At 37.0% G+C, this 57,671-nt stretch carries 56 protein-coding genes, 3 pseudogenes and 1 riboswitch (2 of these 60 only partly in view); of the genes and pseudogenes, 7 read left to right on the plus strand and 52 right to left on the minus strand.

Annotated features, from left to right (window positions below):
- Nucleotides 1-68: 68 nt before the first annotated feature.
- The 5 genes from J7E63_RS13325 to J7E63_RS13345 all read right to left on the minus strand — a co-directional run bounded on the left by J7E63_RS13325 (nucleotide 69) and on the right by J7E63_RS13345 (nucleotide 5,569).
- Nucleotides 69-752 (minus strand): response regulator, encoded by a 684-nt coding sequence (locus J7E63_RS13325; protein WP_215012965.1) that lies wholly within the window; start codon nucleotides 750-752, stop codon nucleotides 69-71.
- Nucleotides 745-2,352, minus strand: a complete 1,608-nt coding sequence (locus J7E63_RS13330) for an ATP-binding protein (RefSeq protein ID WP_215013084.1) — start codon at nucleotides 2,350-2,352, stop codon at nucleotides 745-747. The genes J7E63_RS13325 and J7E63_RS13330 overlap by 8 nt, the downstream gene beginning before the upstream one ends.
- 143 nt (nucleotides 2,353-2,495) lie before the next feature.
- Nucleotides 2,496-3,233 carry a rhamnogalacturonan acetylesterase gene (locus tag J7E63_RS13335; RefSeq protein WP_215013086.1) on the minus strand — a complete coding sequence of 246 codons (738 nt, stop codon included), beginning with the start codon at nucleotides 3,231-3,233 and terminating at the stop codon, nucleotides 2,496-2,498.
- Nucleotides 3,234-3,529: 296 nt separating this feature from the next.
- Entirely contained in the window at nucleotides 3,530-4,327 is a 798-nt protein-coding gene (locus J7E63_RS13340) for a hypothetical protein (RefSeq protein WP_215012967.1), read from the minus strand.
- Between the two features lie 246 nt (nucleotides 4,328-4,573).
- Nucleotides 4,574-5,569, minus strand: a complete 996-nt coding sequence (locus tag J7E63_RS13345; protein ID WP_215012969.1) for an asparaginase — start codon at nucleotides 5,567-5,569, stop codon at nucleotides 4,574-4,576.
- Nucleotides 5,570-5,749: 180 nt separating this feature from the next.
- Here J7E63_RS13345 and J7E63_RS13350 point away from each other — a divergent pair, with 180 nt between their 5' ends.
- Nucleotides 5,750-6,091 carry a helix-turn-helix domain-containing protein gene (locus tag J7E63_RS13350; protein WP_215012971.1) on the plus strand — a complete coding sequence of 114 codons (342 nt, stop codon included), beginning with the start codon at nucleotides 5,750-5,752 and terminating at the stop codon, nucleotides 6,089-6,091.
- Nucleotides 6,092-6,123: 32 nt separating this feature from the next.
- Here J7E63_RS13350 and J7E63_RS13355 read toward each other — a convergent pair whose 3' ends face one another.
- The 24 genes and pseudogenes from J7E63_RS13355 to J7E63_RS13470 all read right to left on the minus strand — a co-directional run bounded on the left by J7E63_RS13355 (nucleotide 6,124) and on the right by J7E63_RS13470 (nucleotide 34,143).
- Complete coding sequence (locus tag J7E63_RS13355) at nucleotides 6,124-8,505, minus strand: polyprenyl synthetase family protein (RefSeq protein ID WP_215012973.1); 2,382 nt, start codon at nucleotides 8,503-8,505, stop codon at nucleotides 6,124-6,126.
- A 203-nt stretch (nucleotides 8,506-8,708) separates the two neighbouring features.
- The gene (locus tag J7E63_RS13360) at nucleotides 8,709-9,347 is read right to left on the minus strand and encodes a class D sortase (protein WP_215012975.1); all 639 of its coding nucleotides are present in this window, start codon (nucleotides 9,345-9,347) and stop codon (nucleotides 8,709-8,711) included.
- Nucleotides 9,348-10,535, minus strand: coding sequence for a processed acidic surface protein (locus J7E63_RS13365; RefSeq protein WP_251033525.1), 1,188 nt, complete (start codon nucleotides 10,533-10,535; stop codon nucleotides 9,348-9,350).
- Nucleotides 10,536-10,776: 241 nt separating this feature from the next.
- A complete protein-coding gene (locus J7E63_RS13370; RefSeq protein WP_215012979.1) occupies nucleotides 10,777-11,736 on the minus strand; it encodes an aldolase catalytic domain-containing protein in 960 nt (319 codons plus the stop codon).
- 291 nt (nucleotides 11,737-12,027) lie between these two features.
- The gene (locus J7E63_RS13375; protein WP_168243107.1) at nucleotides 12,028-12,399 is read right to left on the minus strand and encodes a hypothetical protein; all 372 of its coding nucleotides are present in this window, start codon (nucleotides 12,397-12,399) and stop codon (nucleotides 12,028-12,030) included.
- A 193-nt stretch (nucleotides 12,400-12,592) separates the two neighbouring features.
- Nucleotides 12,593-13,810, minus strand: coding sequence for an MFS transporter (locus J7E63_RS13380; protein WP_215012981.1), 1,218 nt, complete (start codon nucleotides 13,808-13,810; stop codon nucleotides 12,593-12,595).
- Between the two features lie 233 nt (nucleotides 13,811-14,043).
- On the minus strand, nucleotides 14,044-15,408 hold the full coding sequence (locus tag J7E63_RS13385) for an amino acid permease (protein ID WP_215012983.1): 1,365 nt from the start codon (nucleotides 15,406-15,408) through the stop codon (nucleotides 14,044-14,046).
- Between the two features lie 164 nt (nucleotides 15,409-15,572).
- Nucleotides 15,573-15,653, minus strand: a riboswitch (glycine riboswitch).
- A 542-nt stretch (nucleotides 15,654-16,195) separates the two neighbouring features.
- Complete coding sequence (locus tag J7E63_RS13390) at nucleotides 16,196-16,993, minus strand: DUF2935 domain-containing protein (RefSeq protein ID WP_215012985.1); 798 nt, start codon at nucleotides 16,991-16,993, stop codon at nucleotides 16,196-16,198.
- 373 nt (nucleotides 16,994-17,366) lie between these two features.
- Nucleotides 17,367-18,905, minus strand: coding sequence for a response regulator (locus J7E63_RS13395; protein WP_215012992.1), 1,539 nt, complete (start codon nucleotides 18,903-18,905; stop codon nucleotides 17,367-17,369).
- Between the two features lie 13 nt (nucleotides 18,906-18,918).
- Nucleotides 18,919-20,670 carry a sensor histidine kinase gene (locus J7E63_RS13400; protein WP_215012994.1) on the minus strand — a complete coding sequence of 584 codons (1,752 nt, stop codon included), beginning with the start codon at nucleotides 20,668-20,670 and terminating at the stop codon, nucleotides 18,919-18,921.
- Nucleotides 20,671-20,818: 148 nt separating this feature from the next.
- A pseudogene (locus tag J7E63_RS30500) lies at nucleotides 20,819-20,989 on the minus strand (carbohydrate kinase); the annotation flags it as partial.
- Between the two features lie 64 nt (nucleotides 20,990-21,053).
- Entirely contained in the window at nucleotides 21,054-21,941 is an 888-nt protein-coding gene (locus J7E63_RS13410; protein ID WP_251026658.1) for a carbohydrate ABC transporter permease, read from the minus strand.
- Between the two features lie 23 nt (nucleotides 21,942-21,964).
- Nucleotides 21,965-22,855, minus strand: coding sequence for a carbohydrate ABC transporter permease (locus J7E63_RS13415; RefSeq protein WP_251033520.1), 891 nt, complete (start codon nucleotides 22,853-22,855; stop codon nucleotides 21,965-21,967).
- Nucleotides 22,856-22,960: 105 nt separating this feature from the next.
- Nucleotides 22,961-24,295: an ABC transporter substrate-binding protein gene (locus tag J7E63_RS13420; protein WP_215012996.1), complete on the minus strand. Its 1,335-nt coding sequence runs from the start codon at nucleotides 24,293-24,295 to the stop codon at nucleotides 22,961-22,963.
- Between the two features lie 31 nt (nucleotides 24,296-24,326).
- Nucleotides 24,327-25,454, minus strand: a complete 1,128-nt coding sequence (locus tag J7E63_RS13425; protein WP_215012998.1) for a glycoside hydrolase family 172 protein — start codon at nucleotides 25,452-25,454, stop codon at nucleotides 24,327-24,329.
- A 675-nt stretch (nucleotides 25,455-26,129) separates the two neighbouring features.
- Nucleotides 26,130-27,050 (minus strand): patatin-like phospholipase family protein, encoded by a 921-nt coding sequence (locus J7E63_RS13430; protein WP_215013000.1) that lies wholly within the window; start codon nucleotides 27,048-27,050, stop codon nucleotides 26,130-26,132.
- 101 nt (nucleotides 27,051-27,151) lie between these two features.
- Nucleotides 27,152-27,313 carry a hypothetical protein gene (locus tag J7E63_RS30335; protein ID WP_308161953.1) on the minus strand — a complete coding sequence of 54 codons (162 nt, stop codon included), beginning with the start codon at nucleotides 27,311-27,313 and terminating at the stop codon, nucleotides 27,152-27,154.
- Between the two features lie 784 nt (nucleotides 27,314-28,097).
- A complete protein-coding gene (locus J7E63_RS13440; RefSeq protein WP_308161954.1) occupies nucleotides 28,098-29,318 on the minus strand; it encodes a glycosyl hydrolase family 18 protein in 1,221 nt (406 codons plus the stop codon).
- A 615-nt stretch (nucleotides 29,319-29,933) separates the two neighbouring features.
- The gene (locus tag J7E63_RS13445; protein ID WP_215013002.1) at nucleotides 29,934-30,116 is read right to left on the minus strand and encodes a hypothetical protein; all 183 of its coding nucleotides are present in this window, start codon (nucleotides 30,114-30,116) and stop codon (nucleotides 29,934-29,936) included.
- Between the two features lie 196 nt (nucleotides 30,117-30,312).
- Nucleotides 30,313-30,486: a sporulation histidine kinase inhibitor Sda gene (sda, locus tag J7E63_RS30145; RefSeq protein ID WP_215013003.1), complete on the minus strand. Its 174-nt coding sequence runs from the start codon at nucleotides 30,484-30,486 to the stop codon at nucleotides 30,313-30,315.
- Nucleotides 30,487-30,695: 209 nt separating this feature from the next.
- The gene (locus J7E63_RS13455) at nucleotides 30,696-31,298 is read right to left on the minus strand and encodes a hypothetical protein (RefSeq protein WP_215013005.1); all 603 of its coding nucleotides are present in this window, start codon (nucleotides 31,296-31,298) and stop codon (nucleotides 30,696-30,698) included.
- A 28-nt stretch (nucleotides 31,299-31,326) separates the two neighbouring features.
- Nucleotides 31,327-31,731 (minus strand): helix-turn-helix transcriptional regulator, encoded by a 405-nt coding sequence (locus J7E63_RS13460; protein ID WP_215013007.1) that lies wholly within the window; start codon nucleotides 31,729-31,731, stop codon nucleotides 31,327-31,329.
- A gap of 417 nt (nucleotides 31,732-32,148) precedes the next feature.
- Nucleotides 32,149-33,552: a threonine synthase gene (gene thrC / locus J7E63_RS13465; RefSeq protein WP_215013009.1), complete on the minus strand. Its 1,404-nt coding sequence runs from the start codon at nucleotides 33,550-33,552 to the stop codon at nucleotides 32,149-32,151.
- Nucleotides 33,553-33,855: 303 nt separating this feature from the next.
- Entirely contained in the window at nucleotides 33,856-34,143 is a 288-nt protein-coding gene (locus J7E63_RS13470; protein ID WP_088086698.1) for a putative quinol monooxygenase, read from the minus strand.
- Between the two features lie 284 nt (nucleotides 34,144-34,427).
- Between J7E63_RS13470 and J7E63_RS13475 the strand changes: the two genes are divergently transcribed.
- On the plus strand, nucleotides 34,428-35,534 hold the full coding sequence (locus J7E63_RS13475) for a GntR family transcriptional regulator (protein ID WP_285289935.1): 1,107 nt from the start codon (nucleotides 34,428-34,430) through the stop codon (nucleotides 35,532-35,534).
- Nucleotides 35,535-35,656: 122 nt separating this feature from the next.
- Here the strand turns inward: J7E63_RS13475 and J7E63_RS30505 are convergent, their stop codons facing one another.
- The 4 genes from J7E63_RS30505 to J7E63_RS13490 form a co-directional block, all read right to left on the minus strand.
- Nucleotides 35,657-35,803: a hypothetical protein gene (locus J7E63_RS30505; RefSeq protein WP_374193729.1), complete on the minus strand. Its 147-nt coding sequence runs from the start codon at nucleotides 35,801-35,803 to the stop codon at nucleotides 35,657-35,659.
- Nucleotides 35,752-35,904, minus strand: a complete 153-nt coding sequence (locus tag J7E63_RS29595; RefSeq protein ID WP_251033521.1) for a hypothetical protein — start codon at nucleotides 35,902-35,904, stop codon at nucleotides 35,752-35,754. The genes J7E63_RS30505 and J7E63_RS29595 overlap by 52 nt, the downstream gene beginning before the upstream one ends.
- Before the next feature lie 550 nt (nucleotides 35,905-36,454).
- Nucleotides 36,455-37,606, minus strand: a complete 1,152-nt coding sequence (gene ftsZ, locus J7E63_RS13485) for a cell division protein FtsZ (protein ID WP_215013011.1) — start codon at nucleotides 37,604-37,606, stop codon at nucleotides 36,455-36,457.
- Between the two features lie 321 nt (nucleotides 37,607-37,927).
- On the minus strand, nucleotides 37,928-38,086 hold the full coding sequence (locus J7E63_RS13490) for a YuzK family famiily protein (RefSeq protein ID WP_215013109.1): 159 nt from the start codon (nucleotides 38,084-38,086) through the stop codon (nucleotides 37,928-37,930).
- Between the two features lie 505 nt (nucleotides 38,087-38,591).
- On the opposite strand from J7E63_RS13490, the gene J7E63_RS13495 reads away from it, so the two are divergent.
- Nucleotides 38,592-39,290 carry a hypothetical protein gene (locus J7E63_RS13495; RefSeq protein ID WP_215013013.1) on the plus strand — a complete coding sequence of 233 codons (699 nt, stop codon included), beginning with the start codon at nucleotides 38,592-38,594 and terminating at the stop codon, nucleotides 39,288-39,290.
- 192 nt (nucleotides 39,291-39,482) lie between these two features.
- On the opposite strand, the gene J7E63_RS13500 is transcribed toward J7E63_RS13495, so the two are convergent.
- The 10 genes from J7E63_RS13500 to J7E63_RS13545 all read right to left on the minus strand — a co-directional run bounded on the left by J7E63_RS13500 (nucleotide 39,483) and on the right by J7E63_RS13545 (nucleotide 50,054).
- Entirely contained in the window at nucleotides 39,483-40,109 is a 627-nt protein-coding gene (locus tag J7E63_RS13500; protein ID WP_308161955.1) for a DNA-3-methyladenine glycosylase, read from the minus strand.
- Nucleotides 40,110-40,350: 241 nt separating this feature from the next.
- Nucleotides 40,351-41,001 (minus strand): 3-oxoacid CoA-transferase subunit B, encoded by a 651-nt coding sequence (locus tag J7E63_RS13505; protein WP_215013015.1) that lies wholly within the window; start codon nucleotides 40,999-41,001, stop codon nucleotides 40,351-40,353.
- Nucleotides 41,002-41,030: 29 nt separating this feature from the next.
- The gene (locus J7E63_RS13510; RefSeq protein ID WP_374193730.1) at nucleotides 41,031-41,717 is read right to left on the minus strand and encodes a CoA transferase subunit A; all 687 of its coding nucleotides are present in this window, start codon (nucleotides 41,715-41,717) and stop codon (nucleotides 41,031-41,033) included.
- Between the two features lie 73 nt (nucleotides 41,718-41,790).
- Complete coding sequence (locus J7E63_RS13515) at nucleotides 41,791-43,323, minus strand: acyl-CoA carboxylase subunit beta (RefSeq protein ID WP_215013099.1); 1,533 nt, start codon at nucleotides 43,321-43,323, stop codon at nucleotides 41,791-41,793.
- A gap of 40 nt (nucleotides 43,324-43,363) precedes the next feature.
- Nucleotides 43,364-44,146, minus strand: a complete 783-nt coding sequence (locus J7E63_RS13520) for an enoyl-CoA hydratase (protein ID WP_215013018.1) — start codon at nucleotides 44,144-44,146, stop codon at nucleotides 43,364-43,366.
- Nucleotides 44,147-44,159: 13 nt separating this feature from the next.
- Nucleotides 44,160-45,086: a hydroxymethylglutaryl-CoA lyase gene (locus tag J7E63_RS13525; protein ID WP_215013020.1), complete on the minus strand. Its 927-nt coding sequence runs from the start codon at nucleotides 45,084-45,086 to the stop codon at nucleotides 44,160-44,162.
- A 32-nt stretch (nucleotides 45,087-45,118) separates the two neighbouring features.
- Entirely contained in the window at nucleotides 45,119-45,331 is a 213-nt protein-coding gene (locus J7E63_RS13530; protein ID WP_215013023.1) for an acetyl-CoA carboxylase biotin carboxyl carrier protein subunit, read from the minus strand.
- A gap of 11 nt (nucleotides 45,332-45,342) precedes the next feature.
- Complete coding sequence (locus J7E63_RS13535; protein ID WP_215013025.1) at nucleotides 45,343-46,704, minus strand: acetyl-CoA carboxylase biotin carboxylase subunit; 1,362 nt, start codon at nucleotides 46,702-46,704, stop codon at nucleotides 45,343-45,345.
- A gap of 196 nt (nucleotides 46,705-46,900) precedes the next feature.
- On the minus strand, nucleotides 46,901-48,868 hold the full coding sequence (locus J7E63_RS13540; protein WP_215013033.1) for an acetate--CoA ligase: 1,968 nt from the start codon (nucleotides 48,866-48,868) through the stop codon (nucleotides 46,901-46,903).
- A 46-nt stretch (nucleotides 48,869-48,914) separates the two neighbouring features.
- A complete protein-coding gene (locus J7E63_RS13545; protein WP_215013035.1) occupies nucleotides 48,915-50,054 on the minus strand; it encodes an acyl-CoA dehydrogenase in 1,140 nt (379 codons plus the stop codon).
- Nucleotides 50,055-50,298: 244 nt separating this feature from the next.
- On the opposite strand from J7E63_RS13545, the gene J7E63_RS13550 reads away from it, so the two are divergent.
- A complete protein-coding gene (locus J7E63_RS13550) occupies nucleotides 50,299-52,119 on the plus strand; it encodes a helix-turn-helix domain-containing protein (protein ID WP_215013037.1) in 1,821 nt (606 codons plus the stop codon).
- Between the two features lie 182 nt (nucleotides 52,120-52,301).
- On the opposite strand, the gene J7E63_RS13555 is transcribed toward J7E63_RS13550, so the two are convergent.
- The 3 genes and pseudogenes from J7E63_RS13555 to J7E63_RS29600 form a co-directional block, all read right to left on the minus strand.
- Complete coding sequence (locus J7E63_RS13555; RefSeq protein WP_214716441.1) at nucleotides 52,302-52,484, minus strand: 4-oxalocrotonate tautomerase; 183 nt, start codon at nucleotides 52,482-52,484, stop codon at nucleotides 52,302-52,304.
- 24 nt (nucleotides 52,485-52,508) lie between these two features.
- A complete protein-coding gene (locus J7E63_RS13560) occupies nucleotides 52,509-53,291 on the minus strand; it encodes a 2-keto-4-pentenoate hydratase (protein WP_215013043.1) in 783 nt (260 codons plus the stop codon).
- 83 nt (nucleotides 53,292-53,374) lie between these two features.
- Nucleotides 53,375-53,532: pseudogene (locus tag J7E63_RS29600) on the minus strand (aldehyde dehydrogenase family protein); the annotation flags it as partial.
- A 25-nt stretch (nucleotides 53,533-53,557) separates the two neighbouring features.
- Here J7E63_RS29600 and J7E63_RS29605 point away from each other — a divergent pair.
- Nucleotides 53,558-53,668, plus strand: a pseudogene (locus tag J7E63_RS29605) (amidohydrolase family protein); the annotation flags it as partial.
- 134 nt (nucleotides 53,669-53,802) lie between these two features.
- Here J7E63_RS29605 and J7E63_RS30510 read toward each other — a convergent pair.
- The 5 genes from J7E63_RS30510 to pdxR form a co-directional block, all read right to left on the minus strand.
- Nucleotides 53,803-54,060, minus strand: a complete 258-nt coding sequence (locus J7E63_RS30510; protein ID WP_374193731.1) for a uracil-DNA glycosylase family protein — start codon at nucleotides 54,058-54,060, stop codon at nucleotides 53,803-53,805.
- Between the two features lie 50 nt (nucleotides 54,061-54,110).
- Nucleotides 54,111-54,380: a uracil-DNA glycosylase family protein gene (locus J7E63_RS29610; RefSeq protein ID WP_251033522.1), complete on the minus strand. Its 270-nt coding sequence runs from the start codon at nucleotides 54,378-54,380 to the stop codon at nucleotides 54,111-54,113.
- A 95-nt stretch (nucleotides 54,381-54,475) separates the two neighbouring features.
- Nucleotides 54,476-54,622: a hypothetical protein gene (locus J7E63_RS13570; protein WP_215013045.1), complete on the minus strand. Its 147-nt coding sequence runs from the start codon at nucleotides 54,620-54,622 to the stop codon at nucleotides 54,476-54,478.
- 155 nt (nucleotides 54,623-54,777) lie between these two features.
- The gene (locus J7E63_RS13575) at nucleotides 54,778-55,047 is read right to left on the minus strand and encodes a hypothetical protein (protein WP_215013047.1); all 270 of its coding nucleotides are present in this window, start codon (nucleotides 55,045-55,047) and stop codon (nucleotides 54,778-54,780) included.
- Between the two features lie 254 nt (nucleotides 55,048-55,301).
- Nucleotides 55,302-56,732: a MocR-like pyridoxine biosynthesis transcription factor PdxR gene (gene pdxR, locus J7E63_RS13580; RefSeq protein ID WP_215013049.1), complete on the minus strand. Its 1,431-nt coding sequence runs from the start codon at nucleotides 56,730-56,732 to the stop codon at nucleotides 55,302-55,304.
- A gap of 309 nt (nucleotides 56,733-57,041) precedes the next feature.
- Between pdxR and J7E63_RS13585 the strand changes: the two genes are divergently transcribed.
- Together J7E63_RS13585 and J7E63_RS13590 are read left to right on the plus strand one after the other, a co-directional pair.
- On the plus strand, nucleotides 57,042-57,380 hold the full coding sequence (locus J7E63_RS13585; RefSeq protein WP_215013051.1) for a replicative helicase loader/inhibitor: 339 nt from the start codon (nucleotides 57,042-57,044) through the stop codon (nucleotides 57,378-57,380).
- A protein-coding gene (locus tag J7E63_RS13590; RefSeq protein WP_215013053.1) for a DnaB-like helicase N-terminal domain-containing protein crosses the window boundary here: on the plus strand, nucleotides 57,286-57,671 show its 5' portion. The gene runs 4 nt beyond the window's last position; 386 of the gene's 390 nt are visible here — the first part of the coding sequence; the start codon lies at nucleotides 57,286-57,288; its stop codon lies beyond the right edge, outside the window. The genes J7E63_RS13585 and J7E63_RS13590 overlap by 95 nt, the downstream gene beginning before the upstream one ends.
- Nucleotides 57,583-57,671, minus strand: the final stretch of a protein-coding gene (locus J7E63_RS13595) for a coiled-coil domain-containing protein (RefSeq protein ID WP_215013055.1). It continues 4,375 nt past the right edge of the window; only the last 89 of its 4,464 coding nucleotides appear in the window; the start codon falls outside the window, past its right edge — the gene reads right to left on this strand; the stop codon is at nucleotides 57,583-57,585. The two genes, J7E63_RS13590 and J7E63_RS13595, sit on opposite strands and share 93 nt — an antisense overlap.

Below are 57,671 nucleotides of genomic sequence, written 5' to 3' on the forward strand. Positions count from 1 at the left end.
GTTATTGTAGAAAATAAGAGGCTGCCGAAAGTTTCGCGACAGCCTGAGGATGCCTTTAGGCACCCTTATTAAACAGGATAATATTTTCTTTCCGGCCTCCCGACAATACCATAAACCACCTCCGCTTTTGCTTCATTAATGGAGGATAGGTATTCTAAATATCGGCGTGCAGTAATCCGGGATGCTCCAATTTCCTTTCCAACTTCTTCAGCTGAAAGGCCTTGGTTATTAATCTGAAGTGCATTTTTCACCTTTCCAAGTGTGATTTCATCAATTCCTTTAGGTAATCCTGTGCCCCTTCCCACCTTTTCAATCTTTTTATTACCAAACAGGAGGTCAACATAATTCTGGTCTACATCTTGTCTGGAAGTTAGGAGCGAGTGTTTTTTTATATATTCTAAAATGACTTCGTCAAATCTTTCCTTATTTACAGGTTTAATCAAATAATTTTCTACTCCGTAGCTTAATGCTTTTTCTAGGAAAACTTTATCGGTCGCTGCTGTGATCATAATTATACTAACCCTTGGAAAACGCTCCCTGATAATTGGGAGCAGATCGGATCCGAGCATATCAGGCATATACACATCGAGAATCAATAAATCAGGGGTTTTATCCGTTAGAATTTGAAGTGTCTGATCACCATTCAATGATTTACCAACAACATCAATTTCATTAAACTTTGTTAAAAATTTCTCATGGATATCGGCAACTCGAAAATCATCTTCAGCTATAGCTACTTTTATCCTAGTCAAGTGTTTGTCTCCTCTCGTATTCCTTTGGAAGGTAAACTGTAAAGACAGTCCCACTTTCCGGGGTACTTTGCACCTCAATCATCCCATTCATTTCTAACACTGCCTCTTCAGCATTAGATAGGCCAAATCCCCTTGGTTCAGCTCCTTTTTTAGAAGAATATCCCCTGTCAAATAGAAGCGGAATTTCATTATCACTAAATCCCTTCCCATTATCAGCAATCTCAAAAATGATATCGCTGCCTATATCGGTAACGAAAAATTTCACTGTAGGAGAATCTAAACCATAGACAGCTTCAAACGCATTGTCTATTAAATTTCCAAGTATGACTATTAGATTAGATAGCTTAAAATGGGATGGCAATGCCTCTAAATAGCTATCTGATACAACCTCAAACTTTACTTTCTTTTCTGAAGCCTTTCCAAGTTTCCCTAAAAGGATGGCCTGTACTTTCGTATCTTTAATATGGTTAAAAACAATAGAATTCTGAAATTGCAATACCTGTGTTTCCGTTTGAATCATATCGATTGCCTGTTCATATTCTCCTAGCTGAAGAAGACCTAATAACACATATAATTTATTGGAATATTCATGTGTTTGCGCACGCAGATCTTCCGAATATCTATTTACTTCTGATAGGGTGTTTACCATTTGCTCAATTTCTGTTTTATCACGAAACGAAGCAACCACTCCACTTATCCCAGACGCTTCAAAGAGTGGCGTACAGTTGACGATCACTGTTTTATCTTTCCAGACCATTTCTTTATCAACTTGAGGATTTCCCGATTTTAATACCTCATATAAATAGTCTGAAGGAAACAACCCATCTACTTTTAGATGGCGGACAGATCCCTTAATATGTAAAAGTCTCTTGGCGGGTTGATTCATCATCGTTATGTAGCCCTCATTATCTATGGCTAAAATCCCCTCTTTTACTCCATGTAGTACTGCGTTCTTTTCTTTATAAAGTGCGGCAATCTCATAAGGTTCAAGCCCCATTGTATCTTTACGGATATTCCGTCCTAGTAAGATACTACCGATCAGTGAAATCAAAACAGCAAAGAGTGAAACAAGAAGTACCTTGGTGACAGTTTTCAAGATTTGCTGATGGACATCTTCAAGCAAAAATCCAACAGAAACGATTCCAATTACCTCTCCCTTTTTGTTGAAAATAGGAGATTTACCTCTAATTGAAGGTCCAAGTGACCCCTTTGCCTTAGATACATAATATTCCTGATTTTTAATGGCCCTTTCGTTATCTCCGCCTGTCATTTTCTTCCCGATCAAAGATTTTAAAGGGTGCGAATACCTTATTCCATTTTTGTTTCCTATAACAACGAATTCAGCACCAGTTTCAGTGCGAATCTTTTCGGCAATGGGCTGAATTGTTTTCGATGGGTCACTTGTTTGAAAGGCGGTGATAATGGGCGGTATGAATGAAACCGTTCGGGAGATTTCCAGTGCCAGCCTGCCCTTATTTTCCTCTATTTGTTTACTTTCCATATAGCTGAAAAATGTGGTCAGCAGCAGGATCAACAATAATCCTAGTAATAGGACCAGCCCAAATATTTTGGTCTGGAGTGATATTTTTCTTGTTTTCAGGCTGTTTTCCCCTCCTTGTTAAACTGTATGGATTACTACAATGTACATTATATCTTATATTAGAAGATTTCTTTGTGGAAGGCCTCCGATTTGAGAAAAAAAAGAAACTATCACATGATAGTTCCTCACTTAATTTTTCTTCCTTATTTCAAAATGTGATTACAAAGCGGTACTAGCTTTGATTCCTCGATGCCTTCAAGCACAAGACGGGCAGTCTTCTCAGCACCAGCCTCCTGGAAATGAGTGTTATCCTGAACTCCGTCTGGATAGTTAACATTCTCTCCTGCATCAAGCCAAAGGAAAATATTCTTCGTTTCTTCTGGTCCAACCTCCTCGAACAATGCCTTGCTTTTGGCAGTAAGGTCAATGACAGGTACATTTTCTTCCATTCCAAGCTCCTTCATGGCAGCAGGATACTCCCCGTGCGTATCACGCGCTCTTCCTTTTTCAGAAAAACGCCGGCGTTCAACAGGTGTCACTAGAACAGGAATAGCTTGTTTAGCGCGGGCACCGTCAATATATTGTTTTAAATAGCTTTTATAGGTTGAATAGGGCTCCGTATAACGGGTTGGATCCTCTTTTTTTTCATCATTATGACCAAATTGAATAAACAGGTAATCACCCTTCTCAATCTGATCTAAGATTGATTTGAGTCTCCCTTCATCAATAAAACTTTTTGAACTCCTGCCAGATGAGGCCTCATTTTTTACGACAATCTTATTATCGAAAAACCGATTTAAAACCTGTCCCCAGCCTGCCCTGGGTGCTAACGAGCTGGAATAATCAGAAACAGTCGAATCTCCGGCCAGATAAACGGTAATTATGTGTTTGTGGGTGTTTTCGTTATTTGTACATGTAGCAACGTTTTCTCCAAAGATCATGCAGATAACTAATAATAACAAGGATACCCATAGCATTTTTTCCTTAAGCTTTTGCCACATGATGTTCCTCCCATATGCTAATTACTTTAATATTAATAATATTAGTTAGATCATACTTAATGAGCAAAAAGACCTCTTATCATTCTTCCTTCTTTATAAATTTTTTATTTAATTTTTCTTGTTTCTAAAACTTATAGCAAGGACAAAAAAGTCGCCAATAGGGGAATTGGCGACATAAGATATGAAAAAAGATTGGGTTCGGTCGTCAATAGGAGTTATTGACAACCGAACCCAATCTATTTCAATTTGATACTATTTCTAAAATAATCATAATCGGTTTTAATGAAATGAAAGGCTGTGGCATTACCGCCGTGATCTGGGTGAGTTATTTTTAATAATTTTTTATATCTGGTTAAAACTTCTTTATCGCTCGCCATTTTTGAAAGACCTAATTTTTGACGATAATCATTCGTGTTAGGTGAAGAAGGGGGAACGTCATGTGTCTTATCAGTACCTCTTTTGTTTCCTTTAAAAAGTTCTTCTTTTAATTTTAACAATTCATTAGTTAAATCAATATTTTCTTTAAGTAATTTCTTGGTTTCCTTTTGTAATTCACTTTTCTCATTCTTTAGGTTGGCAATTTCTTTATGTAAAATATCTCTTTGCTTAATTAAATTGGTTACGGACGTCTTATGTAGATGTTCAATCCCTTTTATATGTTCATCCTGTGCTTTTATTCTTATTTTCAATTGGTGGACGACCTTTTCTTGATCTGACGAACTAACTATAAATTGCTTTGAATCAATTTCATTTTGCTGGTTATTTATTTTCCGATTTCGAGTCCCCACGGTTTGAATCTTACCTTCATGCAGCAAGCGACGAACAATTTGAAATGCGATGCTATCGGTTACACCTGCATCCTTTAACATGTTAAAAACTTGATCTGAATTATCAATTATGTATCCTGAATCCCGTTGTCCTGTTCCCTCGTAGTTAATCTTTCTTTCACGGAGCCACCGTCTAACCGTTTGAATACTAGTATCTTCTGTGACTCCTGCTTCCATTAACAAATCAAAAGCTTGATCCGTGTTCACGATCTTCCTTCTTTCCTTGCATTTATTATTTATACTATAGGAGTAAATATATAAAGTGAATGGATAAAAAAGACTATAATAGAAGTCCTCTAGAGAATAGAATTTGAGTGAGCAAGGACGCTTTCAGTACCAATTTCCTAGTTGAATTTGGGGATGCTGATTCTACTAAAAGGAAGTAATAGATACATACAAACAGCCATTCATTGCAAGAAGACCGTTCAAATAATTAAACGGTCTTCAATCTATTTATTCGTAATCAGTTGTTAAATCCCACGCAATGGGGGTTTCCATGAGTGTCTTTACCTCTAAACTATCATTTGTTTTTCCAAGCGCCCACATTAGCTTGGAAACAATAGCTTCGGTGTTCATATCACCTGATAGTGTGATATTATATTGTGCTGCCTTTCTTCCAACCTCATAGAGATAAAGGTCTTCCCCTTCCTCTAAGCATTGAGTAGTTATGATAACGGCTATACCAGCCTCAGTTAATTCCTTAATCTTGGGTAATAAGTTCCGTTCCTCAAACGGAAGACCCCCATTGCCAAAACTTTCAATAATGACACCTCGATAGCAAGATTTCACAAAATCAAATACTTCAGGCTTCGTTCCTGGAAACAATTTTAAAACAAATACATCTGGAGAAATACGTGTATCTACACTTAATTCTTGCTGCACCAACTCTGGTTTGAAATAGTAATTAACATCGTTCCCAGTTATATATGCAACATAAGGATGGTTAATACTCTCAAAAGCATCATAACTTTTCGTTCTAATTTTGACTGCACGGGTTCCAATAATAACTCGTCCATCAAAGACAACAAAAACGCCACCAATATCTTCACAAGCAAATCGAATTGAATCCGCAACATTTTTTACGGCATCGGTTCGACTAAAGCTAATTGGAACTTGGGATCCAGTTACAACAACCGGTTTTTGTAACCCTTGCAGCATATAGGATAACGCTGCTGAAGTATAGGCTAGTGTATCAGTACCATGTGTAATGACAAATCCATCATACATAGTGTAATTATCGGCTATTGCATTTGCCATCATAACCCAATGTTCTGGTTGCATATTTGTACTATCTCTATTCATAAGAATTTTGCACGTTACCTCTATTGATTCAGATACATTCAGGCAATATCGGAGTAATTCATCAGGAGACATGCCAGGAACTAGCCCTTCATTGCCCTCCACCGATGCAATTGTTCCCCCTGTTGCAAGTAATAATATTTTTTTCATCCTTATTCCCCGCTTTACTTTTATTTCTTCCCGTACGCGTTTTGCGAATGAATATAACTGATTATAAAGCTATTATGATAATAAAATCAATCATTGTTTTCATTTCGCGTATATATTTCTTTTTAATCGATTTTTTCTATGATATAATCAAGCAAACAAACATGGGGGAAGGGAACGAGAGTGTTAAAACGATTAGTAAACCTTAGAAAACTTAAAAAGTGGTCAATGCAGGAAACAGCCGATCAGCTGGGCATTGCCAAAAGTACCTATGCAGGCTATGAATCAGGGTATAGAGAGCCTTCTTTACATGCTTTATCTCAAATGGCCGAACTATTTGATACAACAGTTGATTTTCTCTTAAATCGGGTCGACGAAGAAAAAATAAAGGTTGAATTAAACTGCTTATTACAGTCGGGTAACAGTTTAATTAATCTCGATGGTACTCCATTAACTGAAGAAGAACTTTGTGATTTTATTGCTTTTACCAGGACAAAACGTCAAGTAAAACAAACAATGGTTTAAACATCTTCTAAATATAACAATATGACAAACGATTAATGATCACGGTTAACTATATAATTTAATAAATGCTTCAGAAAAGTGATATTGCGTGGCATCTCTTGCAACGCTTCCATTGCTAGACAGTATTGTTCCCACATCTCTTTTCTAGCACCATCCTGACCTAGGATTGACACAAAAGTAGAACTGTTGTTTTCAGCATCTTTGCCAATCGGTTTTCCGAGTAAGATCAGATCTCCTTCCACATCAAGCAAGTCATCTTTTATCTGAAACGCAATACCAGCATGTTGGGAGAATTTTTTCAAAGCTTCAATTTCGATTTCATTTGCATGGGCGAGGATTGCAGGCATGATTAGGGAAGCTTCAAATGCTATTCCAGTTTTATAAAAACACATCAAATTCAATTGTTCCAGTGTTAATTGTTTCCCTTTAGAATCCAAATCCATCGCCTGTCCCCTACACATAACCGCTGTCATTTGAGCCGAATATTGGACCAACTTAAGCACAGTCTTCGAATCGAATTGGTCAAGAGAGGCTTGTTCCTCAATGGCCTTTTGGGTAAGAAACAGTCCAGTTAATTCTGCGATGGCAATGTTATAAACCGAGTGTAGCGCTGGACGGCCCCGACGGGTAGAAGAATTATCCTGTGATGGCAAATCATCGAAGATTAAGGATGCGGTATGCATATATTCCAATGATTTCAGAAGTGGCATGATTGCAGACTTATTTAGTCCATATTCGTTAACGCCCATGACCCAGGTCATTATTGGCCTCAATCGCTTCCCGTCACCTTCCAGACTGTAATTGGCAGCATCAATTATTGGCTCAACTTCTTCGATTTTAGGGATTTTTAAGATGTGGTTGATCTCCTTACGAACAGTTTCAACAGTGTCTAAAAACCCTTCCCGCTCTTTCCGTTCATTTTTCAGAGTGGTAATCATATGGTCACGAAGTAGTTTATCAAAGAAATCGACATCATCAGCTTTCCGAACCATATTTTGAATGATGCGATTAAATTTTGAATCTCCAGAAAAAAATAGTTTCATAACTTCGTTGTATTTTTCAGTGCCCATTCGTTCTTTAAATCGCTTAAGGCCGTTAATTGCACGATCGAGAATCACCTCACAGGCCTTGCTATCAGAGTGATATACCTTATGGATCAAATTGGAAATGACCGTCCAGTATAATTCAAAGGGGTTTATAAGATCGATTCGCTTATCATGATATTTCAGATAGTAGGTATAGGGGGTTACCCTGCCCTCCTTCAAGTCTTCATACATATCTGCAAAATCATCCGCAAGCTGGTTGTATATGCCATAAAAGAATGTTCGGGTGTCAAAGCCTTCATCCTCCGGAGCACTAATAACTGAGCGGACAATCAATCGGGAAGAAGAGGATTTTAAAATGACCGGAATGTATAACTCTTCATTTGTGTAATTTGCGTTGGATAGATCCTTTACACGGTCCACTTCCTGTGAATTAAAAAACACATAGGCCTGCTTGAAAAATTTTTTGCTAGTCTCTGGACGCAAATGAGATTTAATATACTCAAAGGCATCGCGGAGTTCTGAATGAATATATCGGATTAGGTTTACGTTTTTCCCAGACCACTCACCCAATTCCGGTACATTTCCTGTGATAAGGGTGGTACGAATCAAATCGGAATATTGTTTTTCTTCATTAGCAGATAAGACTTTGGCATCGAGAAGATCGTCAATAAATGGATAGGTCAAACCATAGCAATAGCCTAGCCTAATAGCATCATCAAGTTTCTGCCTTCTTTCTTCAGGCGATACCTCATCGCCCATCTCTTCCACCTCATGCATAATTACCCCAGCAATAATTTTAATGAGCTTTCGCTGAGCATTCTCAGCATCCATTCCCGTTGGAATATTGGAGGATACAGTCTTTAATTTGTTTAGCAACCAGATCATCGTGGATTCGACGCCTTCTTTCTGGGCGATTCGGTACAACCCGGCCATGCTAAACGTCTCAGAATTGACACTAAGGTTTGTTGCGGTAGACTGAATTAGGTGATTTTTTAAACTGTCAACGACCCGCCTTACCCTATTCTGTGTCTCAGTTGAGTCCAGAGCTTTGCCTAGGTCCCGCATGAAAATATAGGAGATGCTGCGATCCAAGTAATTATCAAGTTTGCCGGTGTAATTGAGCCATCGGATATAATTGTGATATGCTCGATTATCAGGTTTTCCCTTTCGACGTGAAAAAAAGGATAATATCGAAGTGTGATGAATATGGTTGTGTTTCCAAGATTGAATATCTTTCGTTAATGTAGGGACAAAGTTCTTTTGCATAACCTGATCAAAAAGTGATTTAAAATAATGAACAGCCTTCTGCTCAGCTAACTGATAGCTTGCATTTGCATTTTTTATTAACTCCTCATTCATACTGTACATTACCTCTTCTTAAGGTTGTCTTATAAATAATTTGCAATATAATTCAAATTCTTTTTTATTTTTTCAACTATCCAACTATTCCCATTATATTTAAAGTTGTTTGGTTTAACAATGTAATATGTAAATATATTAAAATTTTGGAAGCATAGTAATTTTAACTAAAAAAAGTAAAGCTGTTGCAGGGGGGAGACCCTACACCAGCTTTACTTTTTCTCACTTTTTATTAAACTTCCCACAAGTATATAACGCTGCTGGGCATTTCCGATAAAATTGAACGGATAACATGTTGTCACAGTTAATGTAGCACGTGGTTTAGGAACAATGACGGTTCGATCGACGGCATCGACAATCCGAACCTTCCTGACCTTGTACGTAAATTTGCCAGCTGATGTGGAAACAATTAAAAGATCTCCTTTTCCGACACTGCCAAGTCTGCGAAAGACCGTATCGCGGTGTCCAGATAGCACCGAGTTATCTTTTTCCCCGGGAAGGACACTGCCTGCAAAATGGCCGACCCCTTTTTCTAGTTCATCCTCATCTGTACCGTGATAAATGGGAAGCGTTGCCCCTAATTTCGGAATAAACAGCTCACCGATTAATTCCCCTTTTTTCGGAATTTCGGAATATAGAGAGTCTCCATCATTAAAGGCGCCGGGTTTTTTAGATTCAGTTTTTTTCACTTCAACCTGTTCAGAGTTGGCTTGAGCGGATTTAAATAACAAATACCCTTTTATAAATTTAAAAGCATTTGTTCCACTGAACCATAATCCAAAAATGACAATCCCGATTGATAGGGAAAGATGAACCAGTTGCCTAGTTCTCTCTTTTTTTTCCTTTTTCATTTATTGAATCCCTTTTACTTTCATTCTTCTGAACAGAATTAGGCCAGCAGCTGCGATGGCAAGGCCGCCTAATGCATTGGGCAGATAGTCTGAAGCGGTGTTTGGCAATTTGCCGCCTTTGACTGTCTTTTTTAGTACTTTCTCAGGTAGCTTTGTGGCTACTTTGGAAACCTCTTTTGCGACTTGTTCTGTTTGCTTCAGGTTTTCACCAGTTTCATCCAATAAATCTGAACCGAACATTTCAGCTGTAATCACCATATCAGCAAGAAACTCTCCGTCTTTCGAGAAGATTTTAATCTTTAAATCTGCACCATTTGTAGAATCCATTTTTAAAAGAGATTCCACTGAAAGAGGCGTTGTTTTTCCATCTTTGGTTAAATAAAATTCCGTTTTCAATTCGAAAAGATTAAGCAGATCATTCCAAACATCCAGTATTTCTGCAATTTCATCCGCAGACAGATCATCAGTGCTATCGAATTCACGGAATGCCATTAGACGATTCGCGATATCTTCTAATTTAGTGTAGAAATCCTCCACATCAACATTCGGGTCTTCAAAAATGTTCATGGAGTAATTTGCAAGCTTTTGGGACTCATCAAGCGATAAGCCAAACTTATCGAGAATGTTGATTAATTCGTCTTTTCCTTCCTGAGAGACTAGTAATGCTACTGCAGCTTCAAGCTCTTCAATGTTTTCGTAGTTTTCAATCGAGTCATCGTTTTTATTTAAAAACTTTTCAAGTTCTTCTTTTGATTCAAACTCATAATCATCAAGAAGCTGCTGGAGGTTTTCATCTGTAATCGGGGTTAATTCCTCCTGGTATTGTAATTCATAAACGTCAAAGTAAAGGTCGTCGTAATAAATGTACTCATCCAAGGAAGTGCCATTTTCAGCAAGCATATCTTCGAGTTCTTGTTTCGATAATTCGAACCTATCGAGCAAATCTTGTAAATTGCTTTCGTCAACAAGAGGTCCCAGATAATCCTTTAATTCTGAGACAGAATCAAAGTCTGCCAGTGTAAAGTCGTGCATATCCTCCAAATATGTTAAAAATTCATCTTCCGACATCCCGATTTCATGTAAAAAGTTTTGAAACTCCTGGTCTTGAGCATCAATCTGTGCAAAAGCAGTGATAGGTATCAACCCAAGAGTAAGAGTTACAGCTAGTAAAACGGACAATAGACGCATCAAAAAATTTTCCCCCAATAATTTTTTATAATTTCTAGAATAGTATAAACGATAACCAAGAAACTGGAAATAGGGTTTTTAATAGGAATTTTGACAATTTGATAGAGGGAATGATAAAAAAAGAGGCGTAGGTTGTATTTTTTAAAAAATCAAATTTTATGTTATGCGGGATTTGCCCTCATATATAAATAGTAAAGATAAAAAAACACCTCAAATATAGAGGTGCTTTAAGCATTTTAACCTATTTTAAAGTTGTCGCCACTGTACTTTCAGGTGATGTTACCTTGTCATAAAAATCTACGAATTGATCACGATCTGCGCTATCACGATATGCCATGGCAACACGTGGATGTTCATTAAGGACACCAGAAATCATATAAGGAATGATATAGCCCCACTCCCACTTTTCACGCATTTCGAGCATGTGCTTCTCAATGACTCCAAGAACTGGCTTAATCTCATAGCTTGATTTTTGGATGTAACTAACAAGAAGTTCTGTGTTACAGTTACCTGCTGCCCGACCCATGCCATATACAGACGAATCGAGATATGTAACCCCATTTCGCATCGCAGTTAATGTATTGGCAAAAGCTAACTGCATATTGTTATGTGTGTGAATTCCAAGCTGTTTGTTAGGGATCAACGCTTTGAACTTTTTCACTTGGTGCTCAATATCTATAGGGTCTAAGCTTCCAAAGGAATCAACGATATAGACCACATCTACAGGGCTTTCCTTCACCAATTCAAAAGCTTTAATCAGCTGTTGTTCAGGAACACTTGATAATGCCATAATGTTTAGCGACGTCTCATATCCCAAATCATGGAACATTTGGACAAGTTCTAATCCTTTATCTACTTCACGGATATAGCACGCTACGCGAATCATATCTAAAACACTTTGTTCACGAGGTAGAATATCATTGGGATCTACACGCCCAATATCGACTAAAGCCGATAGCTTCGTGAACTTTTTGACAGGGATAATTTCTTTCAGGAAGTTATCATCAAGAAACCGCCATGGATTGGGCTCAGTCGCCTTAAGAAGCTTTGGAGAATTTTTATAGCCAATCTCCATGTATTCAACACCCGCTTCACTTAGGCCGTTATACAAGTCTTGAACAAATTCGACACTGAAATCCCAATTGTTAACTAATCCTCCATCACGAATGGTACAGTCTAAAATTTTGCTACGAGTTTCCATGATCGTCATTTCCCCCTGTTTATTCCACTTTTCTCATATTATTTCACACTTTTATGCTTTTAATTACTAAAATTTTCTTATTGTGTTTATATCATGGTTTGTCCGAATGTGTCAACCTATTTCCTGAAAATTCTTATAATCAAATAATAATAGCATAAATACCCTTCACTTTTGTTCCTGTATTTTGTACGGGTATGGTTACATTGTAAGTTCCATATTTAATTCCTATTTGACGAAATGAATAGGCATTGGCTTTATTAATACCAATGCCTTAGTTAAAAAAAGGAGATCTTAGGACCAATGATACAGTTTTCCCTGCCTGCTAAATGATTGACTGAGATCCTTTAATGTGTAAACTCTAGCCGTTAAGAGAAATAAATCATTGTAGTTATTATGGATGTATTCATCAATAATCTCGATTCCTTCTATAAATTGATCAACTAAATAATACGTGTACTTTTCATCCCAAGAAAACTTATTGATTCTTAAAAGTTCATCTGCAAGTATTTGAAACTTAAACTCCTCAATCAGGAGTTTTATTTGAAACAATTTATCCGGATTAAACCGAAAGCTGTTTTTATTCTCATGGCTTTTCTGAACATATTTTATAAAACCCTTGATATTTTCAGCCAACATATTCGCTTTTTGCATCTCGAAGTTCAATTTGTCCTCACCTCAACGTCTAATTTCCAACCCATCTTTAAGAAGAGTGTATGTTTGGGGACGACATAATGACACCGACAATACCATTTATCAGGAAAAATAAGCGAACAATCTCCATAAAAAAGAGGCACAAATCCAATTTGATTTGCAGCCTCAATTTTTATTATTTTATGAAGATGCTATAAGAGTCAATTCACACTACTTTAGATAAAGTAATGTTTTGATCTTGATTATCTTTTCTTTTTTTCAAACTAACCATTGCTATAAAGGAGATACAGTAGAGTACAGCAAGATATCCCATTGCGATCGTCACATTAGCATGCTGCAGGATATATCCTACTAAAATAGGAGATAATCCCCCTAATGCTCTACCGAAGTTAAAGATAGTATTGGTTGCTGTGCTGCGAATTTCTACTGGATAGTAATTGCTTATTAATGCACCGTAACCGGCAAACATTCCATTCGAGAAGAATCCTACGATCGCACCGCCGATTAAAAGACCTGCATTCCCTGACGCATATGAGTATAAAAAGACTGCGACTGCGGAAGCGAATAAGAAGATTCCAAATGAGCGTTTCATACCGAAACGATCCATAAACTGTCCAAAAGTTAACATACCTGCAATCATTCCAGCAGCCGTACTAATCGTCCAAAGAGCCGAGTTTGAAACCGATAATCCCTGGGATTGTTGAAGCATGGATGGCAGCCAAATCATCAAGCCATTATAACCGGCAATTTGAACCGTTGCCATGATAGCTAAGGCAATCGTCGTTACTGAAGTTCTAGGAGTAGCAAACAATTGCTTTAAATTCCTTTGCCTTGGCACAAGTTGTTTTTTCTTTTGTGCTGCCAGCCACACGGGCGATTCGTCTAATTTTTTTCGGACGATAAAGGCGAATATAACAGGAATCAATCCGATGAAAAACAATCCTCTCCATCCCCAAGCAGGCAGGATCATGGCACTAAGAAGAGCAGCCAGAATCACACCGTATTGTGCACCGATGCTAACATAAGAAGAAGCGCGTCCTTGTTTATTCTTTGGCCATGCTTCAGCCACAAGCGCCATACCAATTCCATATTCCCCACCTGCACCTAAGCCGGCAATAAACCTAAAGATGTATACTTGTTCAATATTTACTGCTAAACCAGTTAACGCCGTTCCGATAGCAAATAGTAGAATCGTATAGGTAAATATTTTAACTCTCCCAAATTTATCTGCTAAGATACCGAAAATAACTCCTCCAGCGAGCATACCTAAATTGGTAATTGAAGAAATAAGACCGCCAGCAACCATGTCAATATGAAACTCTGCAATAATCATCGACATCGCAAAGGAGATAAACATGATATCCATGCCCTCTAATGTTAAACCTGCTACTGATGCAACTACTGTTTTTTTACGATATTCCATTTTTGTCGTTCTCCTTTCAAGCCTCACAGGACTTTGATTAAAAGATAATGGGCAAAAATAAAATGCCCTTTCATCCAAAGGACAAAAGGGCATTCATATATAATTAGTATATATGAAGTTTACTTTTGCCTTTTTGGCCTCTCTGAACCAAATTAAAGGAATTTAATTTCATCTAATAGTAACACGATACAAATCATGTGACAATATTTTTATTATATTGCAAGAATTTTACTTTACGCAGATATTCTAATATTTTTTCCCTTTGTCCTTTTAAATGAATACACTATGAATAAAAGAATGAACCATAATGGTGTCATTAATAAAGCGACACGAGTTGATTCTGCAAATAGCATAATAATGAGAATAAATGCAAATAACATGAGAACAAGATAATTAATAAATGGTGTAAGCGGTGCTTTAAAAATCGACTTTTCATGTAAATCTGGGCGTGATTTCTTATATCGCAGATGACAAATTAAGATAATGCTCCAAACCCAAATAAAACAAATCGCACTAATCGTTGTCACGATACCAAAGGCTTGTTCTGGAATCAGCTTACTTAAAAGAGCTCCTGCTGATAGAACAAGTGCAGATATAAATAATGCGTTACTCGGTACATGATTTTTATTTAATTTAGCAAAATTCGCTGGTCCCTGTGAATGATTACTTAAATTAAATAATATGCGGCTCGTTGAAAACAATCCACTGTTACAGGCAGACGCAGCTGATGTTAAGACGACAAAATTAATAATTCCTGCTGCAATCGGAATACCAACTAAACTAAACGTTTTTACAAAAGGACTGTTTGCTGCATTCAGTTGCGTCCATGGATTGATGCATAAAAGGATAATAAGGGCTCCCACATAGAAAAAGAGTATTCTTAAAGGTATTTTATTTATTGCTGATGGAATATTTTTTTGTGGATTGGATGTTTCGGCTGCTGATACACCTACTAATTCAACACCTACAAATGCAAATACAACCATTTGAAAAGAAAGTAAGAAACCAGTTATTCCATTCGGGAAAAGACCACCATGGCTCCATAGATTTTTTACTGTCACCGTTCCTGAATCTGTTTGAAATCCAATAATTAACAAAATGACCCCTATGATGATTAAAGCTAGAATGGTGATCACTTTGATTAAAGCAAACCAAAACTCTAATTCTCCAAATAGCTTTACTGTTAATAAATTTAGTCCCAATAATACAATTAAACAGACTATAGCAGGTACCCATTGTGGGATATCGAACCAATATTGTACATATACACCAACAGCAATAATATCAGCCATTGCTGTCATAATCCAACAAAACCAATACGTCCATCCAGTTACATAACCAGCCCACGGTCCAATATAATCCTCGGCGAAGTCCGTAAATGATTGATAGCCCTTATTTGATAAAAGAAGCTCTCCTAATGCCCTCATAACAAAAAAACATGCGATACCTACGATTAAGTAGGCAAAAATGATAGATGGACCTGCTAACTGAATGGCTTTTCCTGAACCTAGGAATAAACCTGTTCCAATCGTACCTCCAATCGCAATCAGTTGTACGTGCCGATTTTTTAAATCTCGTTTTAATTCTTGTTGTGCCACTTCATTTGCCCCCTCATTAGTAATAATTTCCTTCGTTCACTTTGTGAAGATATGAACAAAGGGTTAAACACCATGAAAAAAGAGATTGGAATTTCTCCAATCTCATCGGTCATAAGAATAACAAATAATATCCATTACTCTTTTGGTAGAATAACAAATAAAACTCGTACTCTTCTGTCCTTTTGCCTGAGATTGTGAACCCTTCGGCGCCGCAGATTTCCTGCGGTCTCTCCAGAAGCTGCTCCTGCTATAGTTTGACCCATAGCAATCATAGCTTGCTTAGTATTTAATTTATGAAGAAGAACAAATGGTTCAAAATCCCCCGCTAAAAAAAGTTATGCATTATTACATCTTATCTCGCAAACTAAATTATTGTTAAATAATTTCTAATTTTAGTAGTATTCAATCACTTTGTCAATAATTAATTTCAGAGAATCTAGATTAATGGAGAAACAAAAAATGAACCCACTGCTAAAGATTGGGTTCATTTTTATCGCATTCGTTGATTCTGCATCTTTAATCTCCTAGTACCAAAAAATATTGAATATGATTTGCTGAGATGGGCGTAATCGCCATAACACGATATCCGATACTCAGTAATTGCGACAAAGTTTCTGCACAATTTTGACGTGGAGGCTCAAACGGAGCATGGAAACTTTTATAAAGATTAATAAATTGATTATTATTTGTACAGTGAAGCAAGATCACATGTCTACCAGTCCATGCTTGACCGATCATTGGTTGTGGTTGTTGGTGTGGTTGTGTTTCCCTTTTATTTCTCATTGAATTATTCCTTAAGTCGAGGTTTAGCAGGATCACAATTGGGTGAGTCAAGATTTGCCGATTCTGCTAATTTCATAAGATAATAACATTCTTCACGATACATATGATCCGCCATTAAGGCGGCAAATGTTCCTAATGCTTGCTTACTTAGTCTAAGTTCTTCAATTTCTTGTAAAAAATTTTGAAATAATTTTATTTCTAACTGGCTGTCTGAATTCATTTTTAACAAAGCAGGGAACGAGGTCAAATTACTTCTTAAATATCCTGCTAGTTCAACTGATTTCAGGTAAAAATCTTCAAAGTTCTTCCTAAATGCATTACTTTTCTCAATGAGTTTCTTTTCAACACTATCTAAATTAGAGGAAATTGCCTCTGAATGACCCGCAGCATCTAATAACCATAAAAGATGATGATGTAGTTCATGGTAAACAGGAGGAGCTTCCCCTGCTTTTAGGTGTATTAAAATTCTTAAGTATTCCTCTAATTCATTGACCATATGATTGATAAAGGTTGGCGAAAGGTGAATTTTTATTTTCCCAATCAGATGTTTTCTTAATAAGTCCAATTTAAATTCCCGTAATCTTATAACCTCTGTTTCAGCTTCGATTGTTAATGTCACTATATCTGAGGAATTTGCACGATCCAGAAGTTTGTCAAATCCTCGTATAAAAGATGATGCCTTTTCAATCTCCTCTTTTTGGACGGGTGCAAGAGCTTCGAAAATAAACCTCGAATGATCACCTAATATTTGGAGCCAAAACCGATGTTCAAATCTTGCTGTTCTCTCAAGGACATCATTCATGTTTATTCCTCCCAGAAAAAAATACCCATACTATTTTGATGTTTATTCTTTTCATTTGTTTCTTATGAACAAAGAAGGAAAATTTAATTAAGTTTGGAGTGAACTGCGTGGTAACCGACGCACCAGTGCCTGGCACACAGGTATCAAACAGTTTTGAAGCTTGTGATTGACGGTTATCTTGAGTTTAGGAAAAAGTTTTGAGTAATAGGTAAGTTAATTACTAAAAAATAAGTCTTGCTGCCATTTTTGTGAAGATGTTTCGTAATCTCTTCTTTCGTCGATTCATTTTCCCTTCGCCTCCGATGGCTTTATTGAATTATTTACAATTACGCACATTCATAGGTGGACTCCACAAATAACACTCCACCAACATTTACTTTAGTATATGTTGTGAACGGTAGAAACCTGGGGTTGTTCCAATATTTTTCTTGAATACTTGATTAAAGTATTTTTGATTTTCGTAGCCTACCTGTTTACAAATTTCTGATACTTTTAAATTTGAGCTTCTTAGTAATTTCTTGGCATTATTCAATCTAACATTTGTAATATATTCAAAGATGGTGTTACCAACTGCTTTAGAAAACAAACTGCACAGGTATGCAGGGTTCTTATGGAACAACTTACCTAAGTCATCTAAAACGATGGGTTCCTTATAATTAGTATTTATGAAACTTTTTAAGTCGATGATTAGTTTTTCATTATAGGACACGTGGTTCTCCTTTAAAAATTCAGTTGATTGATCAATAAATTGTACAAGCCATTCTCTGATTTCTTCCAAAGACTGTAATAGATTTAATTCTTCGTATAATAAATATCTTTCGCCACCACTTTTATTTACTTCATATTCACTTTCGATATATTCCAAAAAATGATTAACTATTTTAAAACATACATATTTTGATTTTTCCGGAGACAGGTTACTCTTTTTACAATCGAGAAAAACTTTGGTCATGAAAAGATTCATTCTGCTAAGAAGATTTGGGTTTTTTTCATTAAAAAATTGATTAATTTCTTCGATAATACTGTTTCCAAATGAATGATTAAAAGTTTCTAATTCTTTATAATATGTTATTAACTGGTTTGAAAAAATTCCATTTTTCAATGCTTCTGTTGCTTCACTGTATGCTTTCTTTATTTCCGAAATATTTTCATATACATTGCTGATTCCAACAATCGGTTTTAATTTGATATCATGCAATGACACAAGATCATGAACCAAGTCATTCCTAATCTCTAAACTAGAATTGGAAAACATGATTACAATTTGACAATCAATCGTATAAATGAAACTCTCAATTCCCCTGTTTTCCAATAGATTTTTCATACAACCTAATGGGACCTGAAGTTTTTCAGTCTCTTTTGAATCATCCCATGTAAACCCTTTCAATCCGATGTTTAAAAAAGAAAAACGATTTAATTTTTGGTCTATTTCAGGGTCAACAAATCTATGTCCTAAGATGTAATCAAGAACACGCTTTTCTTCTAATGCAATTTGATATTCATTAATCCGTTCAGTTGTTTGTTTTTCATTTTTTATTTTTTCAAGTTTTAAAATGGCTTTTTTAATAGAACAAACAATTTCATCCACCTCAATTGGTTTGACCAGATAGTCAATTGCCTCGAGTTGAATGGCCCTTTTGGCGTAATCAAATTTTGAATACCCACTAATAATGATAAAAACAGTTTCTAGATTAAGATTCTTTGTTTCTTTTATTAAATCCAATCCATTCATTTTTGGAATTCTTATATCGGCTAAAACAATGTCAGGCTTTTTGTTAATAATTTCTTTAAAGGCTTCTTCTCCGTCAGAGGCCGATCCTACAATTTCAATGTGATGTTCCTTCCAGTTAGTTGCAGATTTCAAGCCTTCAATTACAATTTTTTCATCATCAACAATTAAAAGTTTATACATAATAGAAAACCCCTTAAAAATTGTCATGGATGATTCCGTCATTATTCAGGCCAATCTTAAGATAAACGGTCGTTCCCTTTCCTATTTCACTCTCGATCTTTAATCCATATTCTTTTCCATAAAAAAGTTTCAATCGTTCATTTATATTTTTCAAAGCATAACCCTTTGTGTTAATATCCACCTCGTTCATGTCAAAACCTTCTCCAGTATCACTAATCTTAAAAACTAAACCGTCATGCTGTTTATAGCCTTCAATCATGATGGTTCCTCTTTCCTGTTGTTCTAAACCATGGTAGACAGAGTTTTCTACAATGGGCTGTAACAGCAATTTAATGATTTTTTCTTCCATGATTTCAGGTTCGATATTAAATGTATAGATGATTTTATGGTCGAAACGAATATTTTGGATATCCAGATAACTTTTAACTTGTTCCATTTCATTTTTAACAAAGGTAATATGATTTCCATCATTTAATGTAAGTTTAAAGATTTTTGACAAATTAATTGCAATTTTTGCAATCTGCTTCGCTTTTAACTTCTCCGCCATCCAAAAAATAGTGTTCAAAGTATTATATAAAAAATGCGGATTAATGTGGCTTTGCAAGGCTAATAGCTCTGCTTCTTTTTCCTTAATTTGTGATTTATATAACCTTTTGGTTAAATCATTATTCCAGTTATAAAGGTGAACAATTCGGTTCCCAATTTGTCCAATTTCATCCTCATTATTAAAATGAATACCTACTACAGTCTCTCTCTTTTCCATTTTTTCAGTAACCATTCGCAGCAAACTTAAATGTTTTGTAATTCTCCTAGTTATAAATAAGGCTATGATCAAGGACAATATGAGCGCTAGCACTAATAAAGAGATCGTTATTAATCGAAGTTGATTTACCTCACGAACAATATTTTTATATGGGATAATACTTACAACATCCCAATTGGTTTTCTTGTTTGTATGATAATTAAAGAAATATTGCGTTCCATTCATCACTTTTTTAATTGTCCCGCTTTTACCACGCCCTTGAATTATTTTAGCTACCTGAGAGGGAGAGAAACTATGATCACTACTCGAGAACAAAATTTTATCCTCATCTAACACCAAAATATCTCCAGGAGGATTACTATTTTTAAACATATTCTCGAAATAAGATTGATCAAGATCTATAAGTACTAACCCCATTTGTTCCTTCGTTCCAAGGTCTCTAATATTTCTACCATAAAGTAAAGAATGGTTACTATCTTTAACAAGTTTTAAATCACTACCATTTAACCATTCACCTTGCCATTGGCCATTAATCAAATGCGGATAGATATTGGACTTTTTTATTGTTTGATAGATGTTATTTTTAATATTCCGTTCCCCACGGTTTATTTTCAAAAATCCGTGATTTTCATTACCAACATAAATGGCATTAATAAAAGGATTGTTTACTACCGTTATATTATTTAGGTTTTCTAGGGATGAAGTCTCTAATCTGTATAACTTTGGATCTGTTTTTTTATAAGTTAAATATGCATGAATTTCATTTGAGAGAAAGATGCCATTAGATACATTTTCTACATTGCTTACAAATGCATTTATATTCCAATCGACAATATTTAAAAAGTTATTAATGGTTGTAGATACTTTATTTTCTATTACTTTATTAAAATAAATGAACGTAAAAGGACCAATAACAAGTAAAGGTATAAGAGCTGAAAACAAAGCTAATAAGATAATTTTACGTTTGATTGGAGAGTCGATAAGTCTCATTAGTTTAGGCATGTGGTTTCTCCAGTTTAAAAATTTTGTCCATGATAACGCATTAAATTTCTCATATTTCGATTTAAGTTGATCTAAATCACTATGACCAAAGCTCTTTAATTGATAGATATCCAGGGTGAGTAGTTTTACGTTCCCTCCATCTTAGATCCTACACTTCTTCAAGTTTAGGCATGCTAGGAATACCTCCTTTTCTTGTGACAGATATGGAAGCAACAGAATTAGCAAACTTTTCCATTTCAACCACCTCAATAAACTTCAAATAGGAAGGATATACATTATATTCTATTAATTTATGAATAATCCCTCCTAAGAAAGCATCACCCGCTCCAGTCTAAAAAATTTTAAGCTTTGAATATGAATTCCACTATCGATTATAAAAAAAGTTATTCTTTAACAGCTCCTAATGTCATACCGCTTACAATGTAACGTTGAACGAAAAAGGAAAATATCATTACAGGTAGACTAAATGAGATGGCAGCAGCTGTCATTGGCCCTAGATCAAGATTATAAGCTGTTAAAAATTCTGAAATTCCTACTGTAGCCGTTTTTGCTTTCGTACTGGTCATAAGTAACGAGAACAAAAAATCATTCCATGCCAACATAAAGGTAAAGATAGCTGTTGTGGCCAGTCCAGGGAGTGAAACAGGAAGAATAATGCGTATAAAGGAACCGATCCAGCTGCATCCATCCACCCTAGCCGCTTCATCAAATTCTTTAGGAACCGAGTCAAAAAAACCAATTAATAACCAAATGGCAAACGGTACATTCAAGCTGGTATACACCAATATTAAGGCCAAATGGGTATCAATTAAGCCCATACTTTTTATTATCATATACATCGGTATAGCAATACTAATCATTGGTACCATTCTTATCACTAAGGTAAATAACAAAAAGTAATTTCCAGTAATGGAAGAGAACCTAGAGATTCCATATGCAGCCATTGCACCAAAAAATACACTTAAAATGGTACTAGCGCCTGCAGTAATTAAGCTATTCAAAAAATATTTCCCTATCGGTAAGGTATTTAGCATGTTTTTATAATTTTCTAGCGAAAATTTCGAAGGCCATAACCTCGGTGGTGCAGTAACTGCCTCGGCGGATGGTTTTAAGGACGTTAACAATAGATAGATATACGGACCTAAGAATAATAAAGCCAGTAAACATGTGACCAAAAATATAATCATCGTCCATATTTTATGTTTATAATAAAAATTAGTGATCCAAACCGGTTTTCCTACCATTGTTTCTTTTATTGGCATATGGGCCATTCTATCTTTCACCTCTCTTATCTTTATCCACGTCTTTTCCTAGGAGACCACATTTTTGTAATGAAGAAAGAACTTAGGATTAATAAAATGATTATAAAGATTACCGCCATTGCACTAGACTGCCCGACTTCTCCATAACGAGTTAATGTCTTATACATATATGTACTTAGCACTTCAGAAGAAAAACCTGGTCCCCCTTGTGTAAGCACCCAAACAATATCAAAGGTTCTTGCAGCATCAATAATACGAATTAGTAATGCTACTGTTGCTACCGGAATAAGCGAAGGAAACGTAATGTAACGAAACTTATGCCATTTATTAGCCCCATCAATTTCAGCAGATTCATATAAACTAATGGGAATTCCTTTAATACCTGCTAATAATACGAGCATTATGAAAGGTGTTGTTAACCAAATATCTGCAATAATCGTAGAATAAAGTGCAAAACGGGAGTCGGATAACCAGAGTATTTGATGTGGGTCAGAGAGGAGTCCTAGTTTATAAAGCCCCCAGTTGATGATGCCGAATTGATCATTAAGCATGAATTTCCAAATTAATCCTGTTACTAAAGGTGCTAACATTAGCGGGCTTAACAATAGTGTCCGAATAAATTGGCTTCCTTTGAAAGCATTACTTAGGAGCAATGCAAGGGTCAGACCTAAGATAAACTCGATACACACCGCTACTCCTATATAAACCACTGTGTTCCAAAGTGCTTTTAAAAATCGTGAGGAAGTCAACGAGCTTGTATAGTTAGCAAAGCCGACAAATTCTCTTAATGAAGGATTTATTAAATCTATCTTATAAAAACTATCTCTGATTAAAAGTAATATTGGATAGACCAGAAACACCAACATAAAGATACCTGCAGGAAAGAAAAACATGGTCGATAATGCCCCATTTTTCATTCTCATGAAATCCACTCCTTTCTATTAATATGTTAAAACTGTATTTTTTGGATAAGAACCTCTTCATGGAATAAAGGGCCCATGAAAAGGTTCTATCAAAACATATTCATTTTATTGTGGCGGCAATAGATCTTTTATTACTCCCGCTGCCCAATCAAGTGCCTCCTGTGGTGTCTTTTCTCCTGAAAGTGCATATTGCACGGCTGGGATGAGTGCTTCACTTTCGATTTGCTGCCATTCCTTAATAGCAGGTCGATTTTGAGTTTGTGGTCCGCTTAATGTTGTCATAAGCGGTTGCAAATGCTCATAACCATTTTTCGTGCTATAATTTTCAAAAACAGATTTTCTGGCTGCTACTCCCAATGATTTCATAAATAGTTCATTCTTATCATAAATGAAGTTCAGGTACTTTTTGGCGATCTCCTGTTTTTTTGAAGAACTTGGGATAACCTGATACCATGGACCTGGTACTGCACCTATTCCTGCTCCTCCACCGATCATTGGGGCACTTCCTACTTTTCCAGCCACCTTTGATTGTTTTGGGTCATTTGAAGGGACATAAAAGTGACCCCATGCTAGCATCATTGCAGATTTTCCATTCCAAAATAGCTCAGAAGTTTCAGCAGATGCCATTTCAAGTGCTCCTGCTGGAACCGATTGATCCTTCTTTAAAAGGTCAACTAAAAATTGTAAAGAATCAACATACGGTTTCGTATTTACAAGAACTTTGCCATTATCACCAACAACCAAGGGTTTCGCACCTGCTTGAGCTGCATGATCAAGCCAACTAGCAACTGCATCCCCATTGTTGGCACCAAATACCGTTGTTCCGTACATATCAACTTTTTTATCATTATCGGTATCTCTAGTAAAAAACTTTGCAGTATCCCTATATTCATCCCATGTTGTTGGGGGATGTAAGTCATAGCCATATTTTGCTTTGAAATCAGCTTTATTCTTTGGATCTTCGAATAAATCTTTCCGATAGATTAAATTTTTTGCATTCGTCCATACAGGCATTCCATAAACTTCATTATTATAGCTACCGCCTTCTACTAGACCTGGAAATAAATCATTTTTAACGTCATCTACCATTAGATCATCTAACGGTACAAGTCCACCAGCAAGAGCAGGAAACCAAAGAATATCAATTGTTGCAACATCGAAAGCTCCTGCCTGTGAAGCTACCTCAGCCTTTAGTTTGTCATAGACTCCGGTATATGGAACCGATTCAATTTTCACCTCATAGCCTGTTTTCTGTTTAAATTCAGCTGCTGTTTCTTTTGCCACCTTAAATGCTGGGCTTCCCCCTTCAACAAGAACAGTAATGGATTTATTGTCACCTTTTGTTTCTGAACTTCCTGTTTTTTCTTCCGAACATCCCGATAAAAAGATAGATAATACTATAAATAGAGAAGCAATCGATAGGATTCCTTTTTTCTTCACCCTTTACAGCCCCCTTGATTTTTGAATTAAATTATCGATCCCACAAACCATGTTCTGGCCATCTTCTAGGAAGGCGTTCTTTTACTGGAGGAAGCTCCGGAAGTGGTTTATGAGGCTCCAGTTGATACCAATAAGCAACACTAGAATAATCATTTCCTTGATCATTTGCGTGGCCATGCTCTATCGTTGCGCGAATCGATTTGTTAAAACGGATTGGATCTTCGATATGGAAACGGTATAGGCTCCATTTTCCAAAGTGCTCTTGTACATCGCTTCCTAAAGATACACCATGATAAGGACCGGCATATTCTCCACTAGGGAAGCCCCATGCTGCATTAAAGTAGTCTTCTGTCCCTGTACCATGGAGGGATGGCGGCCATTGTTCTCCATCAATGAAGAACATATCATCACCTTCGCCTGGCCATGTGTACTCTTGATTGGAGGCATCAAAATTATCAATGTTTAATACGCATCCAACATAATGCCCTTTCCCCCCAGCATCTAGAATGACATAGTTTTCATCACCCGTTGTATTTTTACCTGGAAGGTCCCATGGTGCCGGGTTTTCAATATCACTGTTAAACACTACCTTTTCACAAGGGTTTTCACGGTTCCAGGTGGCATGAAATCTTCCAAGATCATCCGGGATTTGTTCCTTGTTTTCATATGCTTCATAATCTACATAATAAAACAAGTTCTCTACTTTTTCTTCACTTTCATTGATTAATTGAATTTTAGCACCATCAGCAAATGGCATTGGAAAATAACAGTTCATTGATGCAGCAAATGGTCCTTTAGGCCCTCTTTTCTCACCCATGATCATACTTAAAGGAAGGGAGACATAGTGCTTACAGGTTGCATGCCCTATTCCAAAAAAGTCACCAAAAGGAACTCTTACACTTGGATTTTCCTCCCCATCCCAATACATTTCTAAGACAAGTTTCCGTAAATATTGTGGAGCATAGCATCTTGTTGTCATCCAAATATGTTTTATACACCCTGCTCCTTTGATATCAGCCATTACTGCAGTTGTACCAGGTTCAACTACAACAAAATCTCTATTTCCCCCTGTTCGATCATAGCTTGATTCACGTTTTGAACTTGCATTCTTAATAAATGGTAATCCCCCTAATGGGCTATTTGGTTGCCAAACATTCATTGATCATGTCCCCCTATTTTTTAATCATTTTAAAAAATTGATACCGGTTACATTTTTGAAGTAAACATGCTTAAACTTATATTTCCTTTTGCCCCCCATAAGATTTTTTAAATCCTCTTTACACTTTTTATTGTATTTTTTATTCCGTTTTTTTTAAATTCTAACTTTTTTAGAAAAGGTTATATATATTTAGAACTTTTTTGATAATCATCTAAATTTATCATACTAGGTTCAATTAACTCCGTTTTGCAATTGCAAAAGTAATAAACATCTTCTTGCACCTTTACATAAAGCGTTATACGAATTTCAACAGAACACCATTCGATTTGAAACATTCCTTTTTGTTGGACTAAACATAGATTATTTGGTGGAAATGAGAAAAGCCGTGCTTAGAGTAGCATGGCTTTTTTTACAAACATAAGTCAAACAATGAAAATTTTTTTCTTTTATTAAAAGAAGTTAACAGTTCATTTAAAATGAGGAATATCGACAACTTTTTCAATATACCTTGTTTATAATGACTTAAGTATTGAAGTGTAAAAAATTGAGGAGGAAACTAATGGAAGTTCTACTCTATATCGGTACGTATCTATTAGGTGCTCTTGCTATTGTGCACCTGATTACATTCACTTTTAATTTATTTTCTAAATAAAGTTTGAGAAATGGCCTTTTCAGCTACTTATTCTTTAATCTTTGCATTCTTTTAACCTTATATTGTTCAAAATCCCACTTCGATAAAAATTCTTTTGTAGAAGAATAGCCTGACATATAGAGAAAATCGATTTCAGCCGGATCCAATTCAAAATCAGTAGTGTTGATGTCACCAGTTGGAATTTGAATGGTACGTTCAATCGTCTCATTGTTCAAATGTCGTAGATCATGGGCTTGAATCATCGTTTTAAATATATTTTTAAAAAGGTGGAGGGGCGTTGGTATTACTGGATCTATGTTAACTTTATCTTTCACAAAACGGAAGCCGAACGTTGGAAACCGAGGGTTTTCCGTATCAAATATCCATATTGGAAAGTTACTTAGTAAACCACCATCTAAAATGTAGGACTTTTTACGGTCTTTTGATTTCCAAATAACGGGACGGAAGAAAAATGGGAGAGAGGCACTCATCATAACTGCGGTTGAAACCTTAAAATCAGCAGGAGTCATCCCATACCGATCCAAATCATCTGGCAAAACAAGCATTTGGCCATTCGTAACATCAGAAGCGATTATCTTCAATTTTTCCTCTGGTAGATCCGCAAATGTCTTAATTCCTTTTTCTATAAGAAGTGAATCCATCCAGATTTCCAAGTAATCGTTTTTATATATTCCAAGATGAATCATTAGTTCTAATAAGGGACCAAAAATTGGAATTCGATTCAAGTATGTTCTACCTCGTAGCTTTGAAAAATCTAGTTTGCTCAAATGATCTCTAATTTCATAGCTTTTGTAGCCGCTTGCCAAAAGAGCAGCGATTACAGCTCCTGCTGATGTTCCAGCTAATCTTTGCCATTCTACTTTTTCCTCTTCCATTGCTTGAATCGCTCCAATAAAAGCAACTCCCCTAGCCCCACCACCTTCAAAAACAGCATCCGCCTTCAATTTTATCCACCCCACGAGTAATATATTTTAAACTGCTAAAATAGTTGATTAACGACGAAAAAGAAGTTTTCCTGACAAAACCCCATACGTAAAAAAGATGATTACATATTGGTTAATTGGCCCTTTATTAAAGTTTTATCTAATTCACGTACTTTATCATATGACAGTAACAGTTGTTCCGGTACCAATGTTCTCCCGTATTCCCAAGCATTCGTTTCAATTTCAGATTTAAGCTTCTCTATTTCTTCATCTTCACCATACATTAGAATCCTAAGATCATGTTTGTTTTTTTAAAATCCAAGTAATACCCAATCACATGATAAAGAATAATTCTAACAAAGTTTTCATCTATCTCTTTAATTCTAATTTTGTTGATATAACCGTTAACTTGTAGATAATTAAATTTTATAGTATTTGTCGATATGTTATAACTCATAGGTACAGTGAGATTATTGTTAAATTCATAGTCAATATTTAAATTGTGCTTATCTAATGTATCTTTTATGATCTTTTCAATATTCCATATATAAAGCATTTTACTATCACTCCCTTTTAGGAACTTACTTCATTTAGTGGTATCATTATTTCCTTTTACATCCTAATTTTATATTGATAAATAGTATTCATATGAACATTAATATGCTGTAATTATATCTATATAGTATCCCGATTACGAAAAAACTTCGAAAGCCATATTTACCATTTCTTTCTACCTCAGCTACTATTTTAATAGTAATATAGGACCTTTGTTAAAATAATTTTAATATATAGGATTTTCAACTTGTCTGTTGATTTGCGCTCCAGGCGCTTCGCTTTCCGCGGGCGTGCCGGGGAGCCTCCTCGTCGCTTCGCTCCTGCGGAGTTTCCCCTGCCCCGTACTCCCGCAGGAGAGGAGTCTTCGCGCCTTCCGCTCCAATCAACGGTGTAGTATTCAATAATGACCTTTATTGCCGAGAAAATGAACCTTTATCGAGAATCTGGGCAGATTTATTGGATCTGCTTTTTTATATGTCTTACTTTCTGTAGGGAAAATTCATTCATAGATCATCATTTTTTTACTTTTATTGTCTCGGGTATGGCCTTCCAGTACATAGGGTCTTCTAAGCCGAGTCGCCAAATCCCGATTCCTTGTAAGTTATATTTTTCTACAAGGTTTAGTTTAGACCGCAGACTGTCACTATTCTCAAACCAAGCCTCGTGGATATGGTCTTTTTCATCTGCATAACTGAAATGAGGTGTTTGCGTACGATGGTCCCACAATATTTCAGCTTTATATTTTGTTTTATGCTCCATTAACAGTGCATAGGAGCTATATAAAGCTTTATTAGCTGTTTTGTCCCAGTCCCATCCATAACCAGCGATACCGAGTAAAATTTTTGATTTTGGTACTCCTTTATTCAAAGCATAACGAATCGTTGCTTCTGTCCAATCAGCCGACGCCGTTGACCCGGGTGTTGTGTTTCCGTTGTGTTCATCGTAGGTCATAATCATTAACCGATCTGCAAATAGACCAAGTTTTGCGTAATCAAACCACGGTGACCAGGGATTAGCACGCGAATCACCTGTGTTTGCCGGGACGGAAACAGTCACTACTTTTCCATCAGAATGCAGTGTATCAGACAATTTTTTAATCATTAGGCTAAAAGAATCTCTGTCTGTCAAATACAAATTTTCCATGTCTATATTAATACCATCATAACGGAACTGATTTATTTCATTTCGTAAATTTTGAATGAAAACACTCCGGCTTTTATCTTTATTAAGTACATTACTCGCTACTTGCTTACCCTTCTCCGTGGTTTCATAAAAGAGGTTGTGAACAACTAGATATACCTTCACCTGTTTTTCATGAGCGCTTAGAATAACCTTTTTCTTATGAGCATCTGTAACGGAATCTATCAGACTGCCTGGACGTTTATCATCAAGCTTGTACCAAAAGGGTGCAATGATGCTTATATTGGTGAATTGCGAGTTAAATGTAGGTTGAGAACCTGGAAAACCGCCTTCCTGTTCTGTGTAAAAGCCTAAAACTTCACGGGGAATTTTATTAATATTATGTACCTGAACTCTCTGGTCGTCCGTTTCTGAATATTCTGGATGAAAATCCTGCATTTTCTCTGGCGATGGCTTTTCGATACTGTACGTATTTTCTCGAACACTATTTGGACTACCATTTTTTCTTTGTGAATGACTGCAGGATGACATCATTAGTAAAAAGACCATGCCTAAAGAAATTATGATGAAGCACTGATAAAAGTTCCGCGACACCTATTACACCTACTTCTCTAATTTGTTTATTTCTTAAGTTGATGAGAAAAGTTATAATTTATTCACGGCAAATTTTTAAGTCCTTCCTTCATTTAATCTTTCTTTCATGGGCGAACTAGTTATTCCATTGGTGCTTACGGACATTGCAATTCAAAATCCTCAAGGGATCGCTGTTCTGGAAAGTGTAGATTATCTCCCACCCATAAACTCTTTGACCTTTACGAATGGGCAGCGGGGAGCCACTAGTATTGATTCATGGGGCTGGTGAAAAAAAAAGAGGGATGGTTTAAACAATTTGAGTGAGCTAATGAGTATATGTTATTTTGGTATATTCGGTCCTATGATAAGCCGTTTTCTGAAAAATCCAAGTTTTTCTTGGAATGTCTACAAATTTATTGTTGATATTCAGGGATGTAATATATAGAGTAACGGGAGATACTAACCTGCTACTCTTCTCCTAAACAAACTTGAGCATGTTTGGGAATGAGTTCTTCCAATTAACTACGGAAATTGAAATCCTAGATAACGAAAAATACCCCTCCAAGTTTAAATGGATAGGGCTGTTATAACCTAATATTGCTTCATTTCAATTGTAACGTTAATAGTCTCGCTTGCTCAATTTCTATTCTTGATTTGGCAATCTGGCATCTTTTGTTTTGATTCTATAACATGAACAAGTTCTTCTATAATATCGTTTAAACTCATCTTGCTTGTATCTTTTCTTAAAATGATAGAAGTTTTGTATAGTAAAGTTTTTTCTTGTTCACTCATAAATATAGTTTTTTCTTGTTCATTCATAAAAATTCCTCCATTTTTAATAGAATGCTGAATTTTAATTCTATACGGCAAAACCCAACTTATTCTTGGAAGATCTCTGAATAAAGGATAAATACTTTATCTAAAAGACTTTTGATACTTCTTACGGTACGAGTAATCTATAACTGAAAAACATTAAACTTATCTACCAGAAAAAATATTGTACTAATTTCAAATTCTAATCTGATTGATTATACTGATTTAAAATTTTTTTATAATCATTTTTGGGTGATTCATTAATAAATCGTGTATCTAACTCATTAGCTAAGAGTATAATAAAGTCTTTGCAAAGATTTAACTTAATAGCAGAATTAAATGCTTCTAGCAATTGTTCAGTACTAAGGTTATGCATACTTGTTTCACTCCACTTTACTACAAATACCTTCTTTCAAGTAAGAATATGAAGAGGGAATACTCCGTTGTAAAATGTCATCAGCAATCAAGAAATAAAAAAAGCAGCGTGCCGTGAAGGTAAAGCTGCTTTTTTTGTACGATATAGGATATTTATTAACAAAGAAGTGCTCATCCGATTAAGAATGTGTTTTCCTTTAGATATGTACATTATTTACTTGGAGCAACAAGTACACGCACGCTATCTTCCAATTGATGGGCAATATTTTGATGAGTTTTTCTAGCTTGTTTTAAATAGTTGTCTGTGACAGCTTCCCAAGCATTCAGTGCTTCATTTGTATATTCAATAAATGCCTCGCTATTTTGTTCAAAAAGCTTCTCAGTTCTTTCAATTAAATCAAAGGCTGAGTTAATTGGAGTTAAATAAAGCTCCTCTAATTTACTAGCTCCTTCACTTACATGACTTTTTAAAGATTCAGTCACTTCATGAGTAGATTCATTTGTATTAAAAATGTTGTTTTGGAATAACCCTTTACGCAATTCGCCATTTAATTTTGTTGTTTGCTCAAAAAGACCCTTTAACGTTTTGAGGTATACTCCATTGAACTTTGTTGTTTCTTTTATAGCCTGTAAGTAAAGTTCTTGGCGTTGTTCTCTATAATCTCTTGTACGAGATACGGCACCTTCAAATTGATCCCAAAAGGTTTCAATAAATGAATCCGTAACATAGCTTGGTTCATTTTGCTCCACTACTTTTGGAACCTCCACTTTTTTAACTTCCTTTTTTAGGACTTCTTCTTTTTGATGAATCATCTTTTGGACCATCTTCGTTCCTCCTCATTTACTTTGTAAATTTCTCTATTTTATCCTCCCTATGAAACGGAGGTATGTAGAGCTCAAGAAAACTAGAATACATTTTTAAAAATTGATCGAGCATAGATTGGTATAGCTCGAGTTGTCTAGCATGACTCTTTAAGTACGCTTTACCAACATCAGTTATTGAATAACATCTTTTGGCAGGACCGCTTCCATTTGTATGCCACTCAGATTGCACAAGATTGTCATTCTCTAGTTGTCTCAATAAACGATACAAATTTCCTTGGTCAAGAGTGTTAAAACCGAGAGCTTGAAGCTTTTGATTTAGTTCATAGCCATGAAGTGACATCCTACTAAGAAGCAATAATATAAATGGAAGGATAAAGTTCTTAGATGGAGTAACATTATTTTCATTTTTAGAGTTGGTCATGACTACACCTCAACAAAATTACTATATATGTATTTTACACATATAGATCACATTTCGTCAATTGCATATAAACAATAAAATGAATAAAATTTAATAATGGATCTATTTTTTGACTATTAGGGGTGTTAAAGGTACTTTTCTCCAGTAAAATCAATATCGCGATTAGCTCTTTTTTAACGAACGCTAACGCCCGTCATATAAAAATGGTGGCCTGGAATTATTTCCAACGCCACCATTCTCTTATTGACAATATTTTTACTTAAAGACACGTCAAATCAACGTAATTAGTTTGCTTATGAGTCACCCTTATGGCATATTACTACCAGCTTTTAAAGCTCGTATAACCATCATCCACCTTGATGATTTAATAATGTAAACTATAGTTCTAGATTCTTTACCATGAACCTATTTTAGGATTTACTTAGCAGAAAAACTAAAAAGCTTTTCTAATTTACGTACAATTTCATCTTTATCCGCGTCAACAACTTCTAGATGCTGTGGTTTATTAAACAATTGACTTATTTGTTCAGGGAATGTCTGCTTAATATCACAACGTTCGATGGATTCATTAAATTTTGCTGGGTGAGCTGTTGCAAGTGTGACACAAACCTCACTAGGATTATTACAACTTTCGTATGCAGCGACCCCACAAGCCGTGTGTGGATCTAATAAATAACTAGTTTCAGCATGGTACTTCGTAATTGTTTGTAAGCATTCTTCCCCTTCAACTCCATGTGCTGCAAAATCCTCTTTTACCTTGCGGAGCAGTTCCTCGTTCACAACAATTTTTCCTTCTGACATGAATTTTTCCATTAAGGCAGATACTTCGCTTGGATTTTCACCAAGCAAGTAGTACAAATAACGCTCAAAATTGCTAGCTACCTGAATATCCATAGAAGGGCTATAGGTGCTCCTGAATTCACCAGGCTTGTACACTCCATTAGAGATAAAATCCTCTAAAATATTATTCTCGTTGGTCGCAACGATTAGTTTACCAATCGGTAGGCCCATTTTCTTTGCAAGATAACCAGCAAAAATATCTCCAAAATTTCCAGTCGGCACACTGAAGTTAACGCTCTGTGAACCTGTCTCTTTTGTTACTTGGAAATACGCATAGAAATAATAAACTGTTTGCGCCATTATACGAACAAAATTAATGGAATTGATCGCACGCATATGGTATTTGTTTTTAAAATCCACATCTGCGAACAATTCTTTGATGATTCTTTGACCATCATCAAACGTCCCCTTGATGGCTAAGTTCAAAACACTTTTGTCATCAACAGTTGTCATTTGTAATTCTTGTACCTTACTTACTTTGCCATGTGGGTGCAAAATGCAAATGCGAATGCCTTCTTTTCCTCTGACTCCCTCAATCGCTGAGGCTCCCGTATCCCCTGAAGTAGCACCGAGAATATGAATTGATTCACCTGTTTTCTTTGATACATAGGAATATAAATTCCCTAAGAATTGCAAAGCAATATCTTTAAAAGCAAAGGTCGGACCATGGAACAGTTCTAGCACATACATGTTTTCCTTCAGCTTTTGAACAGGTGTTACTTCTGGGTGGCGAAAGGTTGCATAGCTTTTCTCGATTAAAGCCTTTAGCTCATTGTCTGGAATTTCACCATCAACATAATAGGAAAAGATTTCGTATGCTAGTTCCTGATAAGTTAACTGGGACATTGCTTCTAACTTATCTGCAGGAATTTGTGGGATCTTCTCAGGGACTAATAGTCCCCCATCATTAGCTAATCCCATTAAGACTGTATCAATAAAACCAATTTTATTTACATTTCCGCGTGTACTAACAAAGTTCATAGCATCCTCCAAGGTTATATTAAAAGTTTTTACTATCCGATAAAATTTGCTAACGAGGGTTTCCTATATTATTTTCGTGAAGCTATAATATATAAAATTCATTTTAATACATAATTTAGCGAATAGTCTATAAATTGTCGTTTTAGAAAGCATATTTTTTCTTATTTATTCTAAATCAGGCACCATCCTCATGGGAGGAAGGTGCCGGGACAAGAGGAATATGTAAGTACTTTCCTTTTTAACCTCTCCTAAGTGGTGATTCAGGATTCCTCTCCATAAACTTGATCCAATTTCCATCGGGGGTTATTTTACTTCTCTATAAAGGTTGATTTCTGTACTTTCTCGAAGTTTTCTAAGCTCTGGAACAATTTTCATAACATGTTCACTTTTATTATGTTGATTTAAAGCCTCTTCATCCACCCATTCTTCGAGCATAGTAAGGATGGTCGGATCATTGATATCTTGATGAAGTGTGTACGTTATACAGCCTTTTTCTTTTCTGGTTTCTGACACAACTTCTCTTGCCAAAATAAAATATTCTTCTACCTTTACACCTGGTTTTAGTTTTGCTTTACATACAACTTTAATCATTTTATTAACTCCTTCTCTTTTTTATTATTGCCTTATTACGGAACATAGCTCAACTTTATAATAACATGATTTTCGATATAGCTTTACACTGTGCAATCAGAGGATACATATATATACAAATTCCAAAAGCATCACAAATAATAAATCATCCGCGACTTGTACGTATAATGCTAGTAAATTATCTCATGGTCAATCCCTTGTTTTTTTGTTAATATTATTTTATTAAACATGTTGTACGCATAAGTAAATAAACTTGCTTCCAAGTTGAAAGTGGTGTAATCCAATTGGCTCAACAAACTAAATATAATATGGTAAAGGAAAAGATAACAGAATGGATAACTAGCGGTCAGGTAAAACCTGGGGATAAGATTTATTCTGAAAATGAACTTGTCAAAATGTTTGGTGTAAGCAGACATACGATTCGTCAAGCTATCGGGGATTTGGTTCATGAGGGATGGCTATACAGAGAACAAGGTGCTGGAACCTTTTGTTCCAATAAGTTGGGGAATGAAAAGCCTCAAATCCAGCATCAATCAAGTACTGGAAAAAATATCGGAGTTATAACCACCTACATTTCTGACTATATTTTCCCTTCCATTATCAAAGGAATTGAATCATATTTAACAGCTGAGGGATATTCTTTAACCTTTGCTTGTACGGATAATGATGTTGAGAAAGAAAAACAATGTTTACAAACGATGTTAAGCAGGAACATTGACGGTCTTATTGTTGAGCCTACTAAAAGCAGCAATTACAATCCTAACATTCATTACTATCTGGAATTAGAACAGAACCATATCCCATACTTAATGATTAACCAATTCTATCCCCAGCTTATGCCTCCTCATATCGTTGTGAATGATGAACACGGCGGATTTGCGGCTACTGAACATTTAATTAAATTAGGACATGAAAAGATAGTTGGACTTTTTAAAACGGATGACCTCCAAGGGGTAAATCGTATGCAGGGCTTTATCCGCGCTTTCAGAGAGCATGGCATCACATTTTTCCCGGAGATGGTGATTACCTTTACCACCGAAGAAAAAGATAGCAGATTATTAGAACGATTAGAAAAATTTTTCAATGCAGATTCAATCCCTTCAGCAATTGTTTGTTACAATGACCAACTGGCCTTACAAATATTAAATATGTTAAGAGAACTTGGATTAAGTATTCCTGATGATGTTTCGATTGTTGGCTACGATGACTCCTTTTTAGCAGAGGCATCCGATGTAAAACTAACATCAGTAACCCATCCAAAAATGCAAATGGGGATTGATGCTGCAAAATGGATTGTTGCTGCTGTCGAAAAGAAGGATAACATTCCTCCATCCATCGTATACGAGCCTGAACTTGTGATTAGAAGTTCAACCACTATATTGAAAAAATAACAAGTGTAGAAATTAAAATTATTTTAAAGTTAACACGAAGACGCTTTCGTAATGTATTTTCCAACACATTATGAAAGCGTCCTTTATTTAATTTAAAGAGAAATATTAATTCCAGAATCTTCTTAAATATCACGAGATACTTTTACCGGTGCGGTTTCCTTAAGCAAGAAGGATAACAAGAAGAAAACAACCAGAACCGCTTCCCCGCCTATTGCTTTTATGGAAGAGATTCTCTGCTTGACGCCTTCTTCATCGATGTCAGCTGCAATGACCTTTGCTCCTTCCCTTGCAAAAGAAATGGCTGTTTCCTGCCCGATTCCTGACCTTCACCACTTACCACGCAAACCTTCCCTGCAAATCTTTTAGGCATTGGAATCCCCCCATCTCATACCCTGTTAAAGAGGATATTGGATTTCCGCCAATTTTTTCCTCATGATGCTTTCATGAGGAAGAGTTCAATCTGTTTTCTTACACATTTGTCCTCATGAACTTTCATGAGGACAAGTCCTATCTGTTTTCTTACGCTTTTGTCCTCATGAGCCTTTCATGAGGACAAGTTCTATCTGTTTTCTTACGTTTTTGTCCTCATGAGCCTCTCATGAGGACAAGTCCTATCTGTTTTCTTACGCTTTTGTCCTCATGAGCCTTTCATGAGGACAAGTCATATCTGTTTTCTTACGCTTTTGTCCTCATGAGCCTTTCATGAGGACATGAGGTAGGGGTTCTTTGATTAATGGATCACGGGATTACACCCCGGTTCAATTACCCCTTAATCTTCGATAAAGTTCAATGCATTCTTCTGCCACAATCCCAAATTTAGTAGGACTACCTAATAGGCGCAAAGCCATTTATTTCTTCAAGAATTTGGGTCTAAGTACTATATATTTCTTTATCAACCTATGAAAATGCAGATGTTAAATTTATAAAAATCGTTTTTTTCGATTGCGCAAGAACGCTGGAATATTCAGAGATTCTTCTGACTGTTCTGAGTGTCTTTCATAATCTTGAATTGATTCGCCTCGGTTTATTGGTTCACGCTGTATACGTTGTTCCCTTTGATATGGATTAGACATTTCTTCCATTGATGGCTGGGAAAGCGGTTGTGCTAATATCTCCTCTTGCTCAGTGAATCCAGTGGCAATAACAGTTACGATAATTTCTTCATCTAAGTTTTCGTTAATGACCGAACCAAAAATCATATTTAATTCCTCATGAGAAGCAGAAGCAACTATATCGGCTGCCTCCTGTACTTCAAAAAGACTTAAATTATTTCCACCAGTTATGTTCATGATCACACCATGAGCTCCATTGATGGAAGTTTCAAGTAAGGGACTATTTAAGGCTTTCTGCGCAGCCTCAACAGCACGATCTTTACCTTTAGCAATACCAATTCCCATTAAGGCAGTTCCCTTATGGGACATAACCGTTTTCACGTCAGCAAAATCAAGGTTGATTAACCCTGGCACAGCAATTAAATCTGAAATTCCTTGAACACCCTGGCGTAATACATTATCAGCTTCACGAAAAGCTTCAATCATGGGTGTTTTTTTATCTACAATCTCTAATAAGCGATCGTTGGGAATAATAATTAAGGTGTCTACTGCTTCCCTCATTTCGTTAATTCCAGTTTCTGCGTTAGCTGCACGCTTGCGGCCTTCAAATTTAAACGGACGTGTGACAACTCCAATTGTCAGGGCACCAAGATTGCGGGCAATTTCAGCAATGGCAGGCGCTGCCCCTGTGCCTGTACCACCGCCCATACCGGCTGTAACAAAAACCATGTCTGCGCCTGCTAACACTTCTTTTATTTGCTGTTTGCTCTCTTCCACAGCTCTTTTACCTATATCAGGATTAGCCCCTGCTCCCAAACCTCTTGTCAATGCTGTACCAATTTGCATCGTGACCGCTGCTTTTGATTGATTAAGAGCTTGTGCATCTGTATTAACGGCAATAAATTCTACACCTTCAACTCCTTCGTCAATCATACGATTCACGGCGTTATTTCCCCCGCCGCCAACACCGATGACTTTAATCTTGGCGAGTTGGTCCATATTTGTATCAAATTCTAACATGTTAATTCCTCCGCTATAGTAGATTAGGTGACAGGAAATTTTACTATTGCTTTCTAATTATTTCAGAGCAAACTTACCCCTCTAATTAAAGTTGCTTGTATGACCTCTTACGATAATAAAGGTATTTATTATGAATTAGTTTTTAGTCTACTGAACCTAAATTTTCTTGTCCAGTTAAGATTAACCTATTTATAAGTTTAATAAATGGGAAAAAACCACCCTTAAATAAGAAAAGGATGAGGAATTTTTCTTATTTATTTTTGCTTTTAATCAAAAAAAAGGAAACCAGTGTGCATTCACATTGGTTTCCTTTTTTTTGATTCATGCCTTTAATCGATTATTAAAATGAACAAGCTGGTCTAAATCTGCAACCATTCTACGACAATTAATATAATCCTTTTTACGGCGTTTTTCGACTCTCATTCTCACTGTATGATGTCTTCTGTAATCTTCATAACCTACACCATGAGCACTCTGCATCGCTTTTTCCATTTCGCTCGTATAACTTAATTGTAAATGATTGATAACAAATCATTCCTTTCAGTTTTTTTCCCCTGGGCGAATGTTCTTTTACGTAGGTTTCATCTTATCATTGAATACAAGGTCACACAAAGTCAAAAAAACAGTGTATTTTGCTGTATACAGGAATGTCATTCAAACTCGAGAATATAGTACTGACATCCTTACTTTTTTAGCCATATCCTTCCATATAGTGCACAACCTAAAAAAAATCAAAAAAAAGGATGTAACAGGATTTATAAAATATACTCAATAATAGGCTGTAAATTGTCGTTTTAGAAAGCAGAATTTTATCATTTACATGTTTCGATAGTAGATTTACTCATAATTTAGGAGGATCCATCGCATTTCATAAGAAAGTGACGATGAAAACTCTTTCTAATCATACAGGAATGTGAAGAACGATATTGAATTATACACCTACAAGGAAAATAATCTTGTACAAATTCGGAAAGGTTGTGAGTTTATGAGACTTTCGAATGTGCAGCCTAAGAAAAACTTCAGCTACATCTTCGTTCAATTTCCAGGGATGAAAATGAATGTCCCTATGCTTTCTGACGAAGAGGGAACGGCGATGAAAGAAGATGTTGCTTTATGTGTCCAATTAGACAGTAAAGAGAAGGTAAATCAATTATTCTTTGTACGCACCCAGAGTATAAAACCTTTTGACTTTACAGATGAAGGAATTGGAGCAAAAGCATATTATCGAGTCATTAAGCAAAAAGAAAACTCTCTAGACTCACACACGAAAGAACCCGAAGAATTCGTCACGTTTATCACAGATGAAGTTAACATTTTACAAAAGAAAACTGAAACCGGATATAACTTCATCTTGGTCGTAAACAAACGTGAAATCGGAATAGTCGCTTCGATTGAAGAAGAAGTTTTCCAAACCGAGAAAGGAATATTACTACTTAATGAGAAAGTGAAAGAGCGTGTCACTGTTAACACAGATAGCAAGAAAAATATGACTGCCATCGTAAGGAGGAAGAAAAAGAGGATAATCATGGGAGGTAATGTCTTTCAGGATCATGAAGTTCTTGAGCCGATCCGAATTGCTTTTGAGGGCACTAAAAGAAAATTCAAAGTATTTTCTCCTGCCGCATTAGATTTTATCGGTCCAGGTGATCAGAACCAAACCAATTTAATGATGAGGAGGTGTTGATTAAGATTGCCCTTTCGGAAAAAACTTCATACTAGTAAAATCGAAAAAAAGGATTAAATGGATAATCCTATTCGATAAATAAACTCTAGGAAAGGAATGAATTATTGGCTGTAAGCCTAATAATTGCTAAGGAAAACTAACGAATCCATTTATTATAGGGACTTAACCAACGAGTTAAGTCCTTTTTACTGTTCAGAAAATTACATACTCAGACTTTTGATGCCGTGAAACATATTGATTATTAGTAACCCAAAATCGCCATGGATAATCACGGGCTTCACCAGATTTATCAATTCCTATCCTTTTTCCAACTGATATGCTTTCTGGACAAAAGCCTTTGCCAATAAATAATCGTGGAGGAGTGAGGGGACGTCCATAGTCCTCCATGGTAATGCCCAATGATTTTGTCAGTTTGCCAGGGCCATTTGTTAGTTTTGAAGGTTCTTCTATGCCCCTCCTTATTTTCATAAGCTCGAGACCATATCGAGGTTCAAGGGCACGAATCAAAACGGCTTCAGGATTTTCTTCACCGCCGCTAACCACATTGAAGAGGCAGTGCCTATGCATAACATAGGTATAGGCCAGGCCGGACCGTTGGAACATGACCTCGGTTCTTGCCGTCCTTCTATTATTGTAGCCATGTGCAGCCCGGTCACCAGGACCTATGTAAGCTTCTGTTTCGACAATATATCCTGCTGTCATTCCTTCATTCGTTTCTTTTACAAGGAGGCATCCGAGCAATGCCTTTGCCAGGTCAAGCGTGGGCTTAACATAAAATCCCTCGGGTAATGGTACTATTTCCTTTGTAAATTCTCCCACGTTTAATGCCCTCCATAAAAATGATTTACTTAAAAACTATGGACAAAAAAACCAATAATTAAACATTTGTATAAATTTTTAATCTATTACCTAATCCTTTCATCAAAAAAAGCCGCCTTAAGGACAGCTCTAAAAAATATCTCTTCAACCACTTAATCTTGGTCATCAAGTTCAATAAAATAATGATCCTAACGGTAGGAAACTACCTCCATTGTTTCTATAAGATTTTGCTCAACCCTTTTTACTTAACTATTAATTCGACACCAATTTTAAATGAAGCCTCCGTTTTTTCAATAACTTCCTCAACCGATACCCCGTCCTGGGTTTCCACGAGAACCATTCCTTCCGGAGTGAAATCAAATACAGCCAAATCTGTTATTAAACGGTGGACCACTTCTTTTCCAGTAAGGGGAAGTGAACACTCTTTTTTGACCTTTGATTCTCCGTGCTTATTAACATGTTCCATAATAACCACAACACGTTTTGCGCCGTTTACTAAGTCCATGGCTCCGCCCATTCCTTTGACCATCTTCCCTGGAATCATCCAATTAGCTAAATCTCCTGTTTGAGAAACTTCCATTCCTCCTAAGATAGCAAGGTCGATGTGACCACCGCGAATCATGGCAAATGATTCTGCACTGTCGAAAAAAGAAGCACCAGGTACAGCAGTTACCGTTTCTTTTCCCGCATTTATTAGGTCGGGGTCTTCTGTACCTTCAACGGGATAAGGTCCAATGCCCAATAAGCCATTTTCTGATTGAAGCAAGACGTTGTATTCGCTTGGAATTTCATTGGCTATAAGGGTAGGGATCCCTATCCCTAAATTTACGTTCATTCCATCCTGAATTTCTTGAACCGCACGTTTTACAATGGTTAACCGCGCATCCTTCAATCCACTCACTCCTTGTCTCTTTTAATCTATTAGGCTTGTACTACTGTACGTCTTTCTATCCGTTTTTCATAGTTTGTTCCGAGCAGCACACGTTGAACGTAGATTCCTGGCGTATGGATTTCTTCCGGATTTAAATCTCCTACCCCAACGATTTCCTCGACTTCTGCAATTGTAATTTTCCCGGCCATTGCAGCCAATGGATTAAAGTTGCGTGATGTTTTTCGGAAAACAAGGTTTCCAAGTGGATCGGCCTTCCAGGCTTTCACCAGGGCAAAATCGCCGACAATTCCCTCTTCTAATAAATAGGTTCTTCCTTTAAACTCCTTGTGCTCTTTTCCTTCTGCAATTGGAGTTCCCACCCCAGTAGCCGTATAAAAACCAGGTATTCCGGCGCCGCCGGCACGAATTCGTTCAGCAAGCGTTCCTTGAGGGACTAGTTCGACCTCAAGCTCACCGCTTAAAAACTGCTTTTCAAAAATTTTATTTTCACCTACATACGATGAAATCATTTTCTTAATTTGCTTATTTGCAAGCAGCAGACCAAGCCCCCAATCATCAACACCACAATTATTGCTAACGATTGTTAAATCCTTCGTTCCTTGATCTCTTAAGGCAAGAATTGCTTTTTCCGGGATTCCGCACAGTCCGAAACCACCAACAATGATGGTATCGCCATCTGAAATATCTTGTATTGCCTCCGCGAAGGAGTTCACAATTTTTCCATTCTTCACAGGGATCCGCCTCCTTATTAAGATTAAGTTTCTTACATTTGAAAGTGACTGTTGAAAATTAGACCGGATATACAGAATGTTTTCGTTCTGAAAAAATGAGATATTTTGAAGAGTATGCCTCAAAACGATTAACAAGCTCTTTACGCAATGAGTTTGCTGGAATAATACCGTCGATCACCATTTCGGAAGCTAAATGGTAAATATCAATGTCCTCTTTATATTCCTCACGTTTTTGTTCTATGAATGCGGTTCGCTCCTCTTCAGGAAGCTCCGCAATTTTATTAGCATAAACGGCATTAACTGCTGCTTCTGGTCCCATAACCGCAATTTGAGCAGAAGGCAATGCAAGACAAGCATCCGGTTCAAATGCAGGGCCAGCCATTGCATAAAGACCAGCTCCATATGCTTTACGTATAATAACAGAGATTTTTGGAACACTTGCTTCAGCCATTGCTGAAATCATTTTCGCACCATGACGAATGATTCCTGCCCGTTCTACCTTTGTACCTATCATAAATCCAGGCACATCAACTAAAAACAAAAGGGGAATATGGTAGGCATCACAAAGATTAATAAATTTTGCGGCCTTATCTGCTGAATCGTGGAATAAAACCCCGCCTTTAACACGCGGCTGATTGGCAATGATTCCGACAGGTTTCCCATCCATGCGGGCAAGTCCTGTAATAAGTTCGCCAGCAAAAAGTTTTTTGATCTCAAAGAAGGAGTCTTCATCAATAATGCCGTTTATTAGATCATGCATATTAAATGGTGCATTCTGATTAGCCGGAATCAGCTCTTCTAATGGTTTTTTCAATGGTTTAGGATCCACAGACTCACGAACTGGCGGTTTCTCTGAAAAATTAGCAGGGAAATAAGAAAGATAATTTCTTGCCATTGAAATGGCTTCTTCTTCATTTTTTGCAAGAACATCACCACAGCCTGAAACAGAACAGTGCATGCGCGCGCCGCCCATTTCCTCCAAGGTTACTTTTTCACCAATAACCATTTCGGCCATTCTCGGTGATCCCAGGTACATCGATGCATTTTTATCAACCATAATAACAATGTCACAAAAAGCTGGAATATAGGCTCCACCAGCAGCAGATGGTCCAAACAGAATACAGATCTGAGGAATTTTACCTGAAAGTTTTACTTGATTGTAAAAGATTCTTCCTGCCCCACGACGCCCAGGGAACATTTCCACCTGATCCGTTATCCGAGCTCCAGCAGAATCTACCAGGTATAATAATGGTACCCGAAGTTTTTCAGCTGTTTCTTGGATTCGAATGATTTTCTCAACCGTTCGAGCTCCCCAAGAACCGGCTTTAATCGTTGAATCGTTGGCCATCACACAGACAAGCTGGCCATTAATCTTGCCCATCCCTGTCACAACACCATCTGCAGGAAGATCCCCCGCCATGCAGTTTGCAAATAGCGCATCCTCCAGTTCAAAGCCCGGATCGAATAATAATGATAAACGCTCGCGGACGAACAGTTTTCCCTGCTCTTGGTTTTTTTCGTGATATTTGGGAGCTCCGCCCTTTTTGATTTGTTCGACTCGATCATTCAGTGTTTGATGTAAAGGTTTCATATCCACTGTCATTATTTTTCCTCCTATTAATCTAGTTTTCTTATTCACCATTGTAGATTGGGGCGCGTTTCTCCCTAAAAGCCTGTAATCCTTCTAAACGATCTTTTGTTGGCATCGTCACTTCATAGGCATTTTGCTCAATGGCCAGTCCAGTGTTTATATCAACATCATAGCCTTTATCGATTGCGAACTTTGCTTGTGCAACGGCAATCGGGCCATTCCGAACAATTTGTCCTGCAATTTCTAATGCTTTATCAATTAAGCTTTCAACAGGGACAGTATACTCTACTAATCCAATCTCAAGGGCTTCTTTTGCATCAATTCGTCTTGCAGTGAAAATCAGCTCTTTTGCACGTCCCTTTCCTACTAATCTTGGTAAACGCTGAGTTCCGCCTGCACCAGGAATAATTCCCAATGATGTTTCCGTCAGTCCAAGTTTCGCAGTTTCAGAGGCAATACGGATATCACAAGCGAGCGCTAGTTCAGTTCCTCCGCCAAAAGCAACGCCGTTCACTGCCGCTATGACCGGTTGGGGTAATGATTCTAGAGAGTTGATAGTTTCACGGATCAAAGAAACCGTCTTCCTCACCTCAACTGGATCCATTCCAGCTCGTTCCTTTAAATCAGCTCCCGCACAAAAAGCTTTCTCCCCAGCCCCTGTAATGACGATACAGCGGACTAATCGATCATATTTACAGGTAAGAATGGCATCGCGGAGCCCCTCTAACATCTGTAAGGATAAAGCATTAGAAGCTTCCGGCCGATTCAAAGTAATCATCACAATTCCGTTTTCTAACTTGTTAACTACTATAGTTTTAGTCATGATCTCACCTTCCTCACACGGTATTTCCAAGCTTTCCACCTAGCTTGGAGCTGGCGGCCTGAAAACTTTTACTTGGTAAAGGTCTGCCAAGCTTCTCCTGAATGAATTGGGATGCATGAAGCAGCTTTTGCTGATCAGCACCAGTGTGAATTCCCATCCCGTGAAGCATATAGAGTAAATCATCTGTTGCCACGTTTCCGGATGCTCCAGGCGCATAAGGACAACCTCCTAAGCCGCCGAGCGAAGAATCAAAAATGGTAATTCCCATTTCTAACGATACTAAGATGTTGGCCAAAGCTGTTCCTCGTGTATCATGAAAATGCATCGCTAATTTATCTTCTGGAAATCTTTTTAATAAAACTTCCAACACATTTTGAACTTGCTTTGGATTTGCCACACCGATTGTGTCCCCGAGAGACAACTCTGCAATTCCCATTTCAAATAATGTTTCGGACACTCTTATGACCGCATCGATATCAACATCACCTTCATACGGACAGCCAAAAACAGTAGAAACATAACCTCTGCTTAATTTTCCTGCTGAAATGGTTTCTCTGACCAAATCCCGTAAAACAGGGAAAGTCTCGCCAATCGTTTTATTGATATTTTTTAGATTATGTGTTTCACTTGCTGACATAAACACTGCTACTTCATCAATGTTCGCTTTAAATGCACGTTCCAAGCCTTGAAGGTTTGGAACAAGTGCTGTATAGGTGACACCAGGCACTTTGGTAATGCCAGTAGCAACGGCAACTGCATCTGAAAGTGCAGGAATCCATTTGGGATTAACAAATGAGGTAATCTCAAGATGTGTTAGTCCACTATTTGACAATTGATTAATCCAAGCAATTTTATCTTCTGTTGATATAAATGCCTTTTCGTTTTGCAATCCATCACGAGGACCAACCTCTTTAATCGTTACACCTTCCGGCCACTTCATTGTTTCATCTCCTTTCCACCTTTATCCAGGCTTTATTCAACTACTACAATGACGTCGCCTTCATTAACAAAGTCGCCTTCGTTCACTTTCACTTCTTTCACCGTTCCATCGAATTCAGCTGCAATTGGAATTTCCATTTTCATCGATTCTAAAATCACTACATCTTGGCCCTCTTCTACCTGATCTCCAACTTTAACTAATACCTTCCATACATTTCCTGCCATGACTGCAATTACTTCACTCATGATAATTCCTCCTATTTTACGTTATTTTCTTTTTTAGTTTTTAAATACTTGTTAACAAAGTCTGTTGTCGTATCACCTGAATGGAATGCCGAGTGGGCAATAACCTCTTGCAGCATTGGGATATTTGTTTTAATACCTTCTATATGATAATCAGCTAATGCAGCTTGCAGACGATTTATTGCCTCTTCACGATTGCTGCCTTTGACGACAAGCTTAGCAATCATTGGATCATAAAAAGGAGTGACTGCGGATTGACCGTGAATGGCTAATTCATGGCGAACTCCAGGACCGTTCGGCAACTCTAATTTTGTTATTTTTCCAGGTGAAGGGAAAAATGTTTTGGGATCTTCCGCATAGATTCTAACCTCAATGGCATGACCCTCACGTTTTACGTCTTCTTGAGAAAATTTCAGAGCTTCACCTGCAGCAATTTGTAATTGTTTTTCAACTAAATCCAAACCTGTAATTTCTTCCGTAACAGGATGCTCTACTTGTAAACGGGTATTCATTTCAAGAAAGTAGAAGTTTTGCTCTTCATCAACTAAGAACTCGATTGTTCCTGCATTTTTATACCCAATTGATTGGGCCGCTTTTACTGCAGCCTCCCCCATCTTGGTACGAGTTTTTTCAGTAATAAACGATGATGGGGCTTCCTCTACGACTTTTTGATGACGGCGTTGGATCGAACATTCACGTTCCCAAAGGTAAACGGTATTTCCAAAACCGTCTGCCAAGATTTGAATCTCAATATGTCTTGGATTTTCAACAAATTTTTCAATATACATTGCTCCATCGCCAAAGAAATCAGTAGCCCGCTTTTGGTTCCCCGCAAATGCTTTTCGGATTTCATCCCCGTTATGGACCACCTGCATTCCAATTCCACCACCCCCTGCTGAGGCTTTTAGCATAACGGGATAACCGATGCGGCCCGCCGCTTCTACCGCTTCCTCTTCATCTGCCAGTGGGTAGGTAATCCCTGGAACGACAGGAACACCCGCTCCCTCCATCGCTTTGCGTGATTCAATCTTACTTCCCATTTTAGAAATAACCTCTGGAGAAGGCCCGATGAATACAAGTCCTGCTTCCTCACAGCGGCGGGCAAAGTCCGAATTTTCAGACAGCAAGCCATATCCCGGGTGAATAGCCTCCGCTCCTGAAACCTGAGCGACCTCTAGAATTTTATTGATATTTAAATAGCTTTCTGCTACACGGGAACCTCCGATTAAATAGGCCTCATCTGCCATTTTTACATGGGGAGCATCCGCATCAGCCTCTGAGTAAACTCCAATTGTGGTAATCCCTAATGCTTTGCATGTACGGATTACACGGACAGCAATTTCGCCACGATTAGCAATTAAAACTTTTTTGAACATGCCTTTCCACCCTTTCTATCTTCTATTTAAGAAGGTTCAAAACTTGTCAGCATCTTAGATGATTAAGGAGATATGTAAAAATCTAATTATTCATTTTGCAACATTCTTTACGTTTATCTTTAACTCTTAATCTAGTAATATGGAACCAGTCATTTGCCGGTGATTTTCCTGACAAATGACTGTCTCTAATTAATAACTATTTAACTGATGACTTTTCAGCAACTATTTTTTGGATTTGTGCAACCGTCGTCGGGTCTTCTAGTCCTGTAATGTCGCCGGAAACCTTTCCTGATATAACAATTTCCTTTAATAAGCGGCGCATGATTTTTCCGCTGACTGTTTTCGGCAACATATCTGTAAAAATAATTGATTTTGGGGTTGCAATCTTACCAATTTGTTGAATGATGTGATTATTTATTTGTTGTTTTAATTCCTCTGTTCCTACATAGCCATCGGCCAAACGGACAAATGCGAGCGGAACTTCTCCTTTAATTTCATCTGGGATCCCAATGATGGCGCTTTCAGAAACACCCTCACATTCAAGTACAGCACTCTCCATCTCCATTGTACTTAAGCGGTGTCCTGCTACATTAAATGCGTCATCTGAACGGCCAACTACCCATAAATATCCATCATCATCTAATAATGCTAGGTCGCTAGCATAATAGCAGCCATCCACTTGGCTATAATAGGATGCGTAATATCGTTCTGGTTCTTTCCAAAGTGTCCGGCATAGCATAGGAAATGGTTTTCTAATAACCAGATTTCCTAAGACACCAGGTTTAACTGGGTTGCCTTCTACATCAACGATATCCATAACCGCACCTAAAAAGGCAGTACCTGAGGAACCTGGTTTCATCGGCGTCAGCCAAGCTGCTCCAGCTATAGGCGATCCTGCTGTTTCGGTTTGGCCCCAAGTATTATTGATATATACCTTCTTCTTTCCTAAAACTTCATATGTCCAATGCCAGGTTTCCGGATCGAAAGGTTCTCCAACAAGGGAAATGACATCGAGGCACGATAAATCAAATTTCTCTAATGCCTTTTCTCCCATACTTTTTAACATTCTTAATGCTGTTGGGGCAGTAAACAGTTTATTTACCCTGTATTTTTCAATGATTTGATAAAAACGATCTTTTGTTGGATAATCAACAGCCCCTTCAAAGACAACGGTTGTTACACCATTCGCCAAGGCACCTGTTATTCCCCAAATATGCATGGTTAACCAGCCGATATCCGCGGTACACCAGAAAACATCGTCTTGATGGTGATCCATATGATACTTGGCATATGTGTAATTCTGTGTGACAAAAGCCATGCCGGAATGCACGACGCCTTTTGGTTTACCTGTCGTACCACTTGTATAAAACACAATGCCGCTCTCATTAGCTTCTATTCTCTCAGGTTCACAAACGATACTTGCCGCTTTTGTCTGCTCATGCCACCAGTAATCCCGGCCTTCTTTCATTTGAACCTCCGAACCTAATCGGTCGACAACAACGACTGCTTCGATCGATGGGATAAATGGTACAACATGATCAACTTTTTCTTTTAAAGGAATAAATTTACCCCGACGTTCAGTTGCATCCGCAGTGATTAATACTTTTGGCTCAAAATTGATGAGTCGGTCTGTCAATGATTTTTCCGAATAACCTGAGAAAATCGTATTGTAAACAGCACCAATTCGAAAACAAGCTAAAACGGAAATAAAGGCTTCGGCCAGATTGGGAAGAAAAATAGCAACACAATCACCCTTTTTTACACCAAATGATTTAAGAACATTCGCAAAACGATTTACTTCAGCAAGAAGCATATTATACGTGTAAAATTTGGTGTCCCCGTTTTCACCCTCCCAAATGAGAGCGGTCCGGTTTCCTGCCCCATTTTCTATATGCCGATCAAGTAAATTTACACTTGGGTTACTAATGCCGCCGGCAAAAAAGCGAAAATCGGGGAGCTGTCCACTAATGGTTTCATCCCATGGTTCATACCAAACAAGTTCACGGGCTGCACGATCCCAAAATTTAGCAGGATCTTCTTGGGATTGTTTAAGCAGTTCTTGAAATGCTTCGCTGCTCCCAATGGAGGTCGAACGGACTTTTTCTTCTTCTGGATAAATGAGTTTGCTATTTGAAACTACTTGTAAAATTCCACTGATATCCATGTAATGGCTCCTTTAGCAATTTTTATTTAATCCTATAAAAAATTCATTAACATCCAATTTGTTTTGCAATAACCATTCGTTGAACTTCAGATGTTCCTTCACCAATTTCCAAGAGTTTCGCATCACGGAAGAATCGCTCCACTTGATATTCCTTCATATATCCATATCCGCCATGAATTTGAACAGCTTGATCACATGCTCGCATGCATATTTCCGAAGCAAATAATTTCGCAAATGCCGCTTCCTTTTTAAAGGCTCTTCCTTGATCCTTTAACCAAGCTGCTTTAAAAACCATATTCCGGGCTAATTCAATATTCATTGCCATGTCAGCTAATTTAAATTGGATTGCCTGGAAGTTGGCTAAACTCTTTCCAAACTGTTTTCTTTCTTTTGCATATTGAAGAGCTTTTTCATAGGCTCCTTGAGCAATACCTACAGCCATGGCACCGATTCCAATTCTTCCGCCATCAAGCGTAGCTAAAAATTGCTTGTAACCGTTTCCATCTGTTCCCAGCAGATTTTCTTTTGGAACCCTTACATTCTCTAAGATAAGTTCTGTGGTATTTGAGGCATGCAGACCCATTTTTTCGTAGTTGTCGATTACAGTGAATCCTGGAGCATTTGTAGGAACAATAAATGCGCTGATTCCGTTGATTCCTTTTGAGCGGTCTGTTACCGCTGTCACAGCAAGGTGATTAGCATAGCTTGCATTTGTTATAAAACATTTTGAGCCGTTAATGACCCACTCATTTCCATCAAGAACTGCTGTTGTTTGGGTTCCCCCTGCATCGGAGCCTGCATTCGGCTCAGTCAATCCAAATGCTCCAAAAGACTCTCCAGTACAAATTGGTGTTAAGTATTTCTCTTTTTGCTCATGTGTACCAAATAAATTAAGAGGAGCTCCTCCTAATGAAATATGTGCTGAATATGTAATTCCTGTTGATGCACAAACACGACTAAGTTCTTCAACGACAATTGCAAAGCTGATCGTGTCAGCCTCACCTCCACCGTATTGTTCAGGAAAAGGCAGACCCATGATCCCTAACTCTGCTAATTTTGCAAAAATTTCCTTAGGGAATTCCCCCGTTCGATCACGTTCATCTGCACCAGGTGCAACTTCTGCATCAGCAAAATCTCGAATTAACTTGCGTATCATCTCTTGTTCTTTCGTTAAATCAAAATTCATTTATCTACAACCCCTTTCTAAATATTCTGATTGTTTTAAGCGAAAAAAATTAAGCCAACACTACATATCTTTACGCTGAACTCCTTTCATTATTTTCAAAACTTTCTTATAATAAGAATATAATCATTATGAATATTATGCTATGTACATTTTCATGAATATTATTATGAAAAATTTGTGTCTTTTACACAAAAACACGAAAATGGATGAAATGTAAAAAACCTTAGAGAAAGGATGATGACAGATGCAAGATACCTTAACTCATCGGCAACTAAAGTCCTTAATCCATGTGTCCAACGTTATCAATTCCAAATTAGATATTGATACGATCTTTGATTCAATCATGAATGAAACGATATCTGTCGTTGAAGCGGCAGGAGGAGGCTCTATATGGATTTTTGACAAAAGCCAGAATCGACTCATCGCAAAATCAGCTCAAGGATTATTTTATCCACATATATTTAGGCAAATTAAACTAGTTAGCGGTGAATCCATGACTGGGATGTCTTTTGCTGCCAAAAAATGTCTCATTTTTTGGGATGAGGCAGAAATTAAACAGGCGCTGTCAACATTAACGCCATATAACAGAGATTTATTGGATCAGTCTATTCCGAGTAATTTTCATTTTACATCTGTCATTTCTTCACCTATTTTACAAAACGGAAAATGTATTGGCGTGATTACATTGGACTCTTTTGAACAATCTTTGCAGTTTAAGCAAGAGGATATTAATCTATTAGAAGCGATTGGCCACCAAGCAGCAGTTGCCTTGGAAAAATCCAGTCTTTATTATGAGAAGGAAAAAATGGTTCAGAAGCTTTCCCATTCAATCGAAATACATAGGAACCTGGCGAATCTCGTTGTAAATGGAGAAGGAATTCAGTCGATAATGAATTTTATACATAAAACAATAGGACAACATATGTTTCTCTTTGATGAAATAGGTGAACTTAGGGCTTCTGCCTGCTATTCTTCCTTTTCAATTGAAATGACCGAGTATATGAAAGCGTATGCAAAACAAATTATCTTAACACTTGAAAACTCACATACCGTTTCCGAAATAACATTAAATGATGAAATGTATCAATTAGTTGTATTGCCACTTGGGTCCAAATTAAAGTCTCTAGGCGGGCTAATCATCCTTTCAAAACAAAAAATGAATGAGGTGGATATCGCTGCTCTTGAACATGCTTGTACAGTCATTTCACTTGAACTGGGAAAAGAGCAAGCCGTTTTTGAAACACAGCAGCGTTTAAGAGGGGAATTCGTGACCAAGCTTTTTTCAGGACAGATCGATGAAGCACTTATTCAGAAAGCAAAAAATTTAAATTTTGACCCTAACCGAAACTATGTTGCCATACTTATTAATTTTGAGGATAAGTTAAACGAGCAAAAGGTAATCGGCGACCACTTCATAAGGAATTTACTCCATATGGCCAATACATTACTTGGGAGGAACTCGCAAGTAATGGCAGTAAGGGATGAAAATCAAATCGTTGCCCTTCTATCCTTGCATTCAAGAGTTTCTTCGTCCAATATTATTGCTGAATTAAAAGAACATGCAAAAATTTTACAGCATGAGATTAAAAATAAATATAGAGAGATAGACGTATCAATTGGGATTGGAAGAATTAAGCAAGGGCTTATTTTTGTCCACGAGTCATTTGTAGAAGCGACAAAGTGCATAAAGTTTCTCAAAAACTATCGTTTTGATCATAGAGTTCTTAGTTATACAGACCTTGGCGTTCAGAGGTTTATTTTACAAAATTCAAAGGAAGAATTGATTGATTTTATCCATGAAGTATTAGGTCCCCTCATTGAATATGAACAATCTAGAAAAGGCGAACTGTTAAGCACTCTGATTGTTTATTTAGACCAAAATCAAAACATAAAGAAAACGGCTGATTCTTTACATATTCACACAAATACCTTAAGCTATCGTTTAAAACGAATTGAGGAAATTCTATTAACGGACTTGAATGAAAGTCAACCATTATTTAATATTCATTTAGCCATCAATATATATCAATATATAAAAGATAACACTAGTGTTGCCTTAATTTAATTTCAAACTAAAGGTTACTTACTGATAACGTAAAAAACCGATTTCCTAATGGAAATCGGTTTTTTGTACTCTAATTATCTTTCTTATTTTCGAATACAAGCCATTTCCCCTCCCCCAGGAACCGCTTTCAGAATAGTATTAAATTTAAGCATGACGGTGTTACCACCATGCTCAGTCATTTTCTATTTTTCAACCGGCTCCCCAGCTTTCCCCCAATGTGTTTTAGGAATCTCGGTTACGAGGACTCTTATATTCTCCTTCGGTGAATCCAATGTTTCGGATACGGTGGCCGTGACATTGCGAATTAATTCAGCCACTTTTTCTTTCGGTCTACCTTCCATCATTTGCACATGAATAATAGGCATGGACATCCCTGCTCTCTACAATTATTAATCTGTCACGGTAAAAGACACTTCGCCAAAACCATCAAATTTCCCGCTGACAACATCGCCAAAGTTCAACTTAACGGCAGCAGTAATGCCGCCAGTTATAATCACGTCACCCTTACGAACCTTTTCACCCTTTCTTGCCAGCATATTGGCAAGCATCGCCACAGAGTGGGCTGGGTGGCCAAGGACAGCAGCCCCTGCGCCCAATTCCTTGATTTCACCATTAATAGTAAGCGTAGCTCCGACAAGGTCCAGTTCAAATTGTTCCGGTTTTTTTAAGGTGGTGCCCAACACAACACGTGACGTTGAGGCATTATCAGCAATCACATCCGGTAAAGTAAACTGGAAGTTTTCATAACGGCTGTCGATAATTTCCAACGCTGGAAGAACGTATTCCGTTTTTGCGAGAACCTGCGCTCCTGTTATGCCTGGGCCTTCAATATCTTCTCCTATCACAAATGCAATCTCTGCTTCCACTTTCGGATGGATCAAATCACTTAAACGGACTTTACCGCCATTTTCTATCAACATATAATCAAACACATATCCATAAATAGGCTCTTCAATACCCATTTGCTTCATTTTGGCAAAGCTTGTTAAGCCCATCTTAGGACCAACAATTCTTCTTCCTTCATTTAATTTGCGGTTTACGATTTCTTGTTGAACAAAATACGCTTCCTCTACCGATAAATCTGGCTTCATGTTCACTGTTACCTTTGGAACTTCACGCCGATCTTCCTCCGCTGAAACAAGGTAATTAGCAATATCCTGGTATTGACTCATTTTGGTATCTCCTTTTCTCCGTTTTAAAAATGGACGCTTACCTGCCCAATGTGTGCGAATCTTGCCGTAAATGAATCCCCTGCACCTTGGTTAATAAAACTTGATTTAATCGTCGTTTCAACTCCTTCATCAAGATCTGAGTCTGCAAAAATAATATTTGATTTTTACCGCATTGTTCAAACGATAGTTTTTTCAAGGAACTAGATGCTGCTTTCATAATAGCAGAACCTCTTCCTAGTTCACTAATTTTTCATCCCTTTTTTTAAGAAGCAAATCGGCAAAAAGCAATCTTCTTTATTCATCCATTATTGTGTGTAGAGCCTCGATTAAATAGAAGAATGATGCCAAATTTGATAGGAGTTCCTTGGGAAACAACATAGGTAATAAACGTATTTCACAGAAAAAAAGAGTACGGAAACTTTTTTCTCCCGAACTCCCTTTTTTTATTTATGACTTTTCAATTTTGGTTAATTCTTTATTTAGAGTGTACATCATTTTTTCAGTGAATCTACTAAAAATTCAAATTTTGGTAGCGCTCTGCAACAAACGCCCAATCACTTAAAAACAAAGACCATAAGTTAGGACGCCGCCTTACAGCCAACGGATGGTAAGCCACCGCTGTCTGATATCCATGAACATTGTGCCAAGCACCTCGCAATGTCTTAACATCAACTTCAGAATTTTGAAAAAAGGATTGGACGGCTACATTTCCTAAGCATAGAATAAGATGGGGCTTTTTCTGTAGGATCTGTTGTTCTAAATGAACCATGCAGGTTTGGCGCACATGATCTTTTTCATAAGCACGCACCGGTCTTCTTTTTAGGATAAAATCACGTAAAGGTCGTCCGTCTTCAAGCCAACTTCTCTGGCAGCTTGTTGTAATGTTTGTCGTGTTCCGCAAACAATTAGATTCCCTTCTCGATCCTCTCTGGCTCCTGGGTTATCTAGTATAACCATTATAGGCGCTTCTGGATTTCCTTCTCCCCAGACCATACGTGATCCGTGCTTATAAAGACCGCATTCATGGCAATCTTCAAGGTTATCAGGGGTCGGTTCCTCCGGCCATATTTCCGGACAAAAAGCAGACATAGCCTCCATCTCCTGGTACTTGTGTTTGGAATAAATTGAAATTACCATCCGTTTTAATGACGAAAAAAAGCAGCCAAGAAATCTTGGCTGTTTATTTAACGATCAAGTCCCTTTTTATTCTTTTCAGTATTATCATTTGGTGAGTCACCGGTACCATTTTTACTTTTACTATTAGATGTTCCATAAATTTGATTATCTTTTGTTACTTTTGCTCCAGTTAGAAAATCATCCTTAGTTTTCATCCTCATCATCTCCTTTAATTAATCAGTTATATTATCTATGGAAAGGGTAAGAATTATACTGAATAACTAAATTTGGGTAATTGTGTAATGGAGGAGAGCTTATCACATATTGATACTAGAAAACGAAGAAAGCGACCCCGAAATTGGAGTCGCCTTTAATAACTTTTGAAATTTTTCAAGTAACTGTTTAGCACTTTTCTATACCGCCATATGTCTTTATTATCAACCGGAAGCTCATTTATATCCCAAAAAGCTTGATACTTCCTATGAGCAGTAAGCTTGCCATCAGGATATCGCATAAATGTAACTGTTCCGTTGTTTTGATCATCTTGTAGGGCAATGTAGTGCTTCGAACCATCCCAGCTGGCCAAATCACCAAACCTCTCACAAAAGAGTTCAACATCGGCTTTACTTCGAATAACCATTTAATTCACTCCTTGATAAAATTATTTGATTACCGCTCTTATACCGTTGGGTCTTGTGAGGAATGGACTATTAGCTGCTTGGGTATTAATTGAAAAGTGAATTTCAAAATATATTTGCTATAAATATATTAAGAAAAAAATTAAAATTCGAGCGCTTATCATTGATTTGATAGTATTATAACATAACTGAAATGGATTTGCCGAAATGAATGTTATGTTAATACTTTGAACATGATCCTTTCAAACTTTAAGTATTAAATAGACCCTAGTGCCTCCGCAAACCTTTTAATTCCTTCATGTATTAATTCTTCATTTTCCCTAGCAAATGTAAAACGAACAAAACCTTTTTTGGACCCCATCGTGTAACCTGGGATATAAATAACTCCTCTGCTGATTGATTCCTCCAGTAATTGCATTTCATTAATCTCTTTTTTTATCCTGCACCATATATGAATTCCTCCCTGAGGGATGGAGAAATCAACTTTATCCTTTAAATAAAATATAAGACTAGTAATAATTTGATCTCTTCTCTTTTCCAATTGTTTGTTTAAATTTTCGATATGAGAATGGAAATTTTCCGATTCTAAAAAATCATTTGCGATCCACTGAGTAAAACTTGCATGACCAAAATCAATTTGCTGCTTCGCATCGGATAATCTCTCAATAACAGGTGTGGGGCCTATAATCCAACCAATTCTTAATCCAGAAGCAACGATCTTTGTTAAAGAGCTAATATATAAGACATTTCCGTTAACATCCATTGATTTTAGAGTAGAAATCTTTTCCCCTGTAAACGAGGTTAAACTATAAGGATCATCCTCAACCACGGGTATACCATGTTCTGAAGAAATTTCTAAGATCGCTTTCCGTTGCTTTTCCTGAAGTAAAGCTCCTGTTGGATTTTGAAAAGCAGGATTCAAAAATATCATTCGGATTCGATGCTTTTTATGTAACGAAAGTAAGTCATCCGGGTTAATTCCATCTTGGTTTACAGGTATGAAATAAGGTCTCAGTCCTGCTGATCTAAAAATCGGAAGATTATAGTTATATGAGGGATCTTCCAATGCAACTGCATCTCCTTGTTTTAATAGGCATTGAACCACCAAGTGCAATGCTTGTTGTGCCCCAGATGTAATTAAAATGGATGAAGGATTTGTTTCAATTTTTCTATATTGCTTAACATGCTTTGCAATCGTTTCTCTTAATATTGCGTTTCCTTGCGGGTGATCATAACCTAAGCTTCCTATAAACGATCTAGAAGAAGTAATCTCACTTAAGTATTTCACCGGAAAAAGATCCTCTGACAGTTCGCCGCTAGCTAGATTGATTAACTTCTGTTCTACTGCTTCCTTCCTTATCCTCTGTGTTATAGGCAAGTTAGGTAAAAACGATCCTGCTTCAATATACCTGTTCCAGTTCGGTATACGTTTCTTGGTAATTCCCCAGATATCTTTACTTATGGTCGTCCCGCTTCCTCTATTCCTTTGTATCAGTCCATTTGACTCCAATTCATCATATGCTGCAACTACTGTACTTCTATTTATGTTAAGGTCCTTAGCTAAATTTCTTTCAGAAGGTAATGGTTTATCTGGAGGGAAAGTACCATCTGCAATTCCATTTTCGATATAATCAGCAAGTTGTTTATAGACAGCTTTTTTGGCTTGGCGATCTGGTTTCCAATCCATATATTTCAGTCCTTATTATGTAATGTAGTCTAACTATTATGTTTCTTTATTAATATTATTAATCGTTTGTTATGAACTTTTAAAAAAGCCTAATGTTCATAATAATTAATTACCATCCAAATTATCATAAATTTAACCATCCACTTTTATTATAACTTACAGCGAGTTGTATTGCGAAAAAGCCATCCAGTCAATACTAGAAGCAGAGAAAAACGAGAAACAGCCTAAAAAGTCAAAAAAGGAATCCCTGTCTGATTGGGTGGAACGGCTGATACATGAAGGGAAAATTGTGTTAGAGGAGGAATCTAATTGACCAAGGAAGAGGTAGTCAAACTTTTAATACTTATTGAATCGGTTTATCCCAACTGCATTTTTAAGGACGAGACGGTCCAGCAATGGTTCCAATTTTGTTCTGAAATGGATTATGAAAAGGTAATGGCGAAGGTGAAAAACCACATTCGAAAAAGTCCTTTTCCACCTGCGATTGCTGATATTGCTGTATTCCCTTTAGAAGAAAATAATTTTCCAGAAACATTACAAAAATGGATGAGGAATGGATGGGAGAGAATTGAACACGAACGCGAACCTAACCAAAGATATCCATTACCTAATTGGCTTGCCGAATATTCAGCAAGAAAATCTGTTTGAAGCAGAAGGAATCCTATTAGGCGCGGTCTTTCTCGCTCCTGAACTGATTCATGAAATCACATTAGAGCCATGCCTTTTTTCGCAGAAACGAAATCAGCTCCTGTTTCAAGCGATGAAGGAATTGCAAAATAAAAATCCCACCTTCCATATCGAAAGTGAGATTTTTTTAAGTTTAAATCCTCAAATTAAAGATTGTGTTACCTTATTGAACGACTACCTCTCCCTGGTAAATCCGAAAGGCTGGAACAATCGTGTCCGAAACAATTTCTTTTCCTTTTTCACGAATGAAGT

Source organism: Bacillus sp. ISL-75 (genome assembly GCF_018613095.1).

Coding starts and splice junctions, on each gene's coding strand:
- J7E63_RS13335 (WP_215013086.1), bottom strand. CDS start 3,233: ATGATCTTTGGAGAAAACGTTGCTACATGTACAAATAACGAAAACACC.
- J7E63_RS13345 (WP_215012969.1), bottom strand. CDS start 5,569: ATGAAAAAAATATTATTACTTGCAACAGGGGGAACAATTGCATCGGTG.
- J7E63_RS13355 (WP_215012973.1), bottom strand. CDS start 8,505: ATGTACAGTATGAATGAGGAGTTAATAAAAAATGCAAATGCAAGCTAT.
- J7E63_RS13360 (WP_215012975.1), bottom strand. CDS start 9,347: ATGAAAAAGGAAAAAAAAGAGAGAACTAGGCAACTGGTTCATCTTTCC.
- J7E63_RS13365 (WP_251033525.1), bottom strand. CDS start 10,535: ATGCGTCTATTGTCCGTTTTACTAGCTGTAACTCTTACTCTTGGGTTG.
- J7E63_RS13370 (WP_215012979.1), bottom strand. CDS start 11,736: ATGGAAACTCGTAGCAAAATTTTAGACTGTACCATTCGTGATGGAGGA.
- J7E63_RS13380 (WP_215012981.1), bottom strand. CDS start 13,810: ATGGAATATCGTAAAAAAACAGTAGTTGCATCAGTAGCAGGTTTAACA.
- J7E63_RS13390 (WP_215012985.1), bottom strand. CDS start 16,993: ATGAATGATGTCCTTGAGAGAACAGCAAGATTTGAACATCGGTTTTGG.
- J7E63_RS13395 (WP_215012992.1), bottom strand. CDS start 18,905: ATGTATAAACTTTTAATTGTTGATGATGAAAAAATTGTAATTGAAGGC.
- J7E63_RS13400 (WP_215012994.1), bottom strand. CDS start 20,670: ATGCCTAAACTAATGAGACTTATCGACTCTCCAATCAAACGTAAAATT.
- J7E63_RS13410 (WP_251026658.1), bottom strand. CDS start 21,941: ATGGCCCATATGCCAATAAAAGAAACAATGGTAGGAAAACCGGTTTGG.
- J7E63_RS13415 (WP_251033520.1), bottom strand. CDS start 22,855: ATGAGAATGAAAAATGGGGCATTATCGACCATGTTTTTCTTTCCTGCA.
- J7E63_RS13425 (WP_215012998.1), bottom strand. CDS start 25,454: ATGAATGTTTGGCAACCAAATAGCCCATTAGGGGGATTACCATTTATT.
- J7E63_RS30335 (WP_308161953.1), bottom strand. CDS start 27,313: ATGTATGGTGAAGATGAAGAAATAGAGAAGCTTAAATCTGAAATTGAA.
- J7E63_RS13445 (WP_215013002.1), bottom strand. CDS start 30,116: ATGAATGAACAAGAAAAAACTATATTTATGAGTGAACAAGAAAAAACT.
- sda (WP_215013003.1), bottom strand. CDS start 30,486: ATGCATAACCTTAGTACTGAACAATTGCTAGAAGCATTTAATTCTGCT.
- J7E63_RS13455 (WP_215013005.1), bottom strand. CDS start 31,298: ATGATTCATCAAAAAGAAGAAGTCCTAAAAAAGGAAGTTAAAAAAGTG.
- J7E63_RS13460 (WP_215013007.1), bottom strand. CDS start 31,731: ATGACCAACTCTAAAAATGAAAATAATGTTACTCCATCTAAGAACTTT.
- thrC (WP_215013009.1), bottom strand. CDS start 33,552: ATGAACTTTGTTAGTACACGCGGAAATGTAAATAAAATTGGTTTTATT.
- J7E63_RS13470 (WP_088086698.1), bottom strand. CDS start 34,143: ATGATTAAAGTTGTATGTAAAGCAAAACTAAAACCAGGTGTAAAGGTA.
- J7E63_RS29595 (WP_251033521.1), bottom strand. CDS start 35,904: ATGCCTAAAAGATTTGCAGGGAAGGTTTGCGTGGTAAGTGGTGAAGGT.
- ftsZ (WP_215013011.1), bottom strand. CDS start 37,606: ATGTTAGAATTTGATACAAATATGGACCAACTCGCCAAGATTAAAGTC.
- J7E63_RS13490 (WP_215013109.1), bottom strand. CDS start 38,086: ATGCAGAGTGCTCATGGTGTAGGTTATGAAGATTACAGAAGACATCAT.
- J7E63_RS13495 (WP_215013013.1), top strand. CDS start 38,592: ATGAGACTTTCGAATGTGCAGCCTAAGAAAAACTTCAGCTACATCTTC.
- J7E63_RS13515 (WP_215013099.1), bottom strand. CDS start 43,323: ATGAAACCTTTACATCAAACACTGAATGATCGAGTCGAACAAATCAAA.
- J7E63_RS13520 (WP_215013018.1), bottom strand. CDS start 44,146: ATGACTAAAACTATAGTAGTTAACAAGTTAGAAAACGGAATTGTGATG.
- J7E63_RS13525 (WP_215013020.1), bottom strand. CDS start 45,086: ATGAAGTGGCCGGAAGGTGTAACGATTAAAGAGGTTGGTCCTCGTGAT.
- J7E63_RS13530 (WP_215013023.1), bottom strand. CDS start 45,331: ATGAGTGAAGTAATTGCAGTCATGGCAGGAAATGTATGGAAGGTATTA.
- J7E63_RS13535 (WP_215013025.1), bottom strand. CDS start 46,704: ATGTTCAAAAAAGTTTTAATTGCTAATCGTGGCGAAATTGCTGTCCGT.
- J7E63_RS13540 (WP_215013033.1), bottom strand. CDS start 48,868: ATGGATATCAGTGGAATTTTACAAGTAGTTTCAAATAGCAAACTCATT.
- J7E63_RS13545 (WP_215013035.1), bottom strand. CDS start 50,054: ATGAATTTTGATTTAACGAAAGAACAAGAGATGATACGCAAGTTAATT.
- J7E63_RS13550 (WP_215013037.1), top strand. CDS start 50,299: ATGCAAGATACCTTAACTCATCGGCAACTAAAGTCCTTAATCCATGTG.
- J7E63_RS13555 (WP_214716441.1), bottom strand. CDS start 52,484: ATGCCTATTATTCATGTGCAAATGATGGAAGGTAGACCGAAAGAAAAA.
- J7E63_RS13560 (WP_215013043.1), bottom strand. CDS start 53,291: ATGAGTCAATACCAGGATATTGCTAATTACCTTGTTTCAGCGGAGGAA.
- J7E63_RS30510 (WP_374193731.1), bottom strand. CDS start 54,060: ATGGTTCATTTAGAACAACAGATCCTACAGAAAAAGCCCCATCTTATT.
- J7E63_RS29610 (WP_251033522.1), bottom strand. CDS start 54,380: ATGTCTGCTTTTTGTCCGGAAATATGGCCGGAGGAACCGACCCCTGAT.
- J7E63_RS13570 (WP_215013045.1), bottom strand. CDS start 54,622: ATGAAAACTAAGGATGATTTTCTAACTGGAGCAAAAGTAACAAAAGAT.
- J7E63_RS13575 (WP_215013047.1), bottom strand. CDS start 55,047: ATGGTTATTCGAAGTAAAGCCGATGTTGAACTCTTTTGTGAGAGGTTT.
- pdxR (WP_215013049.1), bottom strand. CDS start 56,732: ATGGATTGGAAACCAGATCGCCAAGCCAAAAAAGCTGTCTATAAACAA.